Origin of the sequence: Actinomycetospora atypica (genome assembly GCF_042653685.1) — a bacterium.
Taxonomy (GTDB): Bacteria; Actinomycetota; Actinomycetes; order Mycobacteriales; family Pseudonocardiaceae; genus Actinomycetospora; species Actinomycetospora atypica.
Genome location: NZ_JBHSIV010000029.1, coordinates 1 through 54,932, shown reverse-complemented (window position 1 = coordinate 54,932; position 54,932 = coordinate 1). Strand labels below are relative to the sequence as shown.

The 54,932-nt window shown below is 73.2% G+C and carries 57 protein-coding genes, 1 tRNA gene and 1 pseudogene; 24 read left to right on the top strand and 35 right to left on the bottom strand.

Features of this window, described 5'->3' with window-relative positions; translation table 11 throughout:
• Positions 1–268 precede the first annotated feature (268 nt).
• Positions 269–1,546: a competence/damage-inducible protein A gene (locus tag ACFPBZ_RS22540; RefSeq protein ID WP_378038356.1), complete on the top strand. Its 1,278-nt coding sequence runs from the start codon at positions 269–271 to the stop codon at positions 1,544–1,546.
• On the opposite strand, the gene ACFPBZ_RS22535 is transcribed toward ACFPBZ_RS22540, so the two are convergent.
• Positions 1,543–1,710 carry a hypothetical protein gene (locus ACFPBZ_RS22535; RefSeq protein ID WP_378038355.1) on the bottom strand — a complete coding sequence of 56 codons (168 nt, stop codon included), beginning with the start codon at positions 1,708–1,710 and terminating at the stop codon, positions 1,543–1,545. The two genes, ACFPBZ_RS22540 and ACFPBZ_RS22535, sit on opposite strands and share 4 nt — an antisense overlap.
• A 129-nt stretch (positions 1,711–1,839) precedes the next feature.
• Between ACFPBZ_RS22535 and ACFPBZ_RS22530 the strand changes: the two genes are divergently transcribed.
• On the top strand, positions 1,840–2,664 hold the full coding sequence (locus ACFPBZ_RS22530) for an alpha/beta fold hydrolase (protein ID WP_378038354.1): 825 nt from the start codon (positions 1,840–1,842) through the stop codon (positions 2,662–2,664).
• On the opposite strand, the gene ACFPBZ_RS22525 is transcribed toward ACFPBZ_RS22530, so the two are convergent.
• The 5 genes from ACFPBZ_RS22525 to ACFPBZ_RS22505 are packed head-to-tail and all read right to left on the bottom strand — an operon-like array spanning position 2,661 to position 7,834.
• Positions 2,661–4,037 (bottom strand): WS/DGAT/MGAT family O-acyltransferase, encoded by a 1,377-nt coding sequence (locus tag ACFPBZ_RS22525; protein ID WP_378038353.1) that lies wholly within the window; start codon positions 4,035–4,037, stop codon positions 2,661–2,663. The genes ACFPBZ_RS22530 and ACFPBZ_RS22525 overlap by 4 nt on opposite strands.
• Positions 4,034–4,846 carry an alpha/beta fold hydrolase gene (locus ACFPBZ_RS22520; RefSeq protein ID WP_378038352.1) on the bottom strand — a complete coding sequence of 271 codons (813 nt, stop codon included), beginning with the start codon at positions 4,844–4,846 and terminating at the stop codon, positions 4,034–4,036. The genes ACFPBZ_RS22525 and ACFPBZ_RS22520 overlap by 4 nt, the downstream gene beginning before the upstream one ends.
• Positions 4,843–6,405: an acyl-CoA synthetase gene (locus ACFPBZ_RS22515; RefSeq protein ID WP_378038351.1), complete on the bottom strand. Its 1,563-nt coding sequence runs from the start codon at positions 6,403–6,405 to the stop codon at positions 4,843–4,845. Before ACFPBZ_RS22515 ends, ACFPBZ_RS22520 begins: the two co-directional genes overlap by 4 nt.
• 20 nt (positions 6,406–6,425) lie before the next feature.
• The gene (locus tag ACFPBZ_RS22510) at positions 6,426–6,614 is read right to left on the bottom strand and encodes a hypothetical protein (protein WP_378038350.1); all 189 of its coding nucleotides are present in this window, start codon (positions 6,612–6,614) and stop codon (positions 6,426–6,428) included.
• Positions 6,530–7,834 (bottom strand): aldehyde dehydrogenase family protein, encoded by a 1,305-nt coding sequence (locus ACFPBZ_RS22505; RefSeq protein WP_378038349.1) that lies wholly within the window; start codon positions 7,832–7,834, stop codon positions 6,530–6,532. Before ACFPBZ_RS22505 ends, ACFPBZ_RS22510 begins: the two co-directional genes overlap by 85 nt.
• A gap of 97 nt (positions 7,835–7,931) precedes the next feature.
• On the opposite strand from ACFPBZ_RS22505, the gene ACFPBZ_RS22500 reads away from it, so the two are divergent.
• Both ACFPBZ_RS22500 and ACFPBZ_RS22495 read left to right on the top strand, forming a co-directional pair.
• Positions 7,932–8,519, top strand: coding sequence for a TetR/AcrR family transcriptional regulator (locus ACFPBZ_RS22500; RefSeq protein ID WP_378038348.1), 588 nt, complete (start codon positions 7,932–7,934; stop codon positions 8,517–8,519).
• 9 nt (positions 8,520–8,528) lie between these two features.
• A complete protein-coding gene (locus ACFPBZ_RS22495) occupies positions 8,529–9,368 on the top strand; it encodes an SDR family oxidoreductase (protein WP_378038347.1) in 840 nt (279 codons plus the stop codon).
• A gap of 52 nt (positions 9,369–9,420) precedes the next feature.
• Here the strand turns inward: ACFPBZ_RS22495 and ACFPBZ_RS22490 are convergent, their stop codons facing one another.
• The 4 genes from ACFPBZ_RS22490 to ACFPBZ_RS22475 form a co-directional block, all read right to left on the bottom strand.
• The gene (locus ACFPBZ_RS22490) at positions 9,421–10,695 is read right to left on the bottom strand and encodes a cytochrome P450 (protein ID WP_378038346.1); all 1,275 of its coding nucleotides are present in this window, start codon (positions 10,693–10,695) and stop codon (positions 9,421–9,423) included.
• 3 nt (positions 10,696–10,698) lie between these two features.
• Positions 10,699–10,890 carry a ferredoxin gene (locus tag ACFPBZ_RS22485; RefSeq protein ID WP_378038345.1) on the bottom strand — a complete coding sequence of 64 codons (192 nt, stop codon included), beginning with the start codon at positions 10,888–10,890 and terminating at the stop codon, positions 10,699–10,701.
• A gap of 73 nt (positions 10,891–10,963) precedes the next feature.
• Entirely contained in the window at positions 10,964–11,371 is a 408-nt protein-coding gene (locus ACFPBZ_RS22480) for a VOC family protein (RefSeq protein ID WP_378038344.1), read from the bottom strand.
• A gap of 5 nt (positions 11,372–11,376) precedes the next feature.
• Positions 11,377–11,817: a helix-turn-helix transcriptional regulator gene (locus ACFPBZ_RS22475; RefSeq protein ID WP_378038343.1), complete on the bottom strand. Its 441-nt coding sequence runs from the start codon at positions 11,815–11,817 to the stop codon at positions 11,377–11,379.
• Positions 11,818–11,935: 118 nt separating this feature from the next.
• On the opposite strand from ACFPBZ_RS22475, the gene ACFPBZ_RS22470 reads away from it, so the two are divergent.
• Positions 11,936–12,472, top strand: a complete 537-nt coding sequence (locus ACFPBZ_RS22470; protein ID WP_378038342.1) for a quercetin 2,3-dioxygenase — start codon at positions 11,936–11,938, stop codon at positions 12,470–12,472.
• 144 nt (positions 12,473–12,616) lie between these two features.
• Here ACFPBZ_RS22470 and ACFPBZ_RS22465 read toward each other — a convergent pair whose 3' ends face one another.
• The 3 genes from ACFPBZ_RS22465 to ACFPBZ_RS22455 form a co-directional block, all read right to left on the bottom strand.
• Positions 12,617–13,210, bottom strand: coding sequence for a methyltransferase family protein (locus ACFPBZ_RS22465; RefSeq protein ID WP_378038341.1), 594 nt, complete (start codon positions 13,208–13,210; stop codon positions 12,617–12,619).
• Between the two features lie 4 nt (positions 13,211–13,214).
• Complete coding sequence (locus ACFPBZ_RS22460) at positions 13,215–13,574, bottom strand: cupin domain-containing protein (RefSeq protein ID WP_378038340.1); 360 nt, start codon at positions 13,572–13,574, stop codon at positions 13,215–13,217.
• A gap of 92 nt (positions 13,575–13,666) precedes the next feature.
• The gene (locus tag ACFPBZ_RS22455) at positions 13,667–15,181 is read right to left on the bottom strand and encodes a long-chain-fatty-acid--CoA ligase (protein ID WP_378038339.1); all 1,515 of its coding nucleotides are present in this window, start codon (positions 15,179–15,181) and stop codon (positions 13,667–13,669) included.
• A 170-nt stretch (positions 15,182–15,351) separates the two neighbouring features.
• Here ACFPBZ_RS22455 and ACFPBZ_RS22450 point away from each other — a divergent pair, with 170 nt between their 5' ends.
• Positions 15,352–16,494, top strand: coding sequence for an acyl-CoA dehydrogenase family protein (locus ACFPBZ_RS22450; protein ID WP_378038338.1), 1,143 nt, complete (start codon positions 15,352–15,354; stop codon positions 16,492–16,494).
• Positions 16,495–16,595: 101 nt separating this feature from the next.
• Positions 16,596–17,636 (top strand): LLM class F420-dependent oxidoreductase, encoded by a 1,041-nt coding sequence (locus ACFPBZ_RS22445; RefSeq protein ID WP_378038337.1) that lies wholly within the window; start codon positions 16,596–16,598, stop codon positions 17,634–17,636.
• A gap of 43 nt (positions 17,637–17,679) precedes the next feature.
• Here ACFPBZ_RS22445 and ACFPBZ_RS22440 read toward each other — a convergent pair whose 3' ends face one another.
• Entirely contained in the window at positions 17,680–18,243 is a 564-nt protein-coding gene (locus ACFPBZ_RS22440) for a TIGR03086 family metal-binding protein (protein ID WP_378038336.1), read from the bottom strand.
• Positions 18,244–18,316: 73 nt separating this feature from the next.
• Between ACFPBZ_RS22440 and ACFPBZ_RS22435 the strand changes: the two genes are divergently transcribed.
• Entirely contained in the window at positions 18,317–19,150 is an 834-nt protein-coding gene (locus tag ACFPBZ_RS22435; protein ID WP_378038335.1) for a helix-turn-helix domain-containing protein, read from the top strand.
• A gap of 52 nt (positions 19,151–19,202) precedes the next feature.
• On the opposite strand, the gene ACFPBZ_RS22430 is transcribed toward ACFPBZ_RS22435, so the two are convergent.
• Complete coding sequence (locus tag ACFPBZ_RS22430) at positions 19,203–19,850, bottom strand: TetR/AcrR family transcriptional regulator (RefSeq protein ID WP_378038334.1); 648 nt, start codon at positions 19,848–19,850, stop codon at positions 19,203–19,205.
• A gap of 251 nt (positions 19,851–20,101) precedes the next feature.
• On the opposite strand from ACFPBZ_RS22430, the gene ACFPBZ_RS22425 reads away from it, so the two are divergent.
• From ACFPBZ_RS22425 to ACFPBZ_RS22410, 4 genes are all read left to right on the top strand, one after another.
• A complete protein-coding gene (locus tag ACFPBZ_RS22425) occupies positions 20,102–21,310 on the top strand; it encodes an acetyl-CoA C-acetyltransferase (RefSeq protein WP_378038333.1) in 1,209 nt (402 codons plus the stop codon).
• 43 nt (positions 21,311–21,353) lie between these two features.
• Entirely contained in the window at positions 21,354–23,519 is a 2,166-nt protein-coding gene (locus ACFPBZ_RS22420) for a 3-hydroxyacyl-CoA dehydrogenase NAD-binding domain-containing protein (protein ID WP_378038377.1), read from the top strand.
• Between the two features lie 152 nt (positions 23,520–23,671).
• Positions 23,672–24,820 carry a CaiB/BaiF CoA transferase family protein gene (locus ACFPBZ_RS22415; RefSeq protein WP_378038332.1) on the top strand — a complete coding sequence of 383 codons (1,149 nt, stop codon included), beginning with the start codon at positions 23,672–23,674 and terminating at the stop codon, positions 24,818–24,820.
• Positions 24,817–26,196: an alpha/beta fold hydrolase gene (locus ACFPBZ_RS22410; RefSeq protein WP_378038331.1), complete on the top strand. Its 1,380-nt coding sequence runs from the start codon at positions 24,817–24,819 to the stop codon at positions 26,194–26,196. Before ACFPBZ_RS22415 ends, ACFPBZ_RS22410 begins: the two co-directional genes overlap by 4 nt.
• A gap of 67 nt (positions 26,197–26,263) precedes the next feature.
• Here ACFPBZ_RS22410 and ACFPBZ_RS22405 read toward each other — a convergent pair whose 3' ends face one another.
• Entirely contained in the window at positions 26,264–26,434 is a 171-nt protein-coding gene (locus tag ACFPBZ_RS22405) for a hypothetical protein (RefSeq protein WP_378038330.1), read from the bottom strand.
• Between the two features lie 240 nt (positions 26,435–26,674).
• Between ACFPBZ_RS22405 and ACFPBZ_RS22400 the strand changes: the two genes are divergently transcribed.
• Positions 26,675–27,673, top strand: coding sequence for an aldo/keto reductase family protein (locus tag ACFPBZ_RS22400; RefSeq protein ID WP_378038329.1), 999 nt, complete (start codon positions 26,675–26,677; stop codon positions 27,671–27,673).
• A gap of 139 nt (positions 27,674–27,812) precedes the next feature.
• Here ACFPBZ_RS22400 and ACFPBZ_RS22395 read toward each other — a convergent pair whose 3' ends face one another.
• The gene (locus ACFPBZ_RS22395; protein WP_378038328.1) at positions 27,813–28,559 is read right to left on the bottom strand and encodes an SDR family NAD(P)-dependent oxidoreductase; all 747 of its coding nucleotides are present in this window, start codon (positions 28,557–28,559) and stop codon (positions 27,813–27,815) included.
• An 88-nt stretch (positions 28,560–28,647) separates the two neighbouring features.
• On the opposite strand from ACFPBZ_RS22395, the gene ACFPBZ_RS22390 reads away from it, so the two are divergent.
• The gene (locus tag ACFPBZ_RS22390) at positions 28,648–28,971 is read left to right on the top strand and encodes a P-II family nitrogen regulator (RefSeq protein WP_378038327.1); all 324 of its coding nucleotides are present in this window, start codon (positions 28,648–28,650) and stop codon (positions 28,969–28,971) included.
• 216 nt (positions 28,972–29,187) lie between these two features.
• On the opposite strand, the gene ACFPBZ_RS22385 is transcribed toward ACFPBZ_RS22390, so the two are convergent.
• A tRNA-Tyr gene (locus ACFPBZ_RS22385) sits at positions 29,188–29,268 on the bottom strand.
• A gap of 117 nt (positions 29,269–29,385) precedes the next feature.
• Here ACFPBZ_RS22385 and ACFPBZ_RS22380 point away from each other — a divergent pair.
• From ACFPBZ_RS22380 to ACFPBZ_RS22370, 3 genes are all read left to right on the top strand, one after another.
• On the top strand, positions 29,386–29,877 hold the full coding sequence (locus ACFPBZ_RS22380) for a YajQ family cyclic di-GMP-binding protein (RefSeq protein ID WP_378038326.1): 492 nt from the start codon (positions 29,386–29,388) through the stop codon (positions 29,875–29,877).
• Between the two features lie 15 nt (positions 29,878–29,892).
• The gene (locus ACFPBZ_RS22375) at positions 29,893–30,648 is read left to right on the top strand and encodes a sulfite exporter TauE/SafE family protein (protein WP_378038325.1); all 756 of its coding nucleotides are present in this window, start codon (positions 29,893–29,895) and stop codon (positions 30,646–30,648) included.
• 111 nt (positions 30,649–30,759) lie between these two features.
• On the top strand, positions 30,760–31,785 hold the full coding sequence (locus ACFPBZ_RS22370) for an oxygenase MpaB family protein (RefSeq protein WP_378038324.1): 1,026 nt from the start codon (positions 30,760–30,762) through the stop codon (positions 31,783–31,785).
• Positions 31,786–31,840: 55 nt separating this feature from the next.
• On the opposite strand, the gene ACFPBZ_RS22365 is transcribed toward ACFPBZ_RS22370, so the two are convergent.
• Complete coding sequence (locus tag ACFPBZ_RS22365; protein ID WP_378038323.1) at positions 31,841–32,071, bottom strand: hypothetical protein; 231 nt, start codon at positions 32,069–32,071, stop codon at positions 31,841–31,843.
• Between the two features lie 225 nt (positions 32,072–32,296).
• On the opposite strand from ACFPBZ_RS22365, the gene rfbA reads away from it, so the two are divergent.
• Entirely contained in the window at positions 32,297–33,187 is an 891-nt protein-coding gene (gene rfbA / locus ACFPBZ_RS22360) for a glucose-1-phosphate thymidylyltransferase RfbA (protein WP_378038322.1), read from the top strand.
• The gene (locus ACFPBZ_RS22355; RefSeq protein ID WP_378038321.1) at positions 33,187–34,110 is read left to right on the top strand and encodes a polysaccharide deacetylase family protein; all 924 of its coding nucleotides are present in this window, start codon (positions 33,187–33,189) and stop codon (positions 34,108–34,110) included. Before rfbA ends, ACFPBZ_RS22355 begins: the two co-directional genes overlap by 1 nt.
• Here ACFPBZ_RS22355 and ACFPBZ_RS22350 read toward each other — a convergent pair.
• The 5 genes from ACFPBZ_RS22350 to ACFPBZ_RS22330 all read right to left on the bottom strand — a co-directional run bounded on the left by ACFPBZ_RS22350 (position 34,107) and on the right by ACFPBZ_RS22330 (position 37,114).
• Positions 34,107–34,559, bottom strand: coding sequence for an SRPBCC family protein (locus ACFPBZ_RS22350; RefSeq protein ID WP_378038320.1), 453 nt, complete (start codon positions 34,557–34,559; stop codon positions 34,107–34,109). The genes ACFPBZ_RS22355 and ACFPBZ_RS22350 overlap by 4 nt on opposite strands.
• 115 nt (positions 34,560–34,674) lie before the next feature.
• A complete protein-coding gene (locus tag ACFPBZ_RS22345; protein WP_378038319.1) occupies positions 34,675–35,205 on the bottom strand; it encodes an RNA 2'-phosphotransferase in 531 nt (176 codons plus the stop codon).
• On the bottom strand, positions 35,202–35,600 hold the full coding sequence (locus ACFPBZ_RS22340; protein WP_378038318.1) for an EVE domain-containing protein: 399 nt from the start codon (positions 35,598–35,600) through the stop codon (positions 35,202–35,204). The genes ACFPBZ_RS22345 and ACFPBZ_RS22340 overlap by 4 nt, the downstream gene beginning before the upstream one ends.
• On the bottom strand, positions 35,597–36,643 hold the full coding sequence (locus ACFPBZ_RS22335; protein ID WP_378038317.1) for a glycoside hydrolase family 172 protein: 1,047 nt from the start codon (positions 36,641–36,643) through the stop codon (positions 35,597–35,599). The genes ACFPBZ_RS22340 and ACFPBZ_RS22335 overlap by 4 nt, the downstream gene beginning before the upstream one ends.
• Positions 36,644–36,685: 42 nt before the next feature.
• Entirely contained in the window at positions 36,686–37,114 is a 429-nt protein-coding gene (locus ACFPBZ_RS22330) for a hypothetical protein (protein WP_378038316.1), read from the bottom strand.
• 250 nt (positions 37,115–37,364) lie between these two features.
• On the opposite strand from ACFPBZ_RS22330, the gene ACFPBZ_RS22325 reads away from it, so the two are divergent.
• On the top strand, positions 37,365–37,946 hold the full coding sequence (locus ACFPBZ_RS22325) for a hypothetical protein (protein ID WP_378038315.1): 582 nt from the start codon (positions 37,365–37,367) through the stop codon (positions 37,944–37,946).
• Between the two features lie 9 nt (positions 37,947–37,955).
• Here ACFPBZ_RS22325 and ACFPBZ_RS22320 read toward each other — a convergent pair whose 3' ends face one another.
• Positions 37,956–38,525 (bottom strand): PaaI family thioesterase, encoded by a 570-nt coding sequence (locus ACFPBZ_RS22320; RefSeq protein WP_378038314.1) that lies wholly within the window; start codon positions 38,523–38,525, stop codon positions 37,956–37,958.
• 27 nt (positions 38,526–38,552) lie between these two features.
• On the opposite strand from ACFPBZ_RS22320, the gene ACFPBZ_RS22315 reads away from it, so the two are divergent.
• The 3 genes from ACFPBZ_RS22315 to ACFPBZ_RS22305 all read left to right on the top strand — a co-directional run bounded on the left by ACFPBZ_RS22315 (position 38,553) and on the right by ACFPBZ_RS22305 (position 42,552).
• Positions 38,553–39,407 (top strand): enoyl-CoA hydratase-related protein, encoded by an 855-nt coding sequence (locus ACFPBZ_RS22315; RefSeq protein ID WP_378038376.1) that lies wholly within the window; start codon positions 38,553–38,555, stop codon positions 39,405–39,407.
• 134 nt (positions 39,408–39,541) lie between these two features.
• A complete protein-coding gene (locus ACFPBZ_RS22310; protein ID WP_378038313.1) occupies positions 39,542–41,461 on the top strand; it encodes a 2-oxoacid:acceptor oxidoreductase subunit alpha in 1,920 nt (639 codons plus the stop codon).
• On the top strand, positions 41,458–42,552 hold the full coding sequence (locus tag ACFPBZ_RS22305) for a 2-oxoacid:ferredoxin oxidoreductase subunit beta (RefSeq protein ID WP_378038312.1): 1,095 nt from the start codon (positions 41,458–41,460) through the stop codon (positions 42,550–42,552). Before ACFPBZ_RS22310 ends, ACFPBZ_RS22305 begins: the two co-directional genes overlap by 4 nt.
• A 61-nt stretch (positions 42,553–42,613) precedes the next feature.
• On the opposite strand, the gene ACFPBZ_RS22300 is transcribed toward ACFPBZ_RS22305, so the two are convergent.
• Positions 42,614–43,522 (bottom strand): patatin-like phospholipase family protein, encoded by a 909-nt coding sequence (locus tag ACFPBZ_RS22300; protein ID WP_378038311.1) that lies wholly within the window; start codon positions 43,520–43,522, stop codon positions 42,614–42,616.
• A 110-nt stretch (positions 43,523–43,632) separates the two neighbouring features.
• On the opposite strand from ACFPBZ_RS22300, the gene rarD reads away from it, so the two are divergent.
• A complete protein-coding gene (gene rarD, locus ACFPBZ_RS22295) occupies positions 43,633–44,568 on the top strand; it encodes an EamA family transporter RarD (RefSeq protein ID WP_378038310.1) in 936 nt (311 codons plus the stop codon).
• On the opposite strand, the gene ACFPBZ_RS22290 is transcribed toward rarD, so the two are convergent.
• The 9 genes and pseudogenes from ACFPBZ_RS22290 to ACFPBZ_RS22250 all read right to left on the bottom strand — a co-directional run.
• Positions 44,544–45,593: a polyprenyl synthetase family protein gene (locus ACFPBZ_RS22290; protein ID WP_378038309.1), complete on the bottom strand. Its 1,050-nt coding sequence runs from the start codon at positions 45,591–45,593 to the stop codon at positions 44,544–44,546. The genes rarD and ACFPBZ_RS22290 overlap by 25 nt on opposite strands.
• Before the next feature lie 4 nt (positions 45,594–45,597).
• Entirely contained in the window at positions 45,598–47,241 is a 1,644-nt protein-coding gene (nuoN, locus tag ACFPBZ_RS22285) for an NADH-quinone oxidoreductase subunit NuoN (RefSeq protein WP_378038308.1), read from the bottom strand.
• Positions 47,238–48,896 carry an NADH-quinone oxidoreductase subunit M gene (locus tag ACFPBZ_RS22280; RefSeq protein WP_378038307.1) on the bottom strand — a complete coding sequence of 553 codons (1,659 nt, stop codon included), beginning with the start codon at positions 48,894–48,896 and terminating at the stop codon, positions 47,238–47,240. The genes nuoN and ACFPBZ_RS22280 overlap by 4 nt, the downstream gene beginning before the upstream one ends.
• Positions 48,893–50,917 carry an NADH-quinone oxidoreductase subunit L gene (gene nuoL, locus ACFPBZ_RS22275; protein WP_378038306.1) on the bottom strand — a complete coding sequence of 675 codons (2,025 nt, stop codon included), beginning with the start codon at positions 50,915–50,917 and terminating at the stop codon, positions 48,893–48,895. Before nuoL ends, ACFPBZ_RS22280 begins: the two co-directional genes overlap by 4 nt.
• A 14-nt stretch (positions 50,918–50,931) precedes the next feature.
• The gene (gene nuoK, locus ACFPBZ_RS22270; RefSeq protein WP_378038305.1) at positions 50,932–51,231 is read right to left on the bottom strand and encodes an NADH-quinone oxidoreductase subunit NuoK; all 300 of its coding nucleotides are present in this window, start codon (positions 51,229–51,231) and stop codon (positions 50,932–50,934) included.
• The gene (locus ACFPBZ_RS22265) at positions 51,228–52,034 is read right to left on the bottom strand and encodes an NADH-quinone oxidoreductase subunit J (protein WP_378038304.1); all 807 of its coding nucleotides are present in this window, start codon (positions 52,032–52,034) and stop codon (positions 51,228–51,230) included. Before ACFPBZ_RS22265 ends, nuoK begins: the two co-directional genes overlap by 4 nt.
• The gene (nuoI, locus tag ACFPBZ_RS22260; RefSeq protein WP_378038303.1) at positions 52,031–52,663 is read right to left on the bottom strand and encodes an NADH-quinone oxidoreductase subunit NuoI; all 633 of its coding nucleotides are present in this window, start codon (positions 52,661–52,663) and stop codon (positions 52,031–52,033) included. Before nuoI ends, ACFPBZ_RS22265 begins: the two co-directional genes overlap by 4 nt.
• Entirely contained in the window at positions 52,663–53,988 is a 1,326-nt protein-coding gene (gene nuoH, locus ACFPBZ_RS22255) for an NADH-quinone oxidoreductase subunit NuoH (protein WP_378038302.1), read from the bottom strand. The genes nuoI and nuoH overlap by 1 nt, the downstream gene beginning before the upstream one ends.
• Positions 53,985–54,932 (bottom strand): annotated as a pseudogene (locus tag ACFPBZ_RS22250) (NADH-quinone oxidoreductase subunit G); the annotation flags it as partial. The gene nuoH and the pseudogene ACFPBZ_RS22250, both read right to left, overlap by 4 nt.

Sequence of the window (54,932 nt, the reverse complement as noted above, 5' to 3'; positions counted from 1 at the left end):
GCGTACGTCGGCGACACCCTGCCCTCCTCGCCCTCTCGCCGGCAGCGCGCCGCCGGTTCACTCCATCGGGTACGTGCTCACTCTACGCAAGAATCGCGGCCGTGAGGGGGTTTCCGACATCACTCGTAGGGACCCAAGCGGAGGATCTAGACACGTACCGTAGCCAGGGTCGCCACGACTCGGTGAGGACCGGTCACGCTCGGTGCCGATCGGCGGCGGACTGCCGGCCCTGGTGGGATGGAACTCCACGCGGGACGAGGAGGAACCGATGGCGGGGTCGAGGATCACGGCGGGCATCGTCGCCACCGGCAGCGAGCTGCTCGCGGGCCGGGTGCGCGACGCGAACGGGCCGTGGATCGCCGAGCGGCTCGGGCGGCTGGGGGTGGACGTCGTTGAGATCGTCCTCGTCGGCGACCGGCCCGAGGAGATGGACGCGGCCCTGCGCTCGCTGTCCGGGGTCGACCTGATCGTCACCAGCGGCGGCCTCGGCCCGACGGCGGACGACCTCACCGCCGCCGTGGTCGCCGACCTGACCGGGCGGCCCCTGGAGCTCGACGAGCACATGGAGAAGGTGGTCGGCGACATCATCTCGCGCTTCGCCGACCGGCTCCGCTGGGACGCCGACGCGCTGGCCGAGGCGAACCGCAAGCAGGCGATGGTGCCGCGCGGCGCCACCGCGATCCGTCCGGCCGGGACCGCCCCCGGGCTCGCGGTGCCGCCCGGCGACGGCGTCCCCACCGTGCTCGTCCTGCCCGGCCCGCCGCGCGAGGTCCACGCCATGTGGGACGACGCCGTGGCGAGCGCCCCCGTCCAGGCCCTGCTCGAGCGCACCGAGCCGTTCCTCGAGACCCACCTGCGCCTGTTCGGGGTGCCCGAGTCGGAGATCGCGGCGACGCTGCGGGCCGTCGGCGAGCACACCGACCTGGCCCCGCTGGAGATCGTCACCTGCCTGCGCGACTTCAGCCTGGAGGTCGACCTGCGCCGCCGGCCCGGCGACGAGGCCGCCGAGACCGCGCACGACGCGGTCGTCGCCGAGATCGACGCCCGGCACGGCGCCGCCGTGTTCTCCCGCACCGGGCAGACGATCGACGAGCTCCTCTTCGACCTGCTCTCCGGGCACACGATCGCCACCGCCGAGTCGTGCACCGGCGGCCTGCTCGCGGGCCGGCTCACCGAGCCCGCCGGGGCCTCCGCCCACGTGCAGGGCGGGATCGTGTCGTACTCCAACGAGGCGAAGGCGAACCTGCTGGGCGTGCCGCAGGACGTCCTCGACACCCACGGTGCGGTCTCCGTCCCCGCGGTGCAGGCGATGGCGCAGGGCGCGATCGACCGGTTCGGCGTCGACGTGGCCGTGGCCATCAGCGGGATCGCCGGGCCGGGCGGGGGCACCGAGCAGAAGCCGGTCGGCTACGTCTGCTTCTGCGTGCGCACCGCCGACGGCACCGAGATCGTGCGCGACCCGGTGCTGCCCGGCGAGCGCGGCGACGTCCGCGAGCGCTCGGTGGTGCTGGCGATGCACCTCGTGCGGCGCATCCTCACGGGCTAGGCCGTCAGGCCCCGGAAGAAGCGGATGATCTGCTCCACGGCGTCCCCGATCGCGGCGAGGATGCCGCGGACGGTGGCCGCCGCGTTGTCGGGCTGGGCGATGATGAAGTACAGGACGATCGCGACGACCAGCACGATGATCAGGAGTCGCAGGCGGGGGTTCATCGGGTCCTTCCGGCGGTCCTGTCCTTCTCCCGTGCTGGGTGTACCGACCGTAACGTGACATCCGCCCGGGCGAGGCCCGTTCGGTGTCGTGTCGCCGACACCGCCCCGCCCCCGGGGCAGGATGGGCCCATGCCCCTGACCGCCTTCACCCGCGGCGCCCTGCGCTTCGACGTCACCGACCGGGGTCCGGCCGACGCCGACGAGACGGTGCTGCTGCTGCACGGCTTCCCCCAGACCTCGGCGTCCTGGGATCCCGTCGCGGCGCACCTGCACGCCGCGGGCCTGCGCACGCTCGCCCCCGACCAGCGCGGCTACTCCCCCGGCGCCCGCCCCGCCGGCCGGTCGGCCTACCGGCTCGAGCACCTCGTCGACGACGCGGCCGCGCTGATCGAGTCGTCCGGCGCCGGATCGGTGCACGTGGTGGGGCACGACTGGGGCGCCGTCGTCGCGTGGGCGCTCGCCGCGCACCGCCCGGAGCTCGTGCGGACGGTGACCGGGGTGTCGGTGCCGCACCCGGCCGCCTTCGTCCGGGCGCTCTACGCCGGGCCGCAGCTGCCGCACTCCTGGTACATCGGCGCCTTCCAGCTCCCGGGGCTCCCCGAGGCCCTGCTCGGCGACGAGCGCCGCATGGCCGCCGTCCTGCAGCGCGGCGGGCAGCGCCGCGACGCCGCGCGCCGCGACGCCGCCGCCCTGTCCGGCCACCTGACCGGGCCGGTCAACTGGTACCGCGCCCTGCCGTTCGCCGCCCCCGGTTACACGCAGCGCCCGGTGCAGCGCCCGGCCCTGCAGGTCTGGAGCGACGGCGACGCCTTCGTCACGCGCGCCGCGATCGACAACAACCCGCGCTTCGTCCGCGCGCCCTACCGCCTCGAGGTCCTGCCGGGCGTCAGCCACTGGATTCCCGACGAAGCCCCCGACGAGCTGGCCGCGATGGTCCTCGCCCACATCGGCTAGACCGCGTCCTCCAGCTCACCCAGCGCCGTGTCGAGGTGCCCGAGGAGCCGCTGCAGGTGCGGGACGGCCCTCGGGCACCCGGTCAGCCCGAAGGCCATGCGGTCGGCGTAGCGCAGCAACGTGATGTTGAGGGCCTGCCCGTCGGACACCATCGACACCGGGTAGTTGTCGGTCACCTCGGCGCCGTCGAAGTACTGCGGTTCCTCGGTCGAGGGCACGTTCGAGATGATCAGGTTGACGACGGGGCGCGGCGGCTGCGGCAGGAGCCGCAGCGTCGGGAGTGCGGCGAGCCCCATCGTCGCGACGTTGAGGGCCACCGACGTCGTCGGGTCGAGCGCGCGCAGCGCCGCCTTGCCCTGGGTCATCGACGCCTGCACCTGCGCGAGCCGGGCCGCCGGGTCAGCGAGGTCGGTGCCGAGGACGCAGTAGACCGACCCCCAGGAGTTGCCCTGGGTGGCCGCCGCGGAGGTGTCGGTGCCCCGCAGCGACACCGGCACCATGGCGACGAGCGAACGCCCGGGCAGTTCCCCGAGGTCGGCGAGATAGGCCCGCAGGGCGCCCGAGCACATCGCGAGGCCGACGTCGTTGACCGTGGCCCCGGTGCGGCCCGCCACCGCCGTGAGCCGGTCGTGCGCCCAGGCGTCCCCGGCGAAGCGGCGCCGCCCGGACAGCCGCCAGTTGAAGCGGGTGGGCGGGGCGGCGAAGGCGACGCCGATGTCGCCGGTGGCCACCTGCGCGAGCGCCTTCCCCAGGGCCGGGAGCCCGCCGAGCACGCCGGAGGCCATGCCGGCGGCGCTGCTGATCAGGTCGCCGATCGTGCCGCCACCGGCCGACGACGACGGGGACGGCGTCCGGCCGACCGGACGACGCCACGGCGGCCGGCACCCGCGGGTGTCGGGGTCGAAGGACAGCCCGGAGACGATGTGCCGACTCAGGGTGATGCCGTCGAACAGCGAGTGGTGCATCTTCGTCACCAGGGCGACGCGGCCGTCGGCCAGCCCGGTCACCATCTCCGCCTCCCACAGCGGGCGGCTGCGGTCGAGCAGCCGGGAGTGCAGGGCGGAGACGTGCTCGAGCAGCTCCCGGACCCGTCCGGGCTCGGGCAGCGCGGTCCGGCGCACGTGGGCCGCGACGTCGAGGTCGTCGTCCGGCTCCCAGGACCACGCGCCGGCCGTGGACCACGACCGGACCGGCTTGCGGGTGAAGGCGCTCTTGACGTCAGTGGGGTCGACGAGGGCGGCGTGGAAGTCCTCGAGCCACTGCTCGCGGCGGTCCTCGGGCGGACGGAGGATCTGCAGCGCCGTGACGTGGGTCGGGTTCTCCCGCGACTCGCCGAGGAGGAAGAGGGCGTCCTGCGGCGGGACGAGGGTCATGCGGGCTCACGCTCCCGGGAGTCGACGGGCAGGGTGACGCCGAGGATCGCGTCGACGACGAGCTCCGGGTCGTCCCACATCGGGACGTGCCCCACGCCGGGCAGCCGGACGAACTCGGCCTCCGGCACGATCCGACGCATCGGCGCCCCGTAGGAGCGCCACGGGATCATGCGGTCGCGCTCGGCCCAGGCGATGCGCACCGGGCACGGGAGGTCGCGCAGCTCGCGGGTGGAGCCGTGCCCGGCGGCGGCGTCGAGCAACGGGAGCAGCACGTCGCAGCCCCGGACGTCGGCGACCATGTCGGGGACGAGCGCCGGGTCGATCCGCTCGCCGTGCTCCATCGTCTTGCGCAGCAGGGCCCGGCGCAGGGCCGGGCGCGCGGCGAGCACGGGTCCGAAGGCGGGCCGGGACACGGCGCGGAGCACGCGGAAGGTCCACAGCAGCCGGCGCAGGTCCCACCCCGAGCGCCAGCCGCCGGCCGGGGAGATCGCCACCGCCGAGCGGACCCGGCCGCGCCGCACGAGCTCCAGGGCCACCCAGCCGCCCAGGGAGTTCCCGACGACGTGCGCGGTCCCGATCCCCTCCGCGTCGAGCTGGGCGCACACCTCGTCGGTGAGCCGGTCGATCGTGAACGGGCCGGCGCCGGTGTCCCAGAACGGCCCGCCGCGGTGGCCGGGCATGGTCGGGGCGAAGACGCGGTGGTGCTCCCCGAGCGCGGGGAGGACGGGCTCCCAGCTGCGCCAGGACACCGACGCCCCGTGCAGCAGCACCAGCGGCGACCCGGCGCCGCCGCGGTACGCGTCGGTCACGCCGGTCCGCCGACGCCCGCGGACGCGTAGCGCTCGCGCAGCTGCCCCTTGACCAGCTTGCCGGTGGGCGTGCGCGGGAGGTCGTCGTCGAACACGAGCCGCCTCGGCACCTTGTAGCCCGAGATGCGGCCCCGCAGGTGGTCCAGCAGCTCCTCGGCGAGCGTGTCGTCCGCGGCCGTGCCCGGTTCGGGGCTGACGACCGCGAGGACGGACTCGCCCATGTCCTCGTCCGGAATGCCGACGACGGCCACGTCGAGCACACGCGGGTGGAGCGCGAGGGCGTCCTCGATCTCCTGCGGGTAGATGTTCACCCCGCCGGAGATGATCATGAAGCTCCTGCGGTCGGTGAGGTAGAGGAAGCCCTCGTCGTCCACGCGGCCGAGGTCGCCCGTCGTCGTCCAGGTCGGGTGCTCGGGGTGCTGCGCGGAGCGGGTCTTGTCCTCGTCGTTGTGGTAGGCGAACGGGACCTCGTCGCGCTCGAAGTACACCGTGCCGACCTCGCCGGCGGGGAGCTCCCGGCCCTCGTCGTCGCAGATGTGGAGGACGCCGAGCGCGGCGCGGCCGACCGAGCCGGGGTGCTCCAGCCAGGTCGCCGAGTCGATGAGCGTGACGCCGTTGGCCTCGGTGGAGGCGTAGTACTCCTGCAGCACCGGGCCCCACCAGTCGATCATCGCCCGCTTGACGTCGACCGGGCACGGCGCCGCCGCGTGGACCACGACGCGCAGGCTCGACACGTCGTAGGCCTCCCTGGTCTCCCGCGGGAGCTTGAGCAGGCGCACGAACATCGTCGGGACGAACTGTCCGTGGGTGACGCGGTGGCGCTGGATCGCGGCCAGGGCGCCCTCGGCATCGAAGCGGCGCATCAGCACCACGGTGCCGCCGGTGGAGTGGATCATGCCGCCGTAGCGCAGCGGCGCGGCGTGGTAGACCGGCGCCGGGGACAGGTAGACGGTGTCCTCGCCGAACCCGTAGAGCCGTCCGAACACGGCGAGCATGAGGTCGCCGGGCTCGTCGACCTGACGCTCGGGCAGGGTCGGCTTGATGCCCTTGGGGCGTCCGGTGGTGCCCGAGGAGTAGAGCATGTCGCTGCCGCGCGGCTGGTCGGCGAGCGGCTCGGCCGAGGTGGCCGCCAGCAGCGCCGCGCCGTCCTCGTGGCCGTCGAGGTCACCGTCGAGGGCGAGCCGGTGCTCGACCCCGGGCGTGCGGTCGAGGAGGGCGACGGCGAGCTCCCGCAGTGCCGGGCGCTCGCCGGCGACCACGAGCACGCGGGCGCCGCAGTCGTCGACGATGTAGGCGGCCTCGTCGGGCGCGAGGTGGTGGTTGATCGCCGTGATGTAGAGGCCCGAGCGCTGCGCCGCCCAGTAGACGACGAACGCCCACGGGGTGTTGTCGGCGAGCATGGCGACGACGTCGCCGCGGCGCAGGCCCTGCTCGGCCAGGGCGCGGGCGAGCCGGGTCGACTCCCGGTCGAGCTCGGCGTAGGTCATGGTCTCGCCGGTCTCGGCGACGACGACGGCGGGCCGCTCCGGGGCGGAGGCGGCGAAGGTCCCTGGGTACACGATTGCTCTCCTTCGAGCCGTCAGAAAATCTTGCGCAGCAGGCGCTTCGTCGTCTCCGCGTAGGGCGGGTAGACCAGCGACGGGTCGGGCCAGGTCGGCTTGACCAGCGTCGGGCGGCGGTGGCTCAGCGCCTCGAAGCCCCACTTGCCGTGGTAGGCGCCGGTCCCGCTGCGGCCGATGCCGCCGAAGGGCAGCTGCGGCACGAGCACGTGGAACATCTGTGGTTCGCGACGATGCCGCCGGTGGCGACGCGGTCGCGGACCGCGGCGATCGTCTCCCGGGTCCGGCTGAAGACGTAGGTGGCGAGCGGGCGCGGGCGGGCCTCGACGAACGCGACCGCCTCGTCCATCGAGTCGACCGTGAGCACCGGCAGGACCGGCCCGAAGATCTCCTCGCGCATCAGGGCCGAGTCGGGGTCGGGGTCCCGGACCACGGTGAGGTCGACGCCGGGGCCGGCGAGCTCGTCGGCGCCGGCGGTGGTCACCGAGGTGTCGCCGCCGAGCACCACCGTGCCGCCGTGGTCGGTGAGCAGGCCGCGCACCCGGGCACCGTGGCGGTCGTCGACCACCCGCATCGCGAGGTCCCCCTCGCGCATCTCGCGCGCGGCGGCCGTGAACCCGTCGACGAAGGCGTCGGCGACGTCGCGGTGCACGAGCACGTAGTCGGGCGCGACGCAGGTCTGACCCGAGTTCATGAGCTTGGTCCACGCGACTCGGCGGGCGGCGACGGCCACGTCGGCGGAGGCGTCGACGATCGTCGGGCTCTTGCCGCCGAGCTCGAGGGTGACCGGGACGAGGAGGCGGCCCGCGGCCTCGGCGACCTTCGCGCCCACCTCCGGGCTGCCGGTGAAGAACACGTGGTCGACGCCCGCGCCGATGAGCTCCTGGGTCTCGGCCGGTCCGCCCTGCACCACCGTGACCGCCTGCGGGTCGAGGTAGCGCGGGACCAGCCGGGCGAGCGCCTCCGCCGTGGCGGGGGCGTACTCGCTGGGCTTGAGCACCGCGGTGTCGCCCGCGGCCAGCGCCGCGACCAGCGGGGCGAGCGTCAGGTAGACGGGGTAGTTCCACGGCCCGACGATCGCGACGACGCCGACCGGCTCGGGACGCCAGAGACCGACGGCCGGCGCGACGCCCAGCGGCACGCCGGTGACGCGGGGCCGGGCCCACCAGCCGAGGTACCGGCGCGCGTAGCGCGACTCGGCGGCGGTGGACGAGAGGTCGGCGAGCCAGGCGTCGACGGCCGGGCGGCCGAGGTCGGCGGCGAGGGCCGCGACGAGCTCGTGCTCGCACTCGGCGAGCAGGCGCTCGAGGGCGGACAGCTGGCCCCGGCGCCAGGCGAGCGACCGGGTGCGCCCCGAGTCGAACGCCTCCCGCGCGGCGGCGACGGCGTCGGCCACCGGGGTGGACGACGGGGCGTGCGCGACGGACATCGGCGTCCTCTCGAGAATGATCACGACTGCCGACACAACGTATAGTGCGTTATGGTCCGGTCACAAGAGACGACCGCGCGAGGGAGGGCCCACCGCCATGGCCCGCACGGCCTCCCCCGAGACCTTCTTCGCGTCCGCCATGGAACTGCTCTCCGGGCCCGGTCTGCCCGCCCTGCGGATCGGCCGCCTCTGTCGCGAGGTGGGCGTGACCAGCGGCAGTTTCTACCACCACTTCGCCAACTGGGACGCCTTCGTCGCCGCGCTGCTGGAGCACTGGAGCGGTGAGGAGGTCGACCGCATCGTCGAGCTGGTGCGCCGGGAGCACGACCCGGTGGAGCGCGTGCACCTGATGAAGCGGCTCGCGCTCACCGTGCCGCACGCGGCCGAGACCGCGATCCGCCGCTGGGCCGGCACCGACGCGATGGTCGCCGCGGCGCAGCAGCGGGTCGACGACCGGCGCCGGGCGGCCCTGCGCGAGGTCCTGACGCCCCTCGTCGACGACGAGGCCCTCGTCGCGACCCTGGCCGAGGTCGGCCTGAGCCTGCTCGTGGGACACCAGCAGCTCCACCACTCGGGGCCGCCCGTCGACCTCGCCGCCCTGCTCGACCAGTTCGAGGAGCTCGTCCGCACCCACGCGGTCGCGCACCTGCACCGCCGTGTCCCGGCGGAGCAGCCGTCACCCTGAGAGGACCCGATGCCGCACCCCACCGCCCTGCCCCACCTCGTCGTCGCGATCACCGGCGGGGCCCGCGGCATCGGTCTCGCGACCACGCGCGCCCTCGTCGCGCACGGCGCCCGCGTGGCGATCGGCGACCTCGACGGCGAGCACACCGCGCAGGTCGCCGGCGACGTCGACCCCACCGGTTCGCGGGTGGTGGGCCTGCCCCTCGACGTCACCGACAGGGCGTCGTTCGCGGCGTTCCTGGACGCGGCCGCCGAGGCACTCGGACCGGTGGACGTCCTCGTGAACAACGCCGGGATCATGCCGCTCGGCCCGCTCGTGGACGAGCCCGACGAACGCGCCCGCCGGATCGTCGACGTGAACCTGCACGGCGTGCTGCACGGGGTGAAGCTCGCGGTCCCGACGATGCTCGCGCGCGGGCGCGGCCACGTGGTCAACGTGTCGTCGGCGGTCGGCCGGGTCGCGCTCTCCGGCGCGGCCACCTACAGCGCGACCAAGTACGCCGTCGTCGGACTCACCGAGGCGCTGCGCTCCGAGCTCGAGGGCACCGGCGTGGACGCCTCGGTGGTGATCCCGATGATCGTGTCGACCGAGCTCGGCGCCGGCCTCGGCACCGTCCGCGGCCAGAGGACCGTGACCGCCGAGGAGGTCGCGGAGTCGATCGTGGCGGTGATCGCCCGCCCGCGGTTCGAGACCTGGGTGCCGTCGACGGGCCGGCCGCTCTACGTGGCGATGACGCTCATGCCGCGGATCGTGCGCGACACGGTGAGCCGCCTCCTCGGCGCCTCGGGGGTCCTGGCGAACGCCGACCGGTCGGCCCGCTCGGCCTACGACGAGCGCGTGGGTGCCTGACGGCCCCTGAGCACTGGTCCGTGCCCGGACACGGACCAGTGCTCACAGGTGCTCACCGGAGCCGGATCGGCAACGACTTCACCGCGTTGACGAAGTTGCTCGTGAGCCGCGACGGCTCCCCGACCTCGAAGTCGGGCGCGACGGTCAGCAGCCGGCGCCAGATCTGGCTCAGCTGTGTGCGGGCGAGCATGTTGCCCATGCAGAAGTGCGGTCCGCCGCCGCCGAAGCCCTGGTGCGGGTTCGGGTCGCGCCCCACGTCGAAGCGCAGCGGGTCGGCGAACACGTCGGTGTCGCGGTTGCCCGACTCGTAGAACATGACGACCTTGTCGCCCTCGGCGATCCGCTGTCCGCGGAGCTCGGTGTCCTGGGTGGCGGTGCGCCGGAAGGTGAGCACGGGCGAGGCCCAGCGCACCATCTCCTCGATCGCGGTGGGCAGCAGGCCGTCGAGGTCCCCGGCGAGCGCGGTGCGCTGGTCACGGAACTCGGTCAGCGCCACCGCGGCGTGGGCGATGGTGTTGCGGGTCGTGTCGTTGCCGGCCACCGAGAGCAGCACGAAGAACGCGCCGATCTCCTCGTCGGTGAGCGACTGCCCGTCGACCTCGGCCTGGACGAGGTTCGTCATGAGGTCGTCGCGCGGGTGCCGGCGGCGCTCGTCGGCCGCCTCGAGGCCCGGCCCCAGCAGCTGCATGAGGGCCCGCCCCATGAGTTCCAGCGGGTCGTCCGTGCCGTGGGCCGCGCGGACCTCCGGGTCGTTCGCGCTGACCAGGAGGTCGGCGGCCTCGGCGAGGGAGTCCTGCTGCTCCTCCGGCAGCCCCATCATGTCGTAGATCATCGCCATCGGGAGCCGGCGGCAGACGAGCTGCACGAAGTCGCCGTCGCCGTGCTCGAGGAGCTCGTCGACGATCGCGCCGGCGCGCTGCGCGATCGTGTCCTCCAGCTTCGCGATCTGCTTCGGCGTGAACGCGGAGCCGACCAGCTTCCGGAGCTGGGTGTGGCGGGGCGAGTCCATCGCGAGGAAGGACTGGCTCGCCTCGAGCAGCTCGGGCGGCGCGTCCTGGAACTGCACGCCCTGCCCGGAGCAGAAGATCTTCGGGTTCTTCGACACGTGGGCGATGTCCTCGTGCCGCACGACGGCCCAGAAGCCGTCCTCGCCCTCCGGGACGCCCATGACGCCCTCGGCGGCGGGGTGCCAGGAGATCGGCCGCTCCGCGCGCAGCTGCGCGAACGACTCCTCCCGCTCGGCGGACGACCGCGACCAGAAGTCGAGCGAGGACAGGTCGAGCGGGTCGTGGTCGGGCTTGTCGGGAGCCTGCTCCGTGGTGGTCATCGCCTAGTCCTGCAGCGAGAGCGCCTCGGTGGGGCAGGCCTCGCAGGCCTGCCGCAGCTCGTCCTCGCGGCCGTCGGGGACCTCGGTGAGGTGCAGGGTCAGCGACCCGTCGTCCTCGACCTCGAACACGTCGGGCGCGACGGACTCGCACATCCCCAGGCCGCTGCACCTGTCGTAGTCCACGACGATCTTCATGGCGGGGTCCTCCGATCGAGACGACGGCGTCCCGCGCACCATAACGTACGTCATGCTACGGAGGCGAGCGGCGTCACACCTGGTTGATGCGGATCAGGTTGCCCGCCGGATCCCGGAACGCACAGTCCCGTACCCCGTAGGGCTGGTCGGCCGGCTCCTGGACGACGTCGGCGCCCGTCGCCTGCACGCGCTCGAAGGTCCCGGCGAGGTCGGTGGTCCCGAGGACGACGCGGGCGTAGCAGCCCTTGGCCATCAGCTCGGAGATCGTCCGGCGCTCGTCGTCGGTCAGCCCCGGGTCGACCGCAGGTGGCTCGATCACGAGCGAGGTCTCCGGCTGGTCCGGCGACCCGAGGGTGATCCAGCGCATGTCGCCGTAGCCGACGTCGTTGCGGACCTCGAAGCCGAGCGCGTCGCGGTAGAAGGCCAGCGAGGCCTCGTGGTCGGTGGCGGGGAGGAAGGCGTAGTGGATGGTGAGGCTCATGGCCGTCACGCTAGGGGCGCCCGCTGCGGGGCTGCTTCTCGATTCCTGACCGGTCGCAGCGCCTGCTTGGCCACACACGTCGGCAGGTCCGTGGCGTGCTCGGTGGCGAGGCGGCGGTAGCGGCCGGGCGACATCCCGACGAGCTCGGAGAACCGGGTGGAGAACGTCCCGAGCGAGGCGCACCCCACCGCGAAGCAGACCTCGGTGACCGAGAGGTCGCCGCGACGCAGGAGCGCCATCGCCCGCTCGATGCGTCGGGTCATGAGGTAGCTGTAGGGCGACTCCCCGTAGGCCGCCTTGAACGCCCGGCTCAGGTGGCCCGCGGAGACGTGCACGCCGCGGGCGAGTGCCTCGACGTCGAGCGGCCGCGCGTACTCCCGGTCGATCCGGTCGCGGACGCGGCGGAGCAGGGCGAGCTCGCGCAGGCGGGGGTCGGGGCCGGGCACGACGACAGCCTGCCGCCCGGCCGCCACGGTGACCAGCGGTTCCGACCACCGGAAGGCCCGGCCCGCGGCGGGCGGGGTCGCGGCAGGCTGGGCGCTCCCCCGACGCCAGGAGACGACGATGACCGCCGAGTTCGTGACGCCCGCCGCGAGCGACCTGCCGGGCCGGCCGGTCCCCTACGTCCTGGCGGCCGGCGACGGCGAGCGGGCTCATTTGTTCGACCAGCTGTTCACCGTGCTGCTCTCCGCCGACGAGACCCAGGGCCAGTTCGGCGTCTTCACGATGGAGGCCCCGCGCGGGCAGGCCGTCCCGGTGCACTCCCACCCGGACGTCCACGAGATCTTCTACGTGCTCGACGGCAGGGTGCGGGTGGTGGTCGAGGACGGCGAGGGCGAGAAGATCGACCGGGTGCTCACCACCGGCGACTTCGGCTACGTCCCCGCGGGCCACCGGCACTCGTTCCGCGTGGAGTCCCACCGCGCCCGCACGCTCGGGGTGAACACCGGCGGCTTCGAGCGCTTCTTCGCCGCCGCGGGCGAGCCGACCTCCTCGCGCATGCCGCCCGCGACGCCCGTCGTGCCCTCGCCCGAGCAGCTCGGTGACGCCGCACGCCGCTTCCGCAACGACTTCGACTTCGGCGCCCGCTTCATCGAGTGAGCCGGACGGTTGCGCGAGAACCGGGTCCCGACGACTCGGTTCCATGGCGGTGTTCCCGACGAAGGCCCGCTCCGCTCGGCGCCCGACGAACCGACCCCGGCGGGCCCGTGTCCGATGAACGCGGTTCCGCACCGAGCGGCTCGGTCAGCGTCCCCCGGGTCGTGGCACCAGGCGGCCCGTGGTCGCGGCGTACTCCGCGTACCCCGGGAGCTCCCGCCGCAGGAGCGCGTCCTCGGCGTCCATCCGGTGCCGGTAGGCCGTGCCGACGGCGGTCAGCGTCAGCGCCGGCGCGACGACGGTCCGGGAGCTCAGGGCCGCGCCGAACCAGAGCAGCACCACGCTCAGGTAGCCCGGGTGCCGCACGTACCGGTAGGGCCCGTCACGGATCACGGGCTGGTCGTCGACCACCCGGAGCGTGTGGGCGTAGTGCCCCTGCAGCGTCCGCATCGCCCAGACCCGCAGCCCGACGCTCGCGACCTCGAGGAGGAGCCCGAGCGGGCCGCACACCCGCGGCAGCGTCGGCCCGCCCAGCGCGGGGGCCGCGACGACCGCGCCCGCCGAGAAGAAGTAGGCCCGCGGCAGCTCCCTCATGCCCACGTCGTTCTCCGGCGCCGTGGCGTCACCCGCGATCACCGGCGGCCGGAGCACCTCGATCGCCTTCATCCCCGCGAACGCCCCGGCCACCCCGACCGCGGCCCGGGCGGTGTCCCGGGCCCACCGCTCCACGACCCCGCTCACGGGATCAGCCGTAGAGGTCGTTGCCGCGGGAGAACTCGACGAAGGTGCACGGCTCGTCGCCGACGCTCCAGGCGTCGTGACCCGGCGGCAGGAGCATCACGCTGTGCGGTCCGAAGTCGTCCTCGGACCCGTCGTCCATGACCACGTGCAGGGTCCCCGAGAGCACGAGCGCCACGTGCGGCAACTCGCACGAGCTGGTGCCGACGTCGGGCTTGAGGTCCTTCGACCACTTCGCGCCCACCCCGAAGGTCACCTCGGTGACGCTCACGCCGTCGAGCTCGACGGTCTTCTTCGAGATGGCTCCGTGCGTGTCGGCCGGAGCGGCCGCGAGGTCGCCCTTCTGCATTCCGGTGGTCGCGGTCATCGCGGAGCTCCTCGTTCCGGGGGCGGTCGGGCGCGACCGATCCTGCCTGCGTCGGTGCGGCCCCGACGACGGGTGTGGCGCGGACCTCGACGTCAGGACTTCTCCGCGTACTGGGCGCGGAGGTCCTTCTTGAGAATCTTCCCCGTCGCGTTCCGCGGCAGGGCGTCCACGACGTCGACCGAGCGAGGGCGCTTGAAGCCGGCGATCCGCTCCTTGGTCCACGCGAGCAGCTCGTCGGGGTCGATCGTCTCGCCCTCGTTCGCGACGACCACGGCCTTCACGGCCTCGCCCCAGCGCTCGTCGGGAACGCCGATCACGGCGACGTCGGCGACCGCCGGGTGCTGGGCGACCACGTTCTCGACCTCGATCGGGTACACGTTCTCCGCGCCCGTGACGATCATGTCCTTGATGCGGTCGGTGAGGAACAGGTAGCCCTCCTCGTCGAGGTAGCCGCCGTCGCCGGTCTTGAGCCACCCGTCGGAGGTGAGCGCCTTCTCGGTCTCCTCGGGGCGGTGCCAGTAGCCGGCGGTCACCTGCGAGGAGCGGATGTAGACCTCGCCGATCTCGTTCGGTCCGACCTCCTGCTCGTCCACGACGATCTTGAGCTCCACCCAGGGGTAGGCCTTGCCCGCGGAGCGCATGAGGTGGGCGCGGGGGCCGTCGGGGTCGTGGTCCTCGGGGTCGAGCTGGGTGATCGCGCCGGTGGTCTCGGTGGCGCCGTAGACCTGGAAGAGCGGTGCCTGGAACGTCGAGAGCACCTTGTTGAGCACCGCGCCGGTGATCGGCGAGGCCCCGTAGGCGACGGCGCGCAGGCGGGACCAGTCGCGGTCGGCCGCCCCGGGCACGGCGCACAGCATCTGCAGGACGGCCGGGACGAGGAAGGCGTTGGAGACCCGCTCGGTGGCCATGGTCTCGAGCAGCTGGTCGGGGACGATGTCGGCGACGAGCACCACGCGCGCCCCGAACGACAGGCAGACCAGCGCGAAGCCCGACCCGCCGATGTGGAACAGCGGCATCGCGACCAGGCCGACCGACTCGTCGTCGAACCCCCAGTGCCCGCCGACGGAGAGCAGCGCCGCGAAGTTGCCGTGGGAGAGCAGCACGCCCTTGGCCCGCCCGGTGGTGCCCGAGGTGTAGAGCTGCAGGACCGCGTCGTCGTCGGCCGTGTCCGCCGAGGGCTCCACGCGCTCGGACAGGCCGTCGACCCAGCCCTCGTAGTCCTCCCCGACGACGAGGACGGTCCGGTCGGAGAGCTTCTCCCGCAGCCCGGCGAACTCGGGGCCGAGCACGACGAGGCCCGCCTCGGCGTCCTGCACGAGGTCGATCAGCTCGGCCGGGGTGAGGCGCAGGTTCAGCGGCGCGACGGCGGCGCGGATCGCGGCGGCGCCGAAGAGCAGCTCGAAGAAGGGCGTCGCGTTCTTCCCGATCCAGACGACGCGGCCGCCCTCGCCGATCCCGAGGTCGCGCAGGCCGCCGGCGACGCGTGCGGACCGGTCCTCGAGCTCGGTGTAGGTCATCGTCTGCTTGCCCGCGGTGAGGGCGACGCGGTCGCCGTGGTCGCGGGCGTGGTCCCGGACGACGTCGGTGAGCCGGAACGGAGCGGACACGGGTCCTCCTGGGGATCGGACAGATCGGGCGATCGGTGACTGCCGACACACCGCGAGGCGCGACGCTAGCGGCACCGGCCGGGGACACGGAAGAGTCAGGGTTGACCGTTACCGGTCGGTCCGGGGACGCTGAGGTGGCAGGACCCGGTACCGGCGAGAGGAGTCCCGGAGTGGACCGCACGATCTTCACCGACGAACACCACGCCTTCCGGGAGATGGTGCGCGACTTCCTGGAGAAGGAGGTCGCGCCGTACCACGCCGAGTGGGAGAAGCAGGGCCACGTCAGCCGCGAGGTGTGGCTGTCGGCCGGCAAGACGGGCCTGCTGGGCCTCGACGTGGAGGAGCGCTTCGGCGGCGGCGGGTCGGACGACCTGACGTTCCTCTGGATCCTCTCCGAGGAGATCGCCCGCGGCGGCTTCTCCGGGCTCGGCTTCCCGCTGGCCAACGACGTGGTGACGCCCTACCTCAAGGAGCTCACCACCGAGGAGCAGAAGGAGCGCTGGCTCCCCCGGTTCTGCTCCGGCGAGATGATCACCGCCATCGCCATGACGGAGCCCGGCACCGGCTCCGACCTGCAGGGCATCCAGACGAAGGCCGTCCGCGACGGCGACGAGTGGGTCATCAACGGCTCGAAGACCTTCATCACCAACGGCATCCTGAGCGACCTGGTGCTCGTGGTCTGCAAGACCGACCCCGACGCCGGGTCGAAGGGCTTCTCGCTGATCGCCGTCGAGCGTGACTCGCCCGGCTTCGAGCGCGGCCGCCACCTGGAGAAGATCGGCATGTCCGCGCAGGACACCGCCGAGCTCTCGTTCACCGACTGCCGGGTGCCCGCCAGCAACCTGATCGGCGAGGAGGGCCAGGGCTTCATCTACCTGATGCAGAACCTGCCCCGCGAGCGCCTCTCCATCGCCATCGCCTCGACGGCCGGCGCGGAGAAGGTCCTCGAGGACACGATCACCTACGTCAAGGACCGCAAGGCCTTCGGCCGGCCGATCGCCTCGCTGCAGAACACCCGCTTCAAGATCGCCGAGATGACGACGAAGCTCGCGGTGACCCGGGCGTTCGTCGACCGCTGCATCACCGAGCTGAACGAGAAGAAGCTCGGGCCGGCCGAGGCGTCGATGGCGAAGTACTGGGCGTCGGAGACCGCCAAGGAGGTCATCGACCAGTGCCTCCAGCTGCACGGCGGCTACGGCTACATGAAGGAGTACCCGGTGGCCAAGGCGTTCCTCGACAACCGGATCCAGACGATCTACGGCGGCACCACCGAGATCATGAAGGAGATCATCGGGCGGATCGTCCTCGCCTGAACGGTCAGCTCTGACCGTCACGACCACAGGACCCGACGATGCCGGCTGAGCCGACGCGAGGCACGAGCGTCGGCTCAGCGACACCTTGGAGGGACAGCACAGTGAAGATCGGGATGAGCCTCGCCTACAGCGGCGAGGGGTTCCGCGAGACCGTCGACCAGCTCGTCGAGCTGGAGCAGGCCGGCCTGGACGCCGTGGCGGTGCGCGAGGCGTACACGTTCGACGCGGTGAGCCAGCTCGGCTACATCGCCGCCCGCACCGAGAACCTCGAGCTGGCGAGCGGGATCGTCCAGATCTACACGCGCACGCCGTCCCTCACGGCGATGACCGCGGCCGGGCTCGACTACGTCTCCGACGGCCGGTTCACCCTCGGCATCGGCGCGAGCGGCCCGCAGGTCATCGAGGGCTTCCACGGGATCAAGTACGACGCCCCGCTGGGCCGCACCCGCGAGATCGTCAACATCTGCCGGCAGGTCTGGCGCCGCGAGAAGGTCCAGTACGAGGGCCGCTACTACCAGGTGCCGCTGCCCGCCGACCAGGGCACGGGCCTGGGCAAGCCGCTCAAGCTGATCAACCACCCGGTGCGCGAGGACATCCCGGTGCTCCTCGCCGCCCTCGGGCCGAAGAACGTGCAGCTCGCGGCCGAGCTCGTGCAGGTGTGGGAGCCGCTGTTCTTCCACCCCGGCAAGGCGCACGAGGTGTGGGGCGAGTCGCTGGAGGCCGGGAAGGCCAAGCGCGCGCCGGAGCTCGGGCCGCTGGGCATCTCGACGGCGGTCGGCTTCGCGGTCGGCGACGGCGCGGGCGAGCTGCTGCAGCACGTGAAGCCCACGATGGCGCTCTACGTCGGCGGCATGGGCTCGAAGGACCAGAACTTCTACAACCAGCTGATGCAGCGCTACGGCTACCACGACGAGGCGGAGGAGATCCAGAACCTCTACCTCGCGGGGAAGAAGGACGAGGCCGCCGCGGTGGTCCCCGACGAGCTCGCCCACGCCGTCTCCCTGGTCGGCAGCGAGGACGAGGTCCGCGCTCAGATCAAGCAGTTCGCCGACGCCGGGGTCACGCAGCTCAACATCATGCCGTTGCGCCCGGGGCACGAGGCCACGAAGTCGCAGCTGGAGACGCTGAAGTCGTTGCTCTGACGAGCACGGGCGCGATGTGTGGGCGCGACGCCCCACACATCGCTCACCGGGGCGCACGTCCCGACATCGCGACGAGCCGGTCCATGGGCGGGGCGCTGTCGGGGACCGGGACGCGCGGGGCAAAGATCTTCCCCTCGCCCTGGTAGTCCTCGGTGAGCAGCATCGGCGCGAACTCCAGGGACGCCTTCAGCCCCTCCTCGTCGGGGTCCCACGGGCGCCCGAGCGCGGTGGCGAGGTCCCAGCCGTGCACCTGGTACTCCCAGAGGATCATCGACAGCGCCATCTTCCCGGGCATCGCGGCCTCACCCAGGAAGAGCGGTCGGGCCGCCGCTCCCCCGGCGAGCGCGGCGTCGAGCCGGTCGGCGGCCGCGCGGATCGCCGCGTCCCGGTCGCCCTCGACGGGGGTCGGCCCGCTCGGCGCCCGGCCCTCCGGGTCGGCGTAGCCGGCGGCGAACGTGGTCGACCAACCGGTGACGTGGTCGACCAGCGCGGAGACGTCGAACTCGGTGCAGGGGGTCGGTGCGCGCCACTCGTCGTCGTGGACGGTCCCGACGAGGTCCGCGAGGTCGGTGAGCACGGCGTGCAGGTGGGTCCGGGTATCGCTCATGGAGCACAGCCTGGGCCCGCGTCCCGTCGTCGGGCTTGAACATTCGCGACACCCGGCGGGGGATGATGGCCCCGTGCCGGACCAGGTCGACCGCGACAGCCGCGGCATCCTCGACCCCTGGCTGCTGCGGCAGCGGGTCGCGTTCGCGCGCTACCCGCCGCCGCCCGCGCTCGACGGTGTCGTCGACGTCTTCTGGGCCGTTCGCTGGGACCTCCCGCCCGGCGCGAACCACCACCAGGAGGTGCTGCAGCACCCGGCCCTGAACCTCTCCGTCGGCACCCCCGACGCCCGGACCGGGCGCTCCGGGCCGGAGGCCCGACTGTACGGGATCCACACCGACCTCGTCGACCGCGAGCTCGCCGGCCACGGATGGACGCTCGGCGCGAAGTCGACCGTCGGCGGGTTCGGCGCCCTGGTCGACGTCCCCGAGCTGCGTGGGCGGTCCGTGAACGTCGACGTGGTCGACGGGCTGTGCGGCACCGACCTCGTGCGGGAGATGACCGACGCCGAGGAGGCGGTGCGGGTCGTCGTCCTCGCCGGCGCGCTCGAGGGCGCGCTCGCGAGGGCCGATCCCGCCCGGGTCGCGCAGGCGCGGGAGGTGGCGGCGGTCGCCCGGATCGCCGAGACCGACCGCACGGTGCGCCGGCTCGACGACCTCGCGGCGCGCGCCGGGATCGGCGCGCGCTCGCTGCAACGGCTGTTCACCCGCCACGCCGGGGTCTCGCCGACGTGGGTACTGCGGCGCTACCGGCTGCTCGAGGCCGCCGAGGCGGTGCGCGGCGGCGAGGAGGTGGTGTGGTCGGACGTGGCGGCCGCGCTGGGCTACGCCGACCAGGCGCACCTCGTCCGCGACTTCCGCGCCGCGATCGGCCGGACCCCGGAGGCGTACCGGCGCTCGTTGACCTGACGGTGTGTGCGTGCGTTTCCGTGCCCCAGCACGGAAACACACGCACGGACCGCTAGGTCAACAGGGTCCGCGTCAGCTGCTTCCACTGCGCGACGTGCGGATCGGTGGCGGCCTCGCGCGGGTCGAAGCCGTAGGTGAGCGCGACGCCGCGCATGGACGTCAGCAGCATCTCGCGCACCATCGGGTAGTTCGGGTGGTCGCCGTGGGCCTCGAAAACGGCGTCGACGGTCCCGCGGATCGCCGCACCGAGCCGGCGCTCGGCCGGCAGCAGCGCCGCCGCGAGCGCGGGGTCGGTGCGGGCCGCGGTCCACAGCTCCACCGAGGCCCAGAAGTAGGGCTGCTGGAACGTCGTCCACATCTCCTCGACCACCCGGTCGATCCGGTCCTCCGGGTCGTCGGGCAGCTCGGCCGCCGCGAGCCCGTCGCTCGCGAACCGGGTGGCGGCCAGGTGCTGGGCCGCCGCGACGAGCAGCGTCTCCTTCGACGGGAAGTGGTGGAGCAGGCGGCCGCGGGAGACTCCGGCGCGCGCCTGGATCGTCAGGGTGGTGGTGCCGGCGTAGCCCGACTCCACGAGGCAGGCGACCGCGGCGTCGAGGATGCGCAGGCGGCTGTCCGACGTGCGCTGTTCCCGCGAGCGGCGCGCGGGGGCGGGCTCGCGCTCCGTGCGGGGCGCGGCGGTCGCCCGGTCTCCGGCGGTCATGCGGGTGCGGCTCCTCCCCGTCGGCTGGTCGCAGCGCCCGATCGTCGCCGACCGGACACCTAGCGGTCAACGTTGACCGTTCCTGCGGCGCGCCGGGCCCGCCGACCGTCCGCCGGGCTCCTACTGGCCGGTAACGTCACGCCCCGACCCGTTGACACGTGCCAGAAACAGTCCATCATGACTGTCAGGAGCGCCGGGCGGTCCGCCGCGCTCAGCAGTACCGAGTAGCCGTACCGAAGGGACTCCCACCCGTGACCGAGGCATACATCTACGACGCCATCCGCACCCCGCGCGGGCGGGGCAAGCCGAACGGTTCGCTGCACTCGGTGAAGCCGGTGTCGCTGGTCGTCGGCCTGCTCGACGAGCTGCGCAGGCGCAACCCGGAGCTCGACCCGGCGAACGTCGAGGACGTCGTCCTCGGCTGCGTCTCCCCCGTGGGCGACCAGGGCGGCGACATCGCCAAGACCGCCACCATCGCGGCGGGCTACCCCGACACCACCGGCGGCGTGCAGCTCAACCGCTTCTGCGCCTCCGGCCTCGAGGCCGTGAACCAGTCCGCGCAGCGGGTCGCCTCCGGCTGGGAGGACCTCATCATCGGCGGCGGCGTCGAGTCGATGTCCCGCGTGCCGATGGCCTCCGACGGCGGCCCCTGGGCCATGGACCCGGAGACCAACTTCACGACCGGCTTCGCCCCCCAGGGGATCGGCGCCGACCTCATCGCGACGATCGAGGGCTTCTCCCGCGAGGACGTCGACGCCTACGCGGTGGAGTCGCAGACCCGCGCCGCGAAGGCCTGGGCCGACGGCGCCTTCGACCGCTCGATCGTGCCCGTCAAGGACCGCAACGGCCTGACGATCCTCGACCACGACGAGCACATGCGGGAGACCACGATCGAGGGCCTCGGCGGCCTCAAGCCCTCGTTCGCCGGGATCGGCGAGATGGGCGGCTTCGACGCCGTGGCGCTGCAGAAGTACCACTGGGTCGAGCAGATCAACCACGTGCACCACGGCGGCAACTCCTCGGGCATCGTCGACGGCGCCGCCCTGGTGCTGGTCGGCAGCGAGGCCGCCGGGAAGAAGAACGGCCTCACCCCGCGCGCCCGCGTCGTCGCGACCGCCGTCTCCGGCGCCGACCCGACGATCATGCTGACCGGCCCGACGCCGGCCTGCCAGAAGGTGCTCGCGAAGGCCGGCCTGACGGTCGACGACATCGACCTGCTCGAGATCAACGAGGCGTTCGCCGCCGTGCCGATGAAGCTCATGAAGGACCTGGGCTTCCCGCACGAGCGCACCAACGTCATGGGCGGCGCCATCGCGCTGGGCCACCCGCTCGGCGCCACCGGCGCGATGATCATGGGCACGATGGTCGACGAGCTGGAGCGCCGCGACCTGCGCCGCGCCCTCGTCACGCTGTGCATCGGTGGCGGCATGGGCGTCGCCACCATCATCGAGCGCGTGTGATCCCCCGGAACCACTGAGGAAGGACGAGTACTTGAGCGACAACATGTTCCGGTGGGAGCAGGACGGCGACGGCATCGTCACGCTGACGATGGACGACCCCGACGCCTCGGCCAACACCATGAACGCCCGGTTCGGCACCGACTTCGAGGCGACCCTCGACCGGCTCGAGGCCGAGAAGGACTCGATCACCGGCGTGGTGCTCACCAGCGCGAAGAAGACCTTCTTCGCCGGCGGCAACCTCGAGGACCTGCGCAACTACGGCGCGTCCGAGGCCCAGAAGATCTACGACCAGTCGCAGAACATCAAGGGGGCGCTGCGCCGCCTGGAGACCCTCGGCCGGCCGGTCGTGGCCGCGATCAACGGCGCCGCGCTCGGCGGCGGCCTCGAGATCGCGCTCGCCACCCACCGCCGCATCGCCCTCGACGTCAAGGGCTCGAAGATCGGCCTCCCCGAGGTCACCCTCGGCCTGCTGCCCGGCGGCGGCGGCGTGGTGCGCACCGTGCGCCTGCTCGGCATCGCCGACGCGCTCCTGCAGGTCCTGCTCCAGGGCCAGCAGCGCAACCCGCGTGCCGCGCTCGAGGCGAAGCTCGTCGACGAGGTCGTCGACTCGCCCGAGGAGCTCGTCGGCAACGCCAAGCAGTGGATCAAGGACAACCCCGAGGCCGTCCAGCCCTGGGACGTCAAGGGTTACAAGATCCCCGGCGGCACGCCGTCGGTGCCGAAGTTCGCGGCGAACCTGCCGGCCTTCCCGGCCAACCTGCGCAAGCAGCTCAAGAACGCCCCGATGCCCGCGCCGTACAACATCATGTGCGCGGCCGTCGAGGGCTCGCAGGTCGACATCGACAACGCCGCGAAGATCGAGTCGCGCTACTTCGCCGACCTCGTCGTCGGCCAGGTCTCGACGAACATGATCAACGCGTTCTTCTTCGACCTGCAGAAGATCAACAAGGGCGGGTCGCGCCCCGACGGGTACGAGAAGCACACCGCCCGCAAGGTCGTGGTGCTCGGCGCCGGGATGATGGGTGCGGGCATCGCGTACTCGTGCGCCATGGCGGGCCTCGAGGTCGTCCTCAAGGACGTCTCGCAGGAGAACGCCGAGAAGGGCCGCGCCTACTCGCAGAAGATCCTGACGAAGGCCGTCTCCCGCGGGAAGTCGACCCAGGAGAAGGCCGACGAGGTCCTCGCCCGGATCACCCCGACCGACGACCCGTCCCACGCGCAGGACGCCGACCTCGTCATCGAGGCCGTGTTCGAGAGCCCGGACCTGAAGAAGCAGGTCTTCGCCGAGATCATGCCGTACCTCGCGCCCGACGCGGTGCTCGGTTCGAACACCTCGACGCTGCCCATCACCGACCTCGCGACCGGCGTCGAGCGGCCCGAGGACTTCGTCGGGCTGCACTTCTTCTCGCCGGTCGACAAGATGCCGCTCCTGGAGATCATCCGCGGCGAGAAGACCTCCGACGCCACGCTGGCGAAGGCCGTCGACATCGCGCTGCAGATCCGCAAGACCCCGATCGTCGTGTCGGACTCCCGCGGGTTCTTCACCAGCCGCGTCATCGGGACGTTCCTCAACGAGGCCATCGCCATGCTGGGCGAGGGCGCGTCGCCGGCGGCCATCGAGCAGGCCGGCTCGCAGGCGGGCTACCCCGCGCCGCCGCTGCAGCTGATGGACGAGCTGACGCTCACGCTGCCGCAGAAGATCCGCCAGGAGACCCGCAAGGGCGTCGAGGCCGCGGGCGGGGTCTGGGACGAGCACCCGTCGGAGCCGATCGTCGACCGGATGGTCGAGCTCGGCCGCAAGGGCCGCTCGTCGGGCGCCGGGTTCTACGAGTACGACGAGTCCGGCAAGCGCACGAAGCTCTGGCCGGGCCTGCAGGACGAGTGGCACGGCGCCACGGACTCGGACGGCCTGCCGTTCGAGGACATGAAGGAGCGGATGCTCTTCGCCGAGGCGCTCGAGACCGTGAAGTGCTTCGACGAGGGCGTGCTGCACACCATCGCCGACGCCAACATCGGCTCGATCATGGGCATCGGCTTCCCGGCCTGGACCGGCGGCGTCGCCCAGTACATCGACGGCTACCCGGGCGGCCTGTCCGGCTTCGTCGAGCGGGCCCGCATCCTCGCCAAGGCCTACGGCGACCGGTTCAACCCGCCGGCCTCGCTCGTCGAGAAGGCCGAGAACGGTCAGAACCTGCGCGACTCGATCTGATCGCGCGCTCCTGACCGAAGCGAACGGCACTCTCGCTGCTTCTACGGCAGCGAGGGTGCCGTTCGCTCGTTTCCGGGGTCGTACTTCCGGTCAGGGCTGACTGTCAATTAGGGTTCCCGACGACGGATCGTGACGGGTTGGGAGCGGATCGCATGGGTGTGCTGGACGGCGTCAAGGTGCTCGAGGTGGCCGGGATCGGGCCGGGCCCGTTCGCGGCGATGGTGCTCGCCGACCTCGGGGCCGACGTGCTGCGCATCGACCGGTCGAAGCAGGGCGGTCTGCAGCTGGGCGACCCGTCGAAGGACGTGCTGAACCGCAGCCGGCGCTCGGTGGCGCTCGACCTGAAGTCGCCCGAGGCGGTCGAGGTGCTGCTCGACCTCGTCGCCGAGGCCGACGTGCTGCTCGAGGGCTTCCGCCCCGGGGTGGCCGAGCGCCTCGGGTTCGGCCCGGACGTCTGCCACGAGCGGAACCCGCGCCTGGTGTTCGGCCGGATGACCGGCTGGGGCCAGGACGGCCCCCAGTCGCAGCGCGCCGGGCACGACCTCACCTACCTGGCCACGGCGGGCGTCGTCGGGCACATGGAGGGTCCGGACGGGTCGCCCGCCATCCCGATCAACGTGGTCGGCGACTTCGGCGGCGGCGGCATGCTGCTCGTCGTCGGGGTGCTGGGCGCCCTGGTGGAGCGCGCGACGAGCGGGCGCGGCCAGGTGGTCGACGCGGCGATCGTCGACGGCGGCGCCCTGCAGATGGCGATGGTCTACGGCATGCGCGCGCAGGGGATGTGGCCGAACCCGCGCGGGCGCAACCTGCTCGACGGCGGCGCCCCGTTCTACGAGACCTACCGCTGCTCGGACGGCAACTACGTGGCCGTCGGCGCGATCGAGCCGCAGTTCTACGCCGCGCTCATGACCGGGATCGGGCTCGAGGGCGAGGACATCGCGACGAACCAGTGGGACATGCGGCGCTGGCCGGAGTTCACCACGCGGCTCGGCGAGGTGTTCGCGACGCGCACCCGCGACGAGTGGGCCGCCGACCTCGAGTCCACCGAGGCGTGCGTCGCGGCCGTGCTGGAGATGGAGGAGGCCGCGGAGCACCCGCACATCGCGGCCCGCGGCACGATCGTCGAGGCCTTCGGGGTCCGCCAGCCCGCCCCCGCGCCGCGGTTCGACCGCACGCCCAGCGCGGCCCCGACGACGCCGCCGGTCCCCGGCCAGCACACCGTCGAGGCGCTCTCCGCGTGGGGACTCGACGCCGACCGGGTGGAGAAGCTGCGCTCCTCCGGGGTCCTCCACCAGGCATGACCCGGGCGGTCGATGGCACGATCCACCCGACCGGCGGCGAGGGGACACTGACGATGATCACTCCGGGCACGGTCGCGCGGGCGCTCACCAACGTCCGCGACCGCGTGATCGAGGGTCCCCTGGCCGACCTGCGCCGGATGCCCCGCGTCGCGATCGACACCGGGCCCGACGACGCCTCCGCCTGGGATCTCGGGCGCGCGCACGGTCTCGCCCGGGCCGGCCAGGTGAGCACCTACCGCTACGCGGTGCACCCGACCTCCCGGCTCCGGGGCGCCCCGGTGCTGCTCGTGTCACCGCTCGGGGCGTGCGGGGTGGCGTTCGACCTGCGCCGGGGCTGCAGCCTCGTCGAGCACCTGGTGGGCGAGGGCCGCCACGTGCACCAGGTCGACGACGAGGACCTGGTGGGCCACGGGCCGCCGATGCCGGCGTCGCCCGCCGACCTCACCCGCTGGGTCGACGACATCCTCCCGCACGTGGTGCGCACGGTCTCCGACCATCACGACGGCGCCCCCGTGCACGTCGTGGGCTGGTCGATCGGCGGGCTCGCCGCCCTGCTGACCGCCGCGGACGACCCCGGGCTGCCGATCGCCTCGATCACCGCGCTCGCCACGCCGTTCTCCCTCGACCACGTGCCCGAGCGCGCGCCGATGCGGCCCCTCGCCCTCGCGGCCGGCGGGCCGGTCCTCGCCACCGTGCAGACGCTGCTGGGCCTGCTGCCGACGCCGCCCGGGGTGCCGCCGTTCCTGTCGGCGGGCTCGGTCGGGGCGCTGCTGACCGCGCCGCTCACGGTGGTCTCGCACCTCGCCGACCGGGACTTCCTCGCCCAGCTCGAGGCCGTGGACGACCTCCGGGCCCTCATCGGGGAGCAGGCCGAGCTGGTCGGCGCCTCGTTCCACGCGATGCTCGAGGGCAGCGACCTCGCCCACGGCCGCATCCGCGTGGGCGGGCGGTCGGTCGACCTCGGCAACCTGGAGCGCCCGGTGCTGCTCGTGGCCGGCGAGGACGACGTGGTGGTGCCGCCGCGGGCCGTGCGGGCCGGGTCGACGGTGCTGTCGTCGGCCGACGCCCAGCTGACCACCGCGCCCGGCGGGCACCTCGGGGTGGTCTGCGGCCGGGCGTCGCGCGACCGCCTCTGGCCGGTGCTCTGCGCGTTCCTCGACCGCTGGGACCCGCCGTCCGGGCTCGACGACGACTCGCGCCCGTCCCGGCGTCCCCGGCGGTCCGCCCGTCGGTCGCTCCCGTCCTACGAGGGCGGCACGCCCGCCCCGGACGCGCCCGCGGCATCGTCGGGAACGGCATCGTCGGGACGGCGCACCGGCGGCCGGCGCCCGAAGCCGGCCCCGAAGCGGGCCACCCGCACCCGCGGGCGGGACTGAGACGACGACGCCCGCCCGGCGACCGGTGCGGTCGCGGGGCGGGCGGCGGTGGGTCGCTCGCGCGGACTCAGGTGCGGGGGCGCTCGACGGAGTGCAGCGGCGGGTAGTCGCCGCGGTCGTCGGAGGCGAGCAGCAGGCTCAGCGCGCCGACGGAGAGGGTGCCCAGGGCCACGACGGCCTCGGAGGTGAGGTCGAGGACGTCGGCCAACGGGCGGAGCGGAGCGGTCAACAGGGTCACGCCTCGGAGCCTCCGGACGAGTGGGTGGTCGGCGGGGTGGTCACCGTCCGCCGTGGACCGCCCCATCCTGACGGACGAGACGTCCCTCTCCCAGGGCAGGAGGACAGAGTTCACACCCATGTATCAGAACGTTGAGGTCAGCGGCCGCCCGACTGCGACGAACGGGTCGTCGCGTCCGTCCAATGGCAGCATGGCGTCGCCGGTCAGCCCCGGGCGGCGTCGGACCGTACCGTCGGGCGTGTGCGATTCCGCAAGCTGGGCTCATCCGACCTGCAGGTGTCCGAGATCTCCCTCGGTTCCTGGCTGACCTACTCCGGAGGAGTGGAGGCGGACGCGACGGCCGCCTGCACCCGCGCCGCCTTCGAGGCCGGCATCACCTTCTTCGACACCGCGAACGTCTACGGCCGCGGCGCGTCCGAGACCGCCTGGGGCGAGATCCTCGCCGACTACCGCCGCGACGAGTACGTCCTCGCCACCAAGGTCTACTTCCCGATGTCGGACACCGACTCCGGACTGTCGCCCGACCAGATCGCGAAGCAGATCGACGCGTCGCTGCAGCGGCTGCGGACCGACCACGTCGACCTCTACCAGTGCCACCGCTTCGACGCCCGCGTGCCGATCGAGGACACGATGGAGGCGCTCGCCGAGGTGGTCCGCGCGGGCAAGGCGCGCTACCTCGGGTTCAGCGAGTGGACGCCCAACCAGATCCGGGCCGGCCTCGAGGCCGCGCCGTCGGACGTGACGTTCGTGTCGTCCCAGCCGCAGTACTCGATGCTCTGGCAGTCGCCCGAGGACGGCGTGTTCGACGTGTGCCGCGAGCACGACATCTCCCAGATCGTCTGGTCGCCGCTGGCCGAGGGCGTGCTCACCGGGAAGTACCTCCCGGGCGAGGCGGTCCCGGTCGACTCGCGCGCCGCGTCCGACGAGATGAACGGCTTCATCAAGCAGAAGCTGACCGACCGCACCCTCGAGGCCGTCCAGCGCCTGCGCCCAGTCGCCGAGGGCGCGGGCCTCACCATGCCCGAGCTCGCCCTGGCCTGGGTGCTGCGCCGTCCCGAGCTCGCCTCGGCGATCATCGGCGCCTCGCGACCCGAGCAGGTGCACGCGAACGCGAAGGCGGCCGGGATCGAGCTCACGCCCGACACCCTCACCGCGATCGACGAGGCCCTCGGCGACGTCCCGACGAAGGGCTTCCACCTCGCCCCGGGCGCCTCGGACCGGATCACGCACCGGTCCTGACGGGGTCGGGCCCCGTGGCAGCGGTGGCACATCGCTGACCCCGACGTCAGGGATGCGCCACGCTCGCCCGGGGCCCGCGTGTCAGCGGCGGCACATCGCTGACACCGGACGTCAGGGAGCCGCCACGCTCGCCCGGGCCCTACCGCGGCATCCGCCGCCACACCGGGCCCGGCAGCACCCGCATCACCAGCGCGAGCAGCCGCAGCGTCGCCGGCACCCACACCACGTCGCGACCCCGGGCGAGCCCGTCCGCGACCGCGTCGGCCACCTGGGTCGGGGTCGAGGACAGCGGCGCCGGGGAGAGGCCGGAGTCGGCCGTCATCCGGCCGACGACGAACCCGGGCCGCACCAGCGTCAGGTGCACCCCGGACCCGCGCAGCGCGTCGGCCAGGCCGGAGGCGAACCCGTCGAGGCCGGCCTTCGCCGAGCCGTAGACGTAGTTGGCGCGCCGCACGCGCCAGCCCGCGATCGAGGAGAACACGACGATCTCCCCCGACCCGCGGGCACGCATCCTCGTCGCGACCCGGGTGAGCACCCCGACCTGCGCGGCGTAGTCGGTGTGGACCACGGCGACCGCGTGCTCGGCATCGGTCTCCGCCCGCGCCTGGTCGCCGAGGACGCCGAACGCCACGACGACGACGTCGGGCACGCCGTGCGCGCGCTCCACCTCGTCGAGGACCGCCGCGTGGCCGGCGACGTCGTCGGCGTCGAACTCGACGGTCGCCACCCGGGTGGCGCCGAGGGCCGCGGTCTCGGCGGCGAGGTCGTGCGACCGGCGCGCGGCGAGCACCACCGTGGCGGCCCGCCCGTCGGCGACGAGGCGACGGGCCAGCGCGACGCCGATCTCGCTGCGGCCACCGAGGACGAGGACGGTCTGACCGGACACGCCGCCGAGCCTCGCAGGGCCGTCGTCGGGCGCCTAGCGTGGGGCCCTCGACGGCCCGCCGGGGCCTCGGGGCGGAGGGGGACCGGGCGTGAAGCTGGTGACGGCGCTGGTCAGGCCACACGCGCTCGACGACGTCCGCCGCGCCTGCGAGCGGCACGCCGTGCTCGGGATGACGATCTCCGAGGTCAACGCCGTCGAGCCCGGGCACTACGTGGTGCGCAAGGGCGTGCGGGTGCCGATCGACCTGGTGCCGCGGCTGCGGATCGAGACGGTGGTCGACGACGACCTCGTCGAACGCCTCGTCGAGCAGATCCGCGCCAACCTCGCGGGCTCCGACGGCCAGCTCACGGTGCGCGCCGTGGACGCGGTGCTGCGCGTGCGGACCGGCGAGATGGGCCGCGACGCCGTGTAGGTGCGCTGCACGCCGGGGTGGCCCCGGGAACACTGGGGGGTGTGCTCCCGGGGCCGGGCCGGCCGCGGGGGGCACGACCGACGAGGCGGACATTACAAGAGTTATCGGCCACGCGGTGTCACGAGCGCGCGCCTTCTCGGCGACGTTCCGGTGCGCATGACGACGGCCCGCCTCCCCGGAGATTCCGGGGACGACGGGCCGTGGTGGGTCGTGCTGTGGCGGGTGAAGGATTCGAACCTTCGAAGCTTTCGCGACGGATTTACAGTCCGCTCCCATTGGCCGCTCGGGCAACCCGCCGGGATGTCACCGTCGAGGACGGCGAGGAGAAAATATACAAGCCGGTGTCCCGCCGGGGCGCACCCGGGGGTGGGTGTAGACCGGACACGGCAGGCAGCCCGCTCGAGGAGGAGATCCGTGGCCAACCCGTCGTTCGACGTCGTCAGCAAGGTCGACCGCCAGGAGGTCGACAACGCCCTCAACCAGGCCGCCAAGGAGCTCGCCCAGCGCTACGACTTCCGCGGCACCGGCACCTCGATCGCCTGGGCCGGGGAGGAGGCGATCACCATCACCTCGGAGACCGAGGAGCGCTGCACCGCGGCGATCGACGTCTTCAAGGAGAAGCTGATCCGCCGCGACATCTCGCTGAAGGCCTTCGAGGTCGGCGAGCCGGCGGTCTCCGGCAAGACCTACAAGGTCACCGGGACCCTGGTGCAGGGGATCTCCAAGGAGAAGGGCAAGGAGATCTCCAAGCTCATCCGCGACGAGGGCCCCAAGGGCATCCAGGCCCAGCTCCAGGACGACCAGCTGCGGGTCACCGGCAAGAAGAAGGACGACCTGCAGGCCGTCATCTCCCTGCTCAAGGGCAACGACTTCGAGATCGCGCTGCAGTTCACCAACTACCGCTGACCGTAGGGTCCCGCCGTGGCCTGGTGGGAGATCGTCCTCATCGCCGTCGCCGGGCTCTGGGCGGGCACGATCAACACGGTCGTCGGGTCCGGGACGCTGGTGACCTTCCCGGTCCTCGTCGCGCTCGGCTTCCCGCCGGTGACGGCGACGACCTCCAACGCGATCGGGCTGATCACCGGCTCGGTCACCGGGGCGGTCGGGTACCGCCACGAGCTGGTCGGCCAGCGTCGGCGCCTCGTCCGCTACGGGATCGCGTCCTTCGTGGGCGCGATCGGCGGGACGGTGCTGCTGCTCTCCCTGCCGGCCGACGCCTTCGAGACGATCGTCCCGGTGCTGGTGGCGCTCTCGGTCGTCCTCGTGGCGGTCCAGCCGCTGCTGACCCGGCGGCTGAGGACGCGGGACGCGGCCCCGTCGGGACGGCCCTGGCTGCTCTACCCGCTCGTCCTCCTGGTGGGGATCTACGGCGGCTACTTCACCGCCGCGCAGGGGATCATGCTCGTCGGCGTCATGGGCCTCCTGCTCGAGGACCCGCTGCAGCGCCTCAACGCCTTCAAGAACGTGCTGTCCGCGATCGTCAACATCGTCGCGGGGGCGATCTACGCGGTCGTCGCGCCGGTCGACTGGCGGGTGGTCGGCATCCTCGCGGTCTCGTCGACCGCCGGCGGGCTCCTCGGGGCACGCATCGGGCGGCGACTCTCCCCCACCCTGCTGCGCGTCCTCATCGTCGTGATCGGCTCCGTCGCCGTCGTCGACCTCCTGCTGAACCGCTGACCTGCAGCTCGTCCGTGGACGCGATGTACCTCTTACCGGGGGTAGCCGTTACACGACGTATCGCGTTACCGTGAGTCGCACATAAAAATCCGCGACCGGAGGTGGCTCTCTGTGGGCGTTCGCAGGCATCAGGACTACGGGTTCTTCGGTCCCGACTCGGTCACGTGGCGGGTGTGGAGTTATCCCACCTCGCTCGTGCTGGGCTTCCTGCGGGCGGTCGTCATCGAGGAGCTCGACCCCCACCTCGTCGCCTCGGTCGACCAGTCCGGGCAGGTCAAGCAGCGCCCGAAGCTGCGCTACGACCGGACGATGCAGTACTTCGCGACGGTGAAGTTCGGCGACGCCGAGTCGGTCCTGCGGGCCTCGGACACCCTCATGAAGATCCACTCCCGGGCGATCGGCCTCGACCCCGTCACCGGCGGGCGCTACGACGCGAACGACCCGGCCTCCCAGCTGTGGATCCACCTCACCGCGTGGCACTCGATCCTCTACACCTACGAGGTGTTCGGCCCCGGGAAGCTCGAGCCCGAGGAGGAGGCGCGCTACTGGGAGGAGTGCGCCCTGGCCGCGGAGTTCCAGACGATCGACCCGGCCGACGTGCCGCGCAGCCGCGAGGGCATCCGGGCCTACTTCGCCGCCTACCGGCCGCGGCTGGTCGGCTCCGAGGTCGCCCAGGACATGATGGACTTCCTGCTCGACGCGAACTCGATCGTCCTGCCCGACGGGGTCCCCGCCCCCGTGCGGATCCTGTTCAACGCCGTGACCCGACGGGCGATCATCGCGACGATGCCCCGCTGGATGCGCAAGCTCGGCGCCACCACGCAGTCCGGGCTCACCGACCGGATCGCCATCGCCACGGCGCGGCCCTTCGTGCGCCTCATCGCCGCGAGCACGTGGCTGCAGGTGTGGGCGCTGCGGCTGGCGAGCCCGCGGACGGCCCCGATCCTGGAGCCTGTGATGCGGGGCATCCCGCCGGTGCGGCCGGTGGTGCGCGAGCCGGAGGAGGCGCGCGCCGAGTACGGCATCGTCGACCCGCGGACCCAGTACCAGGAGCTCCTCGCGGCCCGTGCCCGCCTGGCGGGGCCCGACCCCTACCCGCTGCACCACCGCGAGGCCCTGATCCCGTTCCCCGCCTGACGACCGCGCGGTGGTTCCCCGGGTCCGCGCCGCCCGGGGAGCCACCCGCGATCCGTCAGACCCGGCGGGGCCGCCCGACGAACTGGGTGGCCCCGGCCGCGCCGGCGAGCGCCGCGCCCGAGAGCAGGCCGTACCAGAGGACGTCGTCGGCCGCGCTCGGCGTGCCCGCGGGCACGACGTCGACCACCGCGGGGGCCGCCGGCAGCGGCGTCGTCGCGGCCACCGTGGTGCCCGGGGACGCGGCGAGCGCGGCGAGCGCGATCCCGGCGAACGCCGCGGGGGCCATGACGGGGCGGGAACGGCGAGTGCGGCGGTGTGCAGACACAGGTGTCCCCCGGGCAGGTGTGGAGTGGTTGTCCGAGCGCCGCCGGTGCGGTCCGCTCTGCCCCGTGTGTCGGTGACGGCAATCGGATCGTTATCGCCTCTTGACCGCACCACTCGAAGGAGTGACCCCCGTGTCCGCCGTCTAGAGTCCGCCGCGACTGTCACCGACGGAGGGCTGGGACGAACGGTGAAGGGAATCGTGCTCGCGGGGGGCAGCGGCACCCGACTGCACCCGGTGACCCGGGCGGTCTCGAAACAGCTGCTGCCGGTCTACGACAAGCCGATGATCTACTACCCGATCTCGGTGCTCATGATCGCCGGCATCCGGGACATCCTGATCATCTCCACCCCGGTCGACCTGCCCGCCTTCGAGCGCCTGCTCGGCGACGGCTCCGAGCTCGGCGTCCGGTTCAGCTTCGCCGAGCAGGCCGAGCCCAACGGCCTGGCCGAGGCGTTCCTCATCGGCGCCGACCACGTCGGCGGCGACTCCGCCGCGCTGGTCCTGGGCGACAACATCTTCCACGGCCAGGGCTTCTCGACGATCCTGCAACGCGCGGTCGCGCAGGTGGAGGCCGACAAGGGCGCCACCCTGTTCGGCTACCCGGTCGTCGACCCCGAGCGCTACGGCGTCGGCGAGGCCGACGACTCGGGCCGGCTGGTCTCCATCGAGGAGAAGCCCGCGCAGCCGCGGTCGAACCGGGCGATCACCGGGCTCTACCTCTACGACAACGACGTGGTCTCCCTGGCCTCGCAGCTCACGCCCTCGGCGCGCGGCGAGCTCGAGATCACCGACCTCAACCTCGCCTACATGCACCGCGACCAGGCTCGCCTGATCGACCTGGGCCGCGGCTTCGCCTGGCTCGACACCGGCACCCACGACTCGCTGATCGAGGCCGGCCAGTACATCTCGGTGCTCGAGCACCGCCAGGGCGTGCGCATCGCCTGTCTCGAGGAGATCGCCCTGCGCGAGGGGTGGATCACCCCCGACCAGACCCTGGAGCTCGGGCGGGCCCAGGCCAAGTCCCGCTACGGCGAGTACGTCATGGACGTCGCCCGCCGCGCCGGCGCCACGGGCTAGTGGGGGAGCGCGACCTCGTCGGGCGTGCCCGCGAGGTGCCCCTGCAGCGGTGGCCCGACGGGTCGCTGGTGGCGGTCAACGTCGTCGTGAACGTCGAGGAGGGCGCCGAGGCGGCGTGGCCCGACGGCGAGGGCAACGACAGCTGGGGCGAGTACGCGCTGCCGATCGACCCGTCGATCCGCGACCTCGGGACCGAGGGGCACTACGAGTTCGGCTCCCGGGTGGGCATCTGGCGTCTCGTCCGGCTGGTCGAGCGGTTCGGTGTCCCCGTGACGTTCGGCGTCTGCGCGCGGGCGCTGGAGCGCAACCCGCCGTTCGCAGCGTGGCTGCGCGACAGCGACCACGACGTCCTCGGCCACGGGTACCGGTGGGCCGAGGTGACGCAGATGAGCGAGGACGAGGAGCGCGAGGACCTCGAGCACGCGATGCGGGTGCTGCCCGAGCTGGTCGGGCGGCCCGTGCGCGGCTGGTACGTGCGGTCGTTCCCCTCGGTGCGCACCCGCCGGCTCGCCGCCGCGCATCCCGACCTGAGCTACGACAGCGACTCGGTCAACGACGAGCTGCCCTACTGGACCGACGTCGACGGTGCCCCGTGGCTCGTCGTGCCGTACTCGAAGGTCCACAACGACACGCGCTACTTCCTGCCGCCCACCTACGCGACACCGCGGCACTTCACCGAGACGCTCACCGGCGCGGCGGCGTTCCTGCTCGACGAGGCCCGGCACGGCGCGGGCGCCCGCCTGATGACGGTGGGGCTGCACCCGCGGTGGAGCGGGCAGGCGGCGCGGGCGGCCGCGGTGCGCGACTTCCTCGCGTGGGTGGCCGGGCAGCCGGAGGTCACGCTGGTCCACCGGCAGCAGGTCGCCGACTGGTGGACCGAGCACGTGCCGCCGGGCGCGCGCCCGTCGTCCTCGACCTACTAGCCCTCGACGACGGCCTTGATGCGCCGCAGCGTCGTGCGCATGTTGACGCGGTTCGTGCGCCCGCGGGCCCAGCCGAACAGCGCCCAGTAGACGCGGGTGCCGACGCTCGAGGGCATCCGGAACGACTCGGTGACGTCGGTGCCGCGATCGGACGGCCGGAAGGCGTAGTGCCAGGTGTTCAGCACCTGACCCGCCCCGAGGACCTCGAAGCCGAACTCCCGGCCGGGCTCGCACGCGGTGATGCGGCAGGTGGACCAGTACGTGGGGCCGCGCCCGTTGCGCTTGACGTGCCCGCGGAAGCGGACGCCCACGGCCGGGCCGGTGGCGCCGTCGAGCCACTCGGCCTCGAAGGTCTCCTCGCTGTAGCGGTGGGTCTGCGTCACGTCGGCGACGAGCTCCCAGACCACCTCCGGGGCTGCTGCGACGTGCTCGGTCACCGCGTCCTGCATGGCCCCAGCCTCCCACGGCGGGCTCTAGCCTCGGGGCGGTGACGTCACCGCGCGCTGTACTCCCGGACCGCCGACACCGCGCACTTCCTCGCCGAGCAGCAGCGCCGGGCCGACGTCAGCGGCGGATGAACTCCGGCGGCACCGCGTCGGCGAGCCAGGTGTCCTCGTTGCCGTGGCGGAACACCACGCCCGCCGCGGCCGCCTCCGCCGCGGCCACGGTGAGCACGACGGGCCGCCCGCCGTGGCGGGCGCCCACCCGGTGCGCGGTCTCCGGGTCGCTGGAGAGATGGACGAACGCCCGCCCCATCGGCCGCAGCCCCTCGGCGGCGATCGCGTCCGCCGTCGCGGGCGCGGTGCCGTGGAAGAGCACCGCGGGAGGGTCGGCGACGGGCAGCTCGACCCGCCCGACGGAGTGGCCGTAGCGGGCGCGGATGCGGTCGCCGTCGAGCTCGTAGCGCTGCTTGCTCCCGTGCGCGACGACGTCCTCGACGTCGGCGCGGGTGATCGGGTGGCCCGGGGCGGACAGCCCGCGCAGGAGCGCGTCGAGCGGGGTCCAGCCCTCGTCGTCGAGGGTGATGCCGAGCCGCGCCGGGTCGTGGCGCAGGGCCCGCGACATGCGCTTCGACAGCCGGACCCGGTCGGTCACCGGGCCAGCTCCATCAGCCGCTCCCAGACCTCGTCGGGCACCGGCGCCCCGGTACGGACGAACGACGCGCGCAGCGCGGGCCACGTCGCGGTGACCGGGTCGGCCCGCAGGTCGGCCAGCGGCACCGGCGGGTCGAACCGCTCGACCACCTCGGCCTCGCAGTTCCACGGGCGGGCGGGGACGTCCTCGTGCACGGCGTCGGAGGTCACCCGGAGCAGGTAGGCGACGTCCTTGGCCCGGCGCGAGCGGTAGAGCACCGCGAGGTCGCCGCGCCGGGTGTCGCGGTGGCAGGCCCAGCGCATCCGCTCCGCGCCCGGGGCCAGCTTCGGGTGCTCGCCGCCGTCGTCGTCGAGGTAGCAGTCGGGGCCGACCACCCACACCCAGTGCCCCGTCACGGCCGGCGCTCCGCGACCGGGGCGAGCCCGAAGGGGACGTGCGGCTCGGCCTGGTACCAGTACGCCACCGACGACCAGTCGTCGCTGCGCCGGTTCGCGTGGCCGTGCTCGATCGTCACGCGGATGTCGCGCTCGAACACCACCGGGTCCTCCACGTGGAACCGGTAGAGCGACACCGGCCCGCGCCAGTTCCGGCCGCCCGCGAGCGTCACCCCGTGGTACGGCGCGGAGTAGGGCTGCGTCGGGCACCAGGCCGTGTTGACGTAGTCCTCGGTGCCGGTCCCGTGCAGGGTCGGGGGCCACCGGTCGCCGTCGATGAAGATCATGTCGTCGCCCTCGCCGTACCAGTTCCACCGTCGACGCCGCCGCGGGCGGACGTTGAGCACGCAGCCCACGTAGTGCCCGTGGCCCTGCGCCTCGAGGATCGTGTAGTTGTCGTCGCCGGTCAGGTTCGTCCCCCCGAACTGGTAGCGGGAGTTAAGGAGCCCTGGCCGCACGCCCCTCGTGCGTTCCCGACGCCACTGGGCGTGGAACCGCCCGACGTCGTCGCCGACGGTGTCGAGCTCCTCGTGGTCGACGTAGAAGTAGAGCCACACCTCCCCCGGCGCCTCGTTGAGCACCTCGATCCGGGCGCCCGCGGCGAACGGCATCGCGAACCAGCAGTTCATCGCCCGCCCGTCCTGGGGGCTCATCTGCAGCGGCGCCGACACGAAGTTCGTGGTGCGCCCGTGCCCGACCCCGAAGAAGTCCCCCAGCGGCACGGCCACGCTCGGGTCCTCCTCGCCGTCCCACCACATCCGCAGCGACAGCCGCCGCAGCAGCTCGGCCCGCCGCCGCCACGGTCCGGCGACCGTGATCCAGAGGTGCGTGACGACGCCCGCGCCCGCCACGTCGAGCAGCGTCACCGAGTCGCCCGGCGCCACGTGCGCGCGGTCGTCGTTGCCGCCGCTGCGGTCCCAGCTGGATTCCCGACGACGGCGGGTGCGGCGCAGGCGGGGGAGGTCGCGCAGGCTCGACCCGTGGGGGCCGTAGTCGACGGTCATGCCCGCTCGGTTCCCGCCCGGGCGCTCCGGGACGCGTGCGGATCAGCGCCGGCCCTCGTACGCCCGGCCCTCGTACGCCCGGCCCTCGTACCCCTGCGGCGGCACGGTGACGACCTGCACGCCCGGGCCGGCCACCCGGCGCTCCCGGTCGCGGTCGGCGGCGTGGCCGCGGGCCAGGGCGTAGGCCCCTCCCCCGGCCACGACCGCGATCCCCAGCCCGCCGAGGACCAGGGGCAGGGCGGAGCCGCCGTCGGCGGGGGCGGACGACCCGGCGTGCGACTCGTGGTGGCCCGACCCGTGCGACGGGGTCACCGGCGTGACCGGGTGGACCGGGATCACGGGCGTGACCGGGGTGACCGGGGTGACGGGGTCGACCGGCGCGGCGACCGCGGTGCCGGCGCCGACGCCGACGCCGGTGAGCGTGATGGCCGCAGCGGCGGCCAGCGAGGCGGCGAGACGGGTGACGTCCATGGCGTGCTCCCAGGAGGGCGGTGGTGTCGCGGGGAGCGCTCCGACCTGGGCGTTTCCCGTGCTGACGAGATCAGCATCGCGCCGGCGGCACCCCGGGAGGGTCGACCGACGGGACCGTCCTGCGGGGGACGCCGGTGTCCCCCGGCGGGGGGACGGGCGAGTCGTCGGGAACGGGGATGGAACCGATCGGCGCCCGCGGGACTCCAAGCCTGCGGACGCCGAGCGGTCGGCGGAGCTGGGAGGGGACGCGATGGGGACCGAGCACGGGACGGGGCGGCGGGCGGGGCGGCTGCGGGTCCGGGAGGTGCTCACCGTCCAGCTCCCGCCGCACCTGCTGCGGGCCGGGGAGCTGCCGCGCGTGGCGGTCGGCGGGACGCTCGAGGCCGCGCCCGCCCTGTGCGCCGGCCTGGTCGCCCCGATGCGCGACGAGGCGCGCGACTTCTTCGACGGCGACGAGCTCGGCACCGTCGTCGCCTGCGGCACCGTCATGCCGGCGCTGCTGCAGCACGGGAGCGGCGACCCGTGCCGGGTCGACGTGCTCGACACCGGCGGCCGGCTGCTCCCGCTCAACTGGGCCGGGACGGAGCCGCTCGACGGGCGGGTCTACGTCGAGGGCGGGCTGTACCTCGACGGAGAGCTCGCGCCCGGCACCGAGCACGGCGAGGCGATCGCCCTGTGCCGGCGGGCCTACCGGGTGGCGGCGGTGCGTCGCTACCGCCGGACCACCGACCGTCCGGCCGGTCCCGTCCCGCTGCGTCGCCTGCCCGCACCGGCCGAGGCCCACGACGACGCGGTGTTCGTGGTCGACCTCGTCGCCCCGGCCGGGCCGTGAGCGGGGGGGTCAGGAGCGCGCGGCGCGGATCTGCTCCGGGGACACCCCGAGCGCCTCGAGGTCCTCCGGGCGGCTGTTCTTCAGGAAGTGCTCCATCTCGACCTTGAGGAACAGCGCCTTCGCGGTGCCGACGACGGGGCCGTGCTCGTCGTCGAGGTGGGCGGTCCCGCTGACGTAGAGCTTGCGGCCCCTCCGGCCGTCGACCCGGCCGCGGAGCCACAGCGTCCGCCCGATCGGCATCGGGCGCCGGAAGTCGGTCTCCAGCCGGGCGGTCACGCACGGCCGGGTGACCAGCGCGACCACGGATCCGAGCACCTCGTCGAACGCCGAGGTCAGGAGACCGCCGTGCAGGAGGCCCGGCGCGCCCTGCTGGTCGGGGCGCAGCTCCATGCGGCTGGTGACCACCGCGGCGCCGGCCTCGTCGTCGGCGACCCAGGACGCGAGACGCAGCCCGTGCGGGATGTCGGCGCACCCGAAGCACACCGCGGAGTGCACCGGGAGGCGCTCGCCCACCGCGGGGGCCTTCTCGTGGCGCTCGGCGAGCGCCGCGTCGGCGGGGAGATCCAGGGACACGGCCATGAGCGCACGCTAACGCTCTTGGGCAGGATGGTCGGCGTGGCAAGCGACACCGAGGGGCCCACCGTCCATGTCGAGCACGTCGCACCGGAGGGTGGCCGCGACGACGGCGGGGTGACCGCCCTGCTGACCCTGCGCGACCCGAAGCGGCGCAACGCGATGAGCCGCGCGCTCTCCGACGCGCTCGTGGCCGTGCTCGAGCAGGTGCAGGCCGACGAGCGCGTGCACGCGGTCGTCGTCACGGGCGCCGCCGACCGCGGTCCGGCCTTCTGCGCGGGCGGCGACCTCGACGAGCTGGCCGCGGTGGGGCGCACCACGGGCGCCGACGGCGAGGAGGCCATCCGTGCCGTGTACGCGGGCTTCCTCGCGCTGGCCGCGTGCCCGCTGCCGACGATCGCCGCGGTCGACGGCCCGGCGGTCGGGGCCGGGATCAACATGGCCCTGGCCACGGACATCCGCCTGGCCGGCGACACCGCGCGCTTCGAGCCCGGTTTCCTGCGCCTCGGCATCCACCCCGGCGGCGGGATGACCTGGATGACGCAGCGGCTGGTGGGGCAGCAGACGACGATCGCGATGCTGCTGACCGGCGAGGCGATGGACGCCGAGGCCGCCGAGCGGGCCGGGCTGGTGCTGCGGCGCGTCCCCGGCGAGGTGCCCACGGAGCCGGGCACGCGCTCCCCCGTCGTCGCCGAGGCGCTGCGGATGGCCGGGGTCTCGGCGCGGGCGCCCCGCGACCTCGTCGTCACGACGAAGGCCAGCGTGCGCACCACCGCGGGCCTCACCGACCACGCGGAGGCCGTCTCGGTGGAGGTGGGCCCGCAGCTGGAGTCGCTGCGGTCGGCCGCCTTCCGCGACGCCCTCGAGCGGATGCGGCGGCGCTCGTGACCGCTTGTTCGGTCAAGTGATCTGTGACGACGACCGGGTGGGGCGTTGCCCTGATCGTCCCGGGGTTAGCGTGGAAGTAAACGTCGTGGGGTGCAGGCACCACGACTCGGAGCGGGAAGGGGCTGGATCGCTCGATGAGCACTGACACCGAGGTCGGGGCGGAGCTCCCCGGCCACCTGGTGGCCCACGGCGAGATCCGGCAGACCGAGGTCCGGCAGACCCACCGGGTGGTCATCCGCTTCGCCGGCGACTCCGGTGACGGCATGCAGCTCACGGGCGACCGGTTCACCTCCGAGGCCGCGTCGTTCGGCAACGACCTCGCGACGCTGCCGAACTTCCCCGCCGAGATCCGGGCCCCTGCCGGCACCCTGCCGGGTGTCTCGAGCTTCCAGCTGCACTTCGCCGACTACGACATCCTCACCCCGGGCGACCGGCCGGACGTGCTGGTCGCGATGAACCCGGCCGCGCTGATGGCGAACCTCAAGGACCTGCCCCACGGCGGGGTCCTCATCGTCAACACCGACGAGTTCACCAAGCGCAACCTCGCGAAGGTCGGCTACCAGTCGAACCCGATCGAGGACGACTCGCTGGAGCCCTACCAGGTCCACCGGGTGGCGATGGCGACGCTGACCCGCGCGGCGCTCGAGCCCACGGGGATGAGCAAGAAGGACGCCGAGCGCGCGAAGAACATGTTCGCGCTCGGGCTGCTGTCGTGGATGTACCACCGCGGCACCGACGCCACCGAGCAGTTCCTACGCGAGAAGTTCGCGAAGAAGCCCGACCTCGCCGAGGCCAACATCCTCGCGTTCCGCACCGGCTGGAACTACGGCGAGACCACCGAGTCGTTCGCCGTGACCTACGAGGTCGCCCCGGCCGCGCTGCCCACCGGCACCTACCGCCAGATCACCGGCAACCTCGCGCTCGCCTACGGCGTGGTCGCCGCGGGGCAGCTCTCGAAGCTCCCGGTGTTCCTCGGCACCTACCCGATCACCCCGGCCTCGGACGTCCTGCACGAGCTGTCCAAGCACAAGGGCATGGGCGTGACCACGTTCCAGGCCGAGGACGAGATCGCCGGCATCGGCGCGGCGCTGGGCGCCTCGTTCGGCGGCGCGCTGGGCGTGACCTCGACGTCGGGCCCGGGCGTGGCGCTGAAGTCCGAGACGATCGGGCTGGCGGTCACCCTCGAGCTGCCGCTGCTGATCCTCGACGTGCAGCGCGGCGGCCCCTCGACGGGCCTGCCGACCAAGACCGAGCAGGCCGACCTGCTGCAGGCGATGTACGGGCGCAACGGCGAGGCGCCGGTGCCGATCATCGCGCCGGCGTCGCCGAGCGAGTGCTTCGCCGTGGCGATCGAGGCCGCGAACATGGCCCTGAAGTACCGGACGCCGGTGTTCGTGCTCTCCGACGGCGCGATCGCCAACGGCTCCGAGCCGTGGGCCGTGCCCGACGTGAACGACCTGCCCGACCTCTCGGTCGAGTTCGCCACCGAGGTCAACTCCCCCGACGGCAGCGAGTTCTGGCCCTACCTGCGCGACGCCGACACCCTCGCCCGCCCGTGGGCGGTGCCGGGGACGCCGGGGCTCGAGCACCGTATCGGCGGCCTGGAGAAGGCCGACGGCCGCGGGTCGATCTCCTACGACCCCGACAACCACGACCGCATGGTCCGGCTGCGCCAGGCCAAGATCGACGGCATCGAGGTGGCCGACCTGGAGGTCGACGACCCGACCGGCGACGCCGAGGTCCTCGTCCTGGGCTGGGGCTCCACGTTCGGCCCGATCGGGGCGGCGTGCCGTCGCGTCCGCGCCGCCGGGCTCTCGGTGGCCCAGGCGCACCTGCGCAACCTCAACCCGATGCCGGCCAACCTCGGTGAGGTCCTCGGCCGGTACCAGCGCGTGATCGTCCCGGAGATGAACCTGGGGCAGCTCGCGATGCTGCTGCGGGCGCGCTTCCTCGTCGACGCGCGCTCCTACACCAAGGTGGCCGGACTCCCGTTCCAGGCCGAAGAGCTCGCCGGCGTCCTCACCGACGCCGTGAAGGGGGACCTTCCCGCATGACCGCCGTCGACCTCCCCTCCCCCCAGCTCGGGGGCCTCGACCTCGTCCCGACCACGGACGAGCCGCAGAAGGCCAAGGACTACACCTCCGACCAGGAGGTGCGCTGGTGCCCGGGCTGCGGCGACTACGCCGTGCTCGCCTCGGTGCGCTCATTCCTGCCCGAGCTCGGCCTCAAGCGCGAGAACATCGTGTTCGTGTCGGGCATCGGCTGCTCGAGCCGGTTCCCGTACTACCTCGACACCTACGGGATGCACTCGATCCACGGCCGCGCGCCCGCGATCGCGACGGGGCTCGCGGTCTCGCGCCCCGACCTGTCGGTGTGGGTGGTGACCGGGGACGGCGACGCGCTCTCGATCGGTGGCAACCACCTGATCCACGCGCTGCGCCGGAACATGAACATCACGATCCTGCTGTTCAACAACCGGATCTACGGGCTGACCAAGGGCCAGTACTCGCCGACCTCCGAGGTCGGCAAGGTCACCAAGTCGACCCCGATGGGCTCGATCGACGCCCCGTTCAACCCGATCTCGCTGGCCCTGGGCGCCGAGGCCACGTTCGTCGGCCGCGCGCTCGACTCCGACCGCAAGGGCCTCACCGAGGTCCTGCGCCAGGCCGCCGCCCACCGCGGCGCGTCGCTCGTCGAGATCTTCCAGGACTGCCCGATCTTCAACGACGGGTCCTTCGACGTGCTGCGCAAGGGCGACGACGTGGCCCAGCGCCTCATCCCGCTGGTCGACGGCGAGCCCATCCGGTTCGGCAACGACGGCGAGTACGGCGTGGTCCGCTCCGCCGCGGGCGGGCTCGAGGTGCGCCCGGTGGCCGAGGTCGGCGAGGACGCCCTCGTCACCCACGACGCCGGCGAGCAGGACCCGACGCAGGCGTTCGCGCTCTCGCGGCTGTCCGACCAGGACCTCACCCACACCGTGACCGGCGTGTTCCGCAGCGTGCAGCGCCCGACCTACGACGACGGTGCCCGGGCGCAGGTCGCCGCCGCCACCGAGCAGGCCCAGCAGCGCGGGGACACCCTGCAGGCCATGCTGATGGGCCGCGACACCTGGGCGATCATGCCGACGCCCGAGAACGAGGCCTGACCCGCCCGACCGCGACACCCACGAGGCCGGCTCCCCCACCGGGGAGCCGGCCTCGTGCCGTCTACGGCCCGAACTCGGCGGCCGCGACCGCCCGCCCCACCTCGACCGCCTCGTGCAGCGCGGTCTCGTCGGTCTCGAGCTGGCTCACGGCGCGGGTGCCGGCCGGCGGGCGCAGCGTGGCCACGGTGTCGGCGAAGCGGGTGGGGAGGTCGGCCTCGTCGGCGAGCTGGCGCGCGTAGCGGGTGCGCCACGCCTTCGCCGCCCCCGGCGCGGAGCGGATGAGCAGGGCGCGCGCCAGGAGGTCGCCGGAGCGCCAGGGCGGCTTGACCGGGTCGTCCTCGCGGCGGGTGCGCAGCAGCAGGACGTGGGTCATGCCCTGGTCGAGCGGGGTGCGGAACGGCAGCGTCTCGGCGAGAGCGGCGTCGAGGTAGCGGCGGCCGGCCAGCTCGACGGGGGCGCCGCCGAGGATCGGGAGGTGGGTCGACGCACGCACGGCGGTGCGGAGCGACTCGTCGTCGTGCACGAGCCCGCGCAGGTCCACCGACTCGCCGCTGTCGGCGTCGGTGGCGAGCGGGTGCAGCGGGGTGTCGGCGGCGCGGGCGGCCGCCCAGTCGAGCGGCACGATGTGCCGGTAGAGCTCGTCGACCACCCAGCGCATGTCCACCAGGGGCCGGCCGAGGAGCAGCCGCTTGACCCCGCACACGCGGTGCATGACGCCCGGGGCGTACCAGGCGGGGATCCCCGCGGCGCTGCCGCCGCTGACGAACCAGGCCCCGTTGACGGTGCCCGCCGACGCGCCGTAGACCGCGTCGAAGGCACCGGACAGGCCCGCCTCGGCCAGGCCCATCACCATCCCGCCCGAGAGCGTCGCCCGCGACCCGCCGCCCTCGATGGCGAGGGCGACCCGGTGGGGGTCGTCGCGGTCCCCGCGCTCGCGGCGGGCCCGGAGGATGTCGAGGACGGGGTGCACGCCCGAACCTTCGCGCACCACGGGCCTCCGGGTCACCCCGCGCGCGCGGGGGTGCCGCCGTCCGGCAGGTGGCAGGTGCATGGCCCACACACCCGTGATGGAGTCGCGGGGTGGCCGACACGCAGGATCCGACCGGGCGACCGGACCGCAGCGGGCTCGTCGCCGCGCTCGGCGCGTACGTGCTCTGGGGGACGTTCCCGGCGTTCTGGCCGCTGCTCGCGCCCGCCGGGTCGGTGGAGATCCTCGCCCACCGGATCGCGTGGACCCTCGTCGGGATGGCCGTGGTCCTCGGCGTCGCCCGCGGGTGGTCGCAGCTGCGCGGGCTGTCGTGGCGGACCTGGCTGACGATCATGGCCGCGTCCGTGCTGATCACGATCAACTGGGGCGTCTACATCTGGGGGGTCACGCACGGGCGGGTGGTGGAGAGCGCCCTCGGCTACTACGTGAACCCCCTGGTGTCGGTGGTGCTCGCCGTCGCCGTCCTCGGCGAGCGGCTGCGGCGCGCGCAGTGGGTGGCCGTCGGGATCGCGGCGCTGGCGGTCGCCGTGCTGTGGGCCGGCACGGGGGCCCTGCCGTGGATCGCGCTCGTGCTCGCCGCGAGCTTCGGGATCTACGGGCTGCTGAAGAAGCGCGTCCCCGTCGCCCCGGCGGCCGGGCTGACCGCGGAGGCCTTCCTGCTGGGCCCGATCGCGATCGGCTACCTGGTGTGGCTGCAGGCGACGGGGGTGGGGACGTTCGGCGACGGCACGGTCCACTCCCTGCTGCTGGTCGCCGCCGGGCCGGTCACCGCGATCCCGCTGCTGCTGTTCGCGTTCGGGGCCAAGCGGCTCCCGCTCGCGACGCTCGGCCTGCTGCAGTACGTGAACCCGACCCTGCAGTTCGCCTGGGGCGTGCTCGTCGACCACGAGCCGATGCCGCCCGCCCGCTGGATCGGGTTCGGGCTGGTGTGGGTCGCGCTGCTGGTGTTCGCCGGCGAGGGCTGGTGGGCGCGGCACACGAGGGTCCGGCCGACCGCCCCCGCTCAGCCGACGCGCTCCACGGTGTAGTCCAGCAGGGCCGCCAGCGCGTCGCGGGCCGGGCCCGCGGGCAGGCCCGCGAGCTCGGACCGGGCGGCCTCGGCGTGGGCGTCGAGGGCGGCGCGGGCCCGGTCGAGGCCGTCGGAGGCGCGCAGGATGTCGAGGGCCTCGCCGATCACCGCGTCGTCGGTGATCTCCTTCTCCCCCACCCCGAGGGCCCGCAGCCGCTCGGCCTCGGGCCCGGGGTCGGCGAGCGCGTAGAGCACCGGCAGGGTCGCGACGCCCTCGCGCAGGTCGGTGCCCGGGGTCTTGCCCGAGTCGCCCGACGGGGAGGCGATGTCGATGATGTCGTCGGAGACCTGGAAGGCCGTGCCGATGATCTCGCCGAACCGGCGCAGCGACTCCACGTGGTCGGGGCCGGCGCCCGCGAACATCGCCCCGAAGCGGCCGGCCGTCGCGATCAGCGATCCGGTCTTCTCGGCGATGACGGCCATGTAGTGCTCCACCGGGTCGTCGCCGCGCGCGCCACGGGTCTCGCGCATCTGGCCGGTGACGAGCTCGGCGAAGGTCTCGGCGATGATCCGCACCGCGTCGGGCCCGAGCTGGGACACCAGCCGCGAGGCGTGGGCGAACAGGTAGTCGCCGGTGAGGATCGCGACGGTGTTGTCCCAGCGGGCGTTGGCGCTCTGGGCGCCGCGGCGCATGACGGCCTCGTCCATGACGTCGTCGTGGTAGAGCGTCGCGAGGTGCACCAGCTCGACCGAGGTGGCCGCGACCACCACGTCCTCGCCGGTGGGGCCGACGGCGCCGCCACCCGCGTCCCCGGCGCCGAGCTGCCCGGCGAGCAGGGTGAGCAGGGGCCGGAACCGCTTCCCGCCGGCCTCGATGAGGTGCAGGGAGGTGTCGGCGACGAAGCGGTAGTCGCTGTGGACCTCCCGGCGGAGCAGGTCCTCGACCCGGTCGAGCCCGGCCGACACCTCGGCCGCCAGGGCGTCGTCACCGATGGGCAGGCCGGCCACCTGGGTGACCGCCACCGGCGGTCTCTGCGTGCTCACCCCCTCAGCCTAGGAACGGGCCGGCGCCCGCCCACTCCAGGGCGGCCGTCGGCAGCACGCCGAGCAGCAGGGTGACCGCGACGCCCAGGGTGATCGCCACCGTCGTCATCGGCCCGGGCAGGGTGACGGTCGGGCCCTGCGGGTCGGGCTCGGAGAAGTACATGAGCACGATCACGCGCAGGTAGAAGAACGCCGCGATCGCGCTGCAGACCAGCCCGACGATGACGAGCGGCGCCATCCCGTCGGCCAGGCCGGCCGAGAACACCGCGAACTTCGCGGTGAACCCGCTGGTCAGCGGCACGCCGGCGAGGGCGAGCAGGGAGAACGAGAGTGCCGCGGCCACCACCGGCGAGCGGGTCGCGAGCCCGGCGTAGGCCGAGAGGTGCCCGGCCTCGCCCTCGGCGGTGCGCACCAGCGAGACCAGGCCGAGGATCGCGATCGTCGTGAACCCGTAGGCCAGCAGGTAGAACAGCGTCCCGGACAGCCCGGCCGGGGTGATCGCGAGGCAGCCGATCAGCAGGAAGCCCGCGTGGGCCACCGAGGAGTAGGCCACCATCCGCTTGAGATCGGTCTGGGTGAGACCGAACACCGTGCCGATGACCATCGAGGCGATCGCCACGGCCCACAGCACCCCGCGCCACTCGAGCGTCGTGGTGCCGAAGGCGACGGAGAACACCCGCAGGATCGCGCCGAAGGCCGCGACCTTGGTGCAGGCGGCCATGAACGCGGTCACCGGGGTGGGCGCGCCCTGGTAGACATCCGGGGTCCAGGTGTGGAACGGGCCGACCGAGGCCTTGAACATCAGCCCGACGACGAGGAGCGCGAGCCCGGCGAACAGCAGCGTGTCCGAGCTCAGCGACCCGGCGGCGGACGCGGAGATGTCCGAGAGACGCACCGAGCCGGAGTAGCCGTAGAGCAGGGCCACGCCGTAGAGGAAGAACGCCGAGGCGAAGGCGCCCAGCAGGAAGTACTTGACCGCCGACTCCTGGGAGAGGAGCCGCCGGCGCCGGGCGAGACCGCACAGCAGGTAGAGCGGCAGGCTCAGCACCTCGAGCGCGACGAACATCGTCAGCAGGTCGTTGGCCGCGCAGAACGCGAGCATCCCGCCGAGCGCGAAGAGCACGAACGCGAAGATCTCGGTGTGCATCGCGGGCGGCTCGTCGCCGCCGGTGGGTGCGCGCCGGGCGGCGACGCCGCCGCTCCCGGAGCCCGTCGATCCCGACGACCGCCGCGAACCGGCGAGCGCCCGCTCCTGCGCCTCGGCGAGGGCCTCGGGGTCGGCGACGAACACGCCGCCCGGCTCGATCGAGCGGTCGGCGAGCATGAGGACCGACGGGATCGCCAGCGCGAGCAGGGTGCCCCAGAGGAACAGGCTCGGGGCGTCGACCGAGAGCGACCCGGCCAGCACCACCGTCGCCGGGGCGTCGCCCGTGGCGCGCACGATGACCGTCACCAGCGCCACCGCGATGACGGCGAGGGTGAACGTCACCTGCACCCGGGGGCGGCTCGCCCGCGGCAGGACGGCCTCGAGGAGCACCGACACGCAGGCGCCGCCGAGGACGATCAGCAGCGGGGCCAGGGCCCCGTAGTCGACGCCGATCGCTTCCGAGAAAGAGGCTTGATCAGCGAAGGACGTCGTCAGACTCATCGTGCGACTCCGTTCGGGCCGACCGGGTCGGGCACGCCGACCTCGCTCATGGTGGCGGTGACCGCCGGGTTGATCACGTCGAGCAGGGGCTGCGGGAAGAACCCGAGCAGGAACACCAGCAGCACGAGCGGGGCGAGCACCCCGATCTCCCGGCCGGTGAGGTCGCCGAAGCGCGCCTTCGCGGTCGTCGTGCCGTCGGGCGGGTCGAGGACGTCGGCGAACCCGGGTCCGCCGGCCAGCGCCGCCTTCGCCGCCGCGCCCGGGCCGCCGCCGACGACGGCCTCGCCGCGCAGCGGGCCGGTCATCGTGCGCTGGTAGACCCAGAGCACGTAGAGCGCGGCGAAGATGATCCCGACCGTCGCGATCACCGTGTAGACCGGCTCGCGCGGCCAGGAGCCGAGGAGCACCAGGAACTCCGAGACGAACGAGTTGGTGCCCGGCAGCGAGAGCGTCGTCAGGCCGGCCAGCAGGAACAGCCCGGAGAGCACCGGGGCGATCCGCCCGACGCCGCCGTAGTCGGCGATCCGGGAGGACCCGCCGCGCGCGGCGAGCATGCCGACGACGAGGAAGAGCATCGCCGTCGAGATGCCGTGGTTGACCATGTAGAGCGCCGAGCCCGCGACCGACTGCTGCGAGAACGCGAAGATCCCCAGGCCGATGAACCCGAAGTGGGCGATCGAGGTGTAGGAGACGAAGCGCTTCATGTCGGTCTGCATGGCGGCGAGCAGCGCCCCGTAGAGCACGCCGATCACCGAGAGGACCAGCACCAGGGGCGCGAGGGTCTGCGAGGCCAGCGGGAACAGCGGCAGGCAGTAGCGCAGGAAACCGAAGACGCCGACCTTGTCGAGGACGCCGACGAGGATGACGCCGCCGCCGATCGGGGCCTGGGCACCGGCGTCGGGCAGCCACGTGTGCAGCGGCACGAGCGGCGCCTTGATGGCGAAGGCCGCGAAGAACCCGAGGAAGAGGTAGATCTGCGTCGACAGTGGGAGCTGCGCGGCGAGGCGCTGCAGCTCGGCCCAGTCGAACGTGGCCTGCCCCAGCCGCGTGCCGCTCGCGACGTAGATCCCGATCACCGAGCCGAGCATGATCAGCCCGCCGAGGAACGAGTACAGGAAGAACTTCACGGCCGCGTACTGGCGCCGGGCTCCGCCGAAGCGCCCGATGATGAAGTACATCGGGACGAGCATGACCTCGAACATCACGTAGAAGAGGAAGACGTCGGTCGCGGCGAACAGCGCGACCAGGACGCCCTGCAGCGCGAGCATCAGCGCGACGAAGCCACCGGCACCGCGCGGCTCGCCCCGGGGACCGTCGGGGAAGCGCTCCGCGGCGCGCGTGAACGCGGTGTAGGCGATGACGATCGGGACCAGCACCGCGAGCAGCCCGATCATCGCGAGCGCGATGCCGTCGAGGCCCAGGGAGAACGAGACCCCGAACGCCGGGATCCAGGACACCGACAGCTCGCCCTGGAACCGGGTCGGCGCGGCCGGGTCGAACATCGCGAAGACGACCGCGACGCCCACGAGCTCGACGAGGGCGACGACGAAGCCGGTGACGCTCGCGAGGTGGTCGCGCTCCGACTTCACCAGGGCCCCGGAGACGGCCGCCCCGAGCAGGGGCAGCAGGACGAGGACCAGCACGAGGGTGCTCACGGGATGGTCACCGCCAGCAGCGCCGCGACCAGCACGAGGGAGCCTCCCAGCATCGTCAGCGCGTAGGAGCGCACGAATCCGGTCTGGGTGCGGCGGGCCCGGCCCGACGCACCGCCCAGGAGCGCGGCGGTGCCGTTGACGGCTCCGTCGACGCCCCGGTTGTCGAGGTAGACCAGCGCGCGGGAGAGCCAGATGCCCGGCCGCGCGACGAGTCCCTCGTTGATCGCGTTGGCGTAGAGGTCCGCGCGGGCGGCCCGCACGGGCAGCGACACCCGCTCGGGCCGCTCGACCGGCACGGGGCGGCGGCCGACCGTCAGGTAGGCGATCCCGGCGCCGAGGAGCATGAGGACCGAGGCGATGCCGGGGACGAGCCCCGTCGGGATCACCGCCTCCTCGACCTCGCGGACCGGGCCGATCGCCGGCTCGAGCCAGCCGCCGAGGCGCTCCCCGGTGACGAGGAACGCGCCGGCGCCCACCGAGCCGATCGCGAGCACGATCATCGGCACCGTCATCGACGCCGGCGACTCGTGCGGGTGGTAGCCCGCGCCGTGGCCCGGCTCCGGGTGCTGCGGCGCCGCCTCGCTCTCGGCCGACGGGTCCCACGGCGCGGAGCGCGGCGTGAGGCTCCGCCAGCGCTCGGGGCCGAAGAAGGTCATCAGCATGAGGCGGGTCATGTAGAAGGCCGTCAGCCCCGCCGCGAGCAGCGCTGCGCCGCCGAGGATCCAGCCGCGCTCCGGCGGGCCCCCGAGGGCGGCCTCGATGATGAGGTCCTTCGAGTAGAAGCCCGACAGGAACGGGAAGCCGATGAGGGCCAGGTAGCCGAGGGTGAAGGTCGCGAAGGTGACCGGCATGTGGCGCCAGAGCCCTCCGAAGCGGCGCATGTCGGTCTCGTCGGCCATCCCGTGCATCACCGAGCCGGCCCCGAGGAAGAGCCCGGCCTTGAAGAAGCCGTGGGTGAGCAGGTGGGCCAGGCCGGCCGCGTAGCCGATCGGCCCGAGCCCCACCGCCAGCATCATGTAGCCGATCTGGCTGACCGTGGAGTAGGCGAGGACCTTCTTGATGTCGTCGTAGGCGCAGCCGACGATCGCGCCGATCAGCAGCGTGATCGCGCCGACGATCGTGACGACCAGCTGGCCGGTCGGCGTGAGGTCGTAGATCGGGTGCGACCGGGCGACCAGGTACACGCCGGCGGTGACCATCGTGGCGGCGTGGATGAGCGCCGACACCGGGGTCGGGCCCTCCATGGCGTCGGGCAGCCAGGCCTGCAGCGGGAACTGGCCCGACTTGCCGCAGGCGCCGAGCAGGAGCAGCAGCGCGACCGCGGTGAGGGCGCCGGGCGAGAGCTCCCCGGCGCGCTCGAACACCTCCGTGTACTGCGTGGTGCCGAGCTGGGCGAACAGGATGAAGATCGCGAGCGCCAGGCCGACGTCGCCGACCCGGTTCATCAGGAACGCCTTCTTCGCCGCCGACGCGGCCAGCGGGCGCTGCACGTAGAACCCGATGAGCAGGTACGACGCGAGGCCGACGCCCTCCCACCCGAGATAGAGGGTGAGGAAACCGTTGCCGAGGACCAGCACGAGCATCGACGCGACGAACAGGTTGAGCATCGCGAAGAACTTGCGCCGGTTCTCGTCGTGGGCCATGTAGCCCACCGAGTAGATGTGGATCAGCGACCCGACCCCGGTGATCAGCAGGACGAACGTCAGCGACAGCGGGTCGAGGCGCAGCCCGAACTCCACCGAGAGCGCGCCCGAGGCGAACCACTCGTAGAGCCCGAGCTCCCGCACGCGCTCCTCCCCGGGCTCCGCGAGCGCCGAGATGAAGAGCGTCAGGCCGTAGACGAACGACAGCACCACCGTCGCGGTGCCGAGCAGGTGACCCCAGCGGTCGGTGCGCCGGCCGCCGAGGAAGAGCACGGCGGCACCGAGCGCGGGGAGCGCGACCAGGAGCCAGGCCGCACTCCCGGCGCCGGTCGCGGGGCCCACGGGCGGCAGCTGTTCCGCTGCCTGCAGGGCGAGCATCGAGGGAGCTCCCGTCAGTACTTGAGGAGGTTCGCGTCGTCGACCGAGGCGGTCCGGCGCGTGCGGAAGATGGCCATGATGATCGAGAGGCCGACGACGACCTCGGCCGCGGCGACGACCATGACGAAGAACGCCATGACCTGGCCGTCGAGCGAGCCGTGCAGGCGCGCGAAGGTGACCAGCGAGAGGTTCACCGCGTTGAGCATCAGCTCGACGCACATGAACACGACGATGGCGTTGCGCCGCACCAGCACCCCGACGGTGCCGACGGCGAAGAGCAGCGCCGAGAGCAGCAGGTAGTTCGTGGGGCTCACGTCTGGCTCCCCTGCACGTCGTGGGCGCGGTCGCCGCCGTGGGAGTGCGCCGACGTGTCGTGGTCGTCGCCGGCGTGGGCGAGTTCGGTCTGGTGCCCGAGCCGCTCGCGCGCGGTGGCCTCGATGATCCGCGAGAGCGACTCCGGGGCCACCGAGCCGTCGGGCAGCAGCGCGGGCGTGGCCACCGAGTCGCCGGTGGCGAAGACGCCCGGGCCGGAGCGCGAGCCGAACTTGGCCAGCGGTCCCTGCAGGCGTTCGGTGACCCGCTCGCGCTGGGTGATCGCCTTGGACTTGGTCCGGCCGGCGAAGGTGTAGACCATCGCGCCGACCGCCCCGGTGATGATCAGCGCCGAGGTGAGCTCGAAGGCGAGCAGGTAGCGCTGGAAGATCAGCAGGCCGAGGCCGCCGATGTTCGACGCCGGCGTGGGCCCACCCGTCAGCGGCACGGTGACCGACTGCGCGACCGCCCCGACCATCAGCCCGGCGAGGCCGATCCCGAGGACCGCCGCGGCGACCCGCTGCCCGCGCAGCACCTCGACCACCGAGTCGGACGCGTCGCGGCCGACCATCATCAGCACGAAGACGAACAGCATCATGATCGCGCCGGTGTAGACGATGATCTGGGTGAAGCCGAGGAACGGCGCCGACTGCACCATGTAGAGGAAGCCGAGCGAGAGCATCGTCAGCACCAGCCACAGCGCCGAGTGCACGGCGTTGCGGGAGAACACCATCCCGAGGCCGCCGGCCAGGGCCACCGGGCCGAGGATCCAGAACCCGATGGCCTCGCCGATCGTCGTGGTCATCGCCCCGTCCCCCCGTGCGCGGTCTCCGAGGCCTTCCCGACGATCGCCGCGCCCGGCAGCTCGTTGGCGCCGGCCCGGTTGTCGGTGTCGAGGTCGTGCTCGCCGGCCTGGTCGCGGCCGAGCCGGGCCATCTCCGGGCCCTGCACGTAGTAGTCCTGCTCGTTCTCGCCGAGCCGCATGGGGTGCGGCGGCTGCTCCATGCCCGGCAGCAGCGGGGCGAGGAGCATGTCCTTGGTGTAGATCAGGCGCTGGCGGTCGTCGTCGGCGAGCTCGTACTCGTTGGTCATCGTGAGCGAGCGCGTCGGGCACGCCTCGATGCAGAGCCCGCAGCCGATGCAGCGCAGGTAGTTGATCTGGTAGATCGAGCCGTAGCGCTCCCCCGGCGAGAACCGCGCGTCCTCGGTGTTGTCGCCGCCCTCGACGTAGATGGCGTCGGCCGGGCAGGCCCAGGCGCAGAGCTCGCAGCCCACGCACTTCTCGAGCCCGTCGGGATGCCGGTTGAGCTGGTGGCGGCCGTGGTAGCGCGGCGCCGTCACCTTCTTGACCAGCGGGTACTCCTCGGTGACGACCTTCTTGAACATCGTCGCGAAGGTGACACCGAAGCCCGCGATGCCGTCGAACATGCCCATCAGGCGTCTCCTTCCGTGCGGTCGCCCGAGCCGACGGCCGCCTTCTCCCGCGTCGGCGGCGCCGCGCGCCGTCGTCGGGGTGGGCTCGTCGGCACGGTCAGGTCGAGGGGGGGCACGGGGTAGTCGGAGACCACCACCGGCTCGTCGGGGGCCTCGTCCTGCGACGCCCGGTCGGGCAGGAGCACCGCGACCACGACCGCGACGACGAGCACCACCGCGCCGATGAGCAGGACCACCGGCGCCGAGAGCGTGCCGTACTCGGTGCGCAGCACCCGCAGCGTCGAGACCGCGAGGATCCAGACGAGGCTCACCGGGATGAGGATCTTCCAGCCCAGGCGCATGAACTGGTCGTAGCGCTGGCGGGGCAGCGTCCCGCGCAGCCAGATGAAGACGAACAGGAACACGAACATCTTCGAGATGAACCAGACGACCGGCAGCCAGCCCGAGTTGACCCCAGGAATCAGCGACAGCGGCCACGGCGCCATCCAGCCGCCGAGGAACAGCGTCGTGGCGACCGCGGAGAGGGTCACCATGTTGACGTACTCGGCGAGGAAGAAGAGCGCGAACTTCAGCGACGAGTACTCGGTGTGGAAGCCGCCCACCAGCTCCGACTCGGCCTCGGGGAGGTCGAACGGGGCGCGGTTGGTCTCGCCGACCATCGAGATCGCGAAGACCACGAAGCTCACCGGCAGCAGCCAGATGTACCAGCCGTTCTGCTGCGCGGACACGATGTCGGCGGTCGAGAGCGACCCGGCGTAGAGGACGACACCGATGATGGCGAGGCCGAGGGCGAGCTCGTAGGAGATGACCTGGGCGGCGCTGCGCAGCGACCCCAGCAGCGGGTACGGCGAGCCGGAGGCCCAGCCCGCCAGGACGATGCCGTAGACGCCGACCGACGAGCACGCCAGCACGACGAGGATGCCCACCGGCAGGTCCGCGACCTGCAGCGCGGTGTGGTTGCCGAAGATCGAGACCTCGGGGCCGAGCGGGATCACCGCGAAGGCCACGAACGCCGGGATCGTCGAGAGCACCGGGGCGATGAAGAAGACGAACTTGTCGGCGAGGACCGGCCGGATGTCCTCCTTGAAGGCGAGCTTCAGCCCGTCGGCCAGCGACTGGAGCAGACCGAACGGCCCGTTCCAGTTCGGGCCGGGGCGCTGCTGCATGCGCCCGACGACCTTGCGCTCCAGCCAGATCATGAACAGCGTCATGAAGATCAGCAGCCCGAAGACCGCGATGACCTTGACGATCGTCAGCCAGAGCGGGTCGTCGGCGAGCAGCGCCTGGGTGTACCCGGGGGTCCCGGGCGGGGGCAGCGGGTTCACAGGGCCTCTCCAGGCTGGTGCGGGGCCTCTCCGGTGCCGTGCGGGCCGACGTGCACGGGGGCGCCGTGGCGCAGACCGAGCCCGGCGAGGGTGACGACGCCGCCGGCCACCGGCACGTGCGACGGCGCCCAGACGACGTCCTCGGGCAGGTCGGCGAGCTCGACCACGAGGTCGAGCGCGGCGCCGATCCGGGCGGGCTCGCCCGCGGTGAGCCCGAGCCGCTCGGCGGTGGCCGGGGCCACCCGCAGGCGGGCGGGCCGGGCGGTGCCGGGCAGGTCGTTCTCCTCGGCGAGCAGCGAGCCGCCGTCGAGCAGCTGGCGCCAGGTGGCGAGCCGCACCCCGGGGGCCGGGTCGAACGTCCCGCCGGCGGCGCGGGTGGCCGGGGTCGACGGGGTCACCGCCGCGGTGCCCAGCTCGGCGAGCTCGGCCGCGGCGGCCTGCGGGGTCTGGGTGAACAGGTCGACGTCCATCTCGACGGCGAGCGAGTCGAGCACCCGGCAGTCGGGCAGCGTGACCGCGGCCGTCCCGCCGACGCGACCGGAGCCGCCCTGACCGGGGTCGATGGTCGTCGTGAAGGGCCGGTCGCGGCCCTCCCAGTTGCGGTAGGTGCCGCTGCGGTTGACCGCCGGGGCCACCGGCAGCACCACGTCGGCGTGCTCGCTGACCTCGGTGAACACCTGCTCCAGCGAGATGACGACGTCGGCCTCGGCGAGGGCCGCGCGGGCCAGCGCCGGGTCGGGCAGGTCGGCGGGGTCGACGCCCCCGACGACGAGGCCGGCCAGCTCGCCCGTCGCGGCGGCGCGCAGCATCGCGGTGACGTCGCGGCCCGGGGTCTCCGGCAGCGCCGGCACGCCCCACACCTCGGCGACGGCGGTGCGGGCGTCCGCGTCGTCGACCCGGCGGGCGCCGGGCAGCAGCGAGGGCAGGGCCCCCGCGTCGACGCC

Coding starts and splice junctions, on each gene's coding strand:
- ACFPBZ_RS22505 (WP_378038349.1), bottom strand. CDS start 7,834: ATGTCCGTCGCGCACGCCCCGTCGTCCACCCCGGTGGCCGACGCCGTC.
- ACFPBZ_RS22430 (WP_378038334.1), bottom strand. CDS start 19,850: ATGACCGCCGGAGACCGGGCGACCGCCGCGCCCCGCACGGAGCGCGAG.
- ACFPBZ_RS22420 (WP_378038377.1), top strand. CDS start 21,354: ATGTTCCGGTGGGAGCAGGACGGCGACGGCATCGTCACGCTGACGATG.
- ACFPBZ_RS22440 (WP_378038336.1), bottom strand. CDS start 18,243: ATGAGCGATACCCGGACCCACCTGCACGCCGTGCTCACCGACCTCGCG.
- ACFPBZ_RS22470 (WP_378038342.1), top strand. CDS start 11,936: ATGACCGCCGAGTTCGTGACGCCCGCCGCGAGCGACCTGCCGGGCCGG.
- ACFPBZ_RS22530 (WP_378038354.1), top strand. CDS start 1,840: ATGCCCCTGACCGCCTTCACCCGCGGCGCCCTGCGCTTCGACGTCACC.
- nuoL (WP_378038306.1), bottom strand. CDS start 50,917: ATGCTCGCCCTGCAGGCAGCGGAACAGCTGCCGCCCGTGGGCCCCGCG.
- ACFPBZ_RS22480 (WP_378038344.1), bottom strand. CDS start 11,371: ATGAGCCTCACCATCCACTACGCCTTCCTCCCCGCCACCGACCACGAG.
- ACFPBZ_RS22320 (WP_378038314.1), bottom strand. CDS start 38,525: ATGGCCGTGTCCCTGGATCTCCCCGCCGACGCGGCGCTCGCCGAGCGC.
- ACFPBZ_RS22330 (WP_378038316.1), bottom strand. CDS start 37,114: ATGGACGTCACCCGTCTCGCCGCCTCGCTGGCCGCCGCTGCGGCCATC.
- ACFPBZ_RS22325 (WP_378038315.1), top strand. CDS start 37,365: ATGGGGACCGAGCACGGGACGGGGCGGCGGGCGGGGCGGCTGCGGGTC.
- nuoI (WP_378038303.1), bottom strand. CDS start 52,663: ATGGGCATGTTCGACGGCATCGCGGGCTTCGGTGTCACCTTCGCGACG.
- ACFPBZ_RS22335 (WP_378038317.1), bottom strand. CDS start 36,643: ATGACCGTCGACTACGGCCCCCACGGGTCGAGCCTGCGCGACCTCCCC.
- ACFPBZ_RS22460 (WP_378038340.1), bottom strand. CDS start 13,574: ATGACCGCGACCACCGGAATGCAGAAGGGCGACCTCGCGGCCGCTCCG.
- ACFPBZ_RS22310 (WP_378038313.1), top strand. CDS start 39,542: ATGAGCACTGACACCGAGGTCGGGGCGGAGCTCCCCGGCCACCTGGTG.
- ACFPBZ_RS22315 (WP_378038376.1), top strand. CDS start 38,553: ATGGTCGGCGTGGCAAGCGACACCGAGGGGCCCACCGTCCATGTCGAG.
- ACFPBZ_RS22350 (WP_378038320.1), bottom strand. CDS start 34,559: ATGCAGGACGCGGTGACCGAGCACGTCGCAGCAGCCCCGGAGGTGGTC.
- ACFPBZ_RS22410 (WP_378038331.1), top strand. CDS start 24,817: ATGACCCGGGCGGTCGATGGCACGATCCACCCGACCGGCGGCGAGGGG.
- ACFPBZ_RS22535 (WP_378038355.1), bottom strand. CDS start 1,710: ATGAACCCCCGCCTGCGACTCCTGATCATCGTGCTGGTCGTCGCGATC.
- nuoN (WP_378038308.1), bottom strand. CDS start 47,241: ATGAGTCTGACGACGTCCTTCGCTGATCAAGCCTCTTTCTCGGAAGCG.
- ACFPBZ_RS22500 (WP_378038348.1), top strand. CDS start 7,932: ATGGCCCGCACGGCCTCCCCCGAGACCTTCTTCGCGTCCGCCATGGAA.
- ACFPBZ_RS22495 (WP_378038347.1), top strand. CDS start 8,529: ATGCCGCACCCCACCGCCCTGCCCCACCTCGTCGTCGCGATCACCGGC.
- ACFPBZ_RS22365 (WP_378038323.1), bottom strand. CDS start 32,071: ATGGCCCCCGCGGCGTTCGCCGGGATCGCGCTCGCCGCGCTCGCCGCG.
- ACFPBZ_RS22265 (WP_378038304.1), bottom strand. CDS start 52,034: ATGACCACGACGATCGGCGAGGCCATCGGGTTCTGGATCCTCGGCCCG.
- ACFPBZ_RS22415 (WP_378038332.1), top strand. CDS start 23,672: ATGGGTGTGCTGGACGGCGTCAAGGTGCTCGAGGTGGCCGGGATCGGG.
- ACFPBZ_RS22490 (WP_378038346.1), bottom strand. CDS start 10,695: ATGACCACCACGGAGCAGGCTCCCGACAAGCCCGACCACGACCCGCTC.
- ACFPBZ_RS22305 (WP_378038312.1), top strand. CDS start 41,458: ATGACCGCCGTCGACCTCCCCTCCCCCCAGCTCGGGGGCCTCGACCTC.
- ACFPBZ_RS22485 (WP_378038345.1), bottom strand. CDS start 10,890: ATGAAGATCGTCGTGGACTACGACAGGTGCAGCGGCCTGGGGATGTGC.
- ACFPBZ_RS22525 (WP_378038353.1), bottom strand. CDS start 4,037: ATGACCCTCGTCCCGCCGCAGGACGCCCTCTTCCTCCTCGGCGAGTCG.
- ACFPBZ_RS22540 (WP_378038356.1), top strand. CDS start 269: ATGGCGGGGTCGAGGATCACGGCGGGCATCGTCGCCACCGGCAGCGAG.